The 57671-nt window shown below is 38.6% G+C and carries 61 protein-coding genes (2 of these 61 running past the window's edge); 41 read left to right on the top strand and 20 right to left on the bottom strand.

Annotated features, from left to right (window positions below):
* The 3 genes from gatE to hdrA2 form a co-directional block, all read right to left on the bottom strand.
* On the bottom strand, nucleotides 1-60 hold the 5' portion of the coding sequence (gene gatE / locus CUN85_RS06590) for a Glu-tRNA(Gln) amidotransferase subunit GatE (RefSeq protein ID WP_135389535.1). Its footprint begins 1842 nt before the window's first position; 60 of the gene's 1902 nt are visible here — the first part of the coding sequence; its start codon is at nucleotides 58-60; the stop codon falls past the left edge of the window.
* A gap of 124 nt (nucleotides 61-184) precedes the next feature.
* The gene (locus CUN85_RS06585; protein ID WP_135389534.1) at nucleotides 185-1507 is read right to left on the bottom strand and encodes a 4Fe-4S binding protein; all 1323 of its coding nucleotides are present in this window, start codon (nucleotides 1505-1507) and stop codon (nucleotides 185-187) included.
* Complete coding sequence (gene hdrA2, locus CUN85_RS06580; RefSeq protein ID WP_135389533.1) at nucleotides 1504-3858, bottom strand: CoB-CoM heterodisulfide reductase HdrA2; 2355 nt, start codon at nucleotides 3856-3858, stop codon at nucleotides 1504-1506. The genes CUN85_RS06585 and hdrA2 overlap by 4 nt, the downstream gene beginning before the upstream one ends.
* 789 nt (nucleotides 3859-4647) lie before the next feature.
* Between hdrA2 and hcp the strand changes: the two genes are divergently transcribed.
* The 6 genes from hcp to CUN85_RS06550 all read left to right on the top strand — a co-directional run bounded on the left by hcp (nucleotide 4648) and on the right by CUN85_RS06550 (nucleotide 9345).
* The gene (gene hcp, locus CUN85_RS06575) at nucleotides 4648-6333 is read left to right on the top strand and encodes a hydroxylamine reductase (RefSeq protein ID WP_135389532.1); all 1686 of its coding nucleotides are present in this window, start codon (nucleotides 4648-4650) and stop codon (nucleotides 6331-6333) included.
* Between the two features lie 72 nt (nucleotides 6334-6405).
* Nucleotides 6406-6744 carry a cupin domain-containing protein gene (locus tag CUN85_RS06570; RefSeq protein WP_135389531.1) on the top strand — a complete coding sequence of 113 codons (339 nt, stop codon included), beginning with the start codon at nucleotides 6406-6408 and terminating at the stop codon, nucleotides 6742-6744.
* Between the two features lie 140 nt (nucleotides 6745-6884).
* A complete protein-coding gene (locus CUN85_RS06565; protein ID WP_135389530.1) occupies nucleotides 6885-7163 on the top strand; it encodes a ferredoxin-thioredoxin reductase catalytic domain-containing protein in 279 nt (92 codons plus the stop codon).
* A 34-nt stretch (nucleotides 7164-7197) separates the two neighbouring features.
* Nucleotides 7198-7659 carry a (Fe-S)-binding protein gene (locus CUN85_RS06560; protein WP_135389529.1) on the top strand — a complete coding sequence of 154 codons (462 nt, stop codon included), beginning with the start codon at nucleotides 7198-7200 and terminating at the stop codon, nucleotides 7657-7659.
* Between the two features lie 34 nt (nucleotides 7660-7693).
* A complete protein-coding gene (locus CUN85_RS06555) occupies nucleotides 7694-8941 on the top strand; it encodes a formylmethanofuran dehydrogenase subunit B (protein ID WP_135389528.1) in 1248 nt (415 codons plus the stop codon).
* Nucleotides 8941-9345 carry a molybdopterin dinucleotide binding domain-containing protein gene (locus tag CUN85_RS06550; protein ID WP_135389527.1) on the top strand — a complete coding sequence of 135 codons (405 nt, stop codon included), beginning with the start codon at nucleotides 8941-8943 and terminating at the stop codon, nucleotides 9343-9345. The genes CUN85_RS06555 and CUN85_RS06550 overlap by 1 nt, the downstream gene beginning before the upstream one ends.
* A 21-nt stretch (nucleotides 9346-9366) precedes the next feature.
* On the opposite strand, the gene CUN85_RS06545 is transcribed toward CUN85_RS06550, so the two are convergent.
* A complete protein-coding gene (locus CUN85_RS06545) occupies nucleotides 9367-9573 on the bottom strand; it encodes a hypothetical protein (protein ID WP_135389526.1) in 207 nt (68 codons plus the stop codon).
* 140 nt (nucleotides 9574-9713) lie between these two features.
* Between CUN85_RS06545 and chaB the strand changes: the two genes are divergently transcribed.
* The 4 genes from chaB (at nucleotide 9714) to CUN85_RS06525 (ending at nucleotide 11594) form a co-directional block, all read left to right on the top strand.
* Complete coding sequence (gene chaB / locus CUN85_RS06540; RefSeq protein ID WP_135389525.1) at nucleotides 9714-9944, top strand: putative cation transport regulator ChaB; 231 nt, start codon at nucleotides 9714-9716, stop codon at nucleotides 9942-9944.
* Between the two features lie 488 nt (nucleotides 9945-10432).
* Nucleotides 10433-10939 (top strand): hypothetical protein, encoded by a 507-nt coding sequence (locus tag CUN85_RS06535; RefSeq protein ID WP_135389524.1) that lies wholly within the window; start codon nucleotides 10433-10435, stop codon nucleotides 10937-10939.
* A 97-nt stretch (nucleotides 10940-11036) separates the two neighbouring features.
* Nucleotides 11037-11249, top strand: coding sequence for a hypothetical protein (locus tag CUN85_RS06530; RefSeq protein ID WP_135389523.1), 213 nt, complete (start codon nucleotides 11037-11039; stop codon nucleotides 11247-11249).
* A 51-nt stretch (nucleotides 11250-11300) separates the two neighbouring features.
* A complete protein-coding gene (locus tag CUN85_RS06525; protein WP_135389522.1) occupies nucleotides 11301-11594 on the top strand; it encodes an ArsR/SmtB family transcription factor in 294 nt (97 codons plus the stop codon).
* 29 nt (nucleotides 11595-11623) lie between these two features.
* On the opposite strand, the gene CUN85_RS06520 is transcribed toward CUN85_RS06525, so the two are convergent.
* Nucleotides 11624-12223, bottom strand: a complete 600-nt coding sequence (locus tag CUN85_RS06520; protein WP_135389521.1) for a class I SAM-dependent methyltransferase — start codon at nucleotides 12221-12223, stop codon at nucleotides 11624-11626.
* A gap of 178 nt (nucleotides 12224-12401) precedes the next feature.
* Between CUN85_RS06520 and CUN85_RS06515 the strand changes: the two genes are divergently transcribed.
* The 9 genes from CUN85_RS06515 to CUN85_RS06475 all read left to right on the top strand — a co-directional run bounded on the left by CUN85_RS06515 (nucleotide 12402) and on the right by CUN85_RS06475 (nucleotide 19118).
* Nucleotides 12402-12830 carry a CoA-binding protein gene (locus CUN85_RS06515; RefSeq protein ID WP_135389520.1) on the top strand — a complete coding sequence of 143 codons (429 nt, stop codon included), beginning with the start codon at nucleotides 12402-12404 and terminating at the stop codon, nucleotides 12828-12830.
* Between the two features lie 87 nt (nucleotides 12831-12917).
* The gene (locus CUN85_RS06510; RefSeq protein WP_135389519.1) at nucleotides 12918-14003 is read left to right on the top strand and encodes a metal-dependent hydrolase; all 1086 of its coding nucleotides are present in this window, start codon (nucleotides 12918-12920) and stop codon (nucleotides 14001-14003) included.
* 132 nt (nucleotides 14004-14135) lie between these two features.
* On the top strand, nucleotides 14136-14456 hold the full coding sequence (locus CUN85_RS06505; protein WP_135389518.1) for a hypothetical protein: 321 nt from the start codon (nucleotides 14136-14138) through the stop codon (nucleotides 14454-14456).
* A 186-nt stretch (nucleotides 14457-14642) separates the two neighbouring features.
* Entirely contained in the window at nucleotides 14643-14942 is a 300-nt protein-coding gene (locus CUN85_RS06500) for a hypothetical protein (protein ID WP_135389517.1), read from the top strand.
* Between the two features lie 24 nt (nucleotides 14943-14966).
* Nucleotides 14967-15641 (top strand): molybdopterin-dependent oxidoreductase, encoded by a 675-nt coding sequence (locus tag CUN85_RS06495; protein ID WP_135389516.1) that lies wholly within the window; start codon nucleotides 14967-14969, stop codon nucleotides 15639-15641.
* A 106-nt stretch (nucleotides 15642-15747) separates the two neighbouring features.
* Nucleotides 15748-16497, top strand: coding sequence for an ABC transporter ATP-binding protein (locus tag CUN85_RS06490; protein ID WP_135389515.1), 750 nt, complete (start codon nucleotides 15748-15750; stop codon nucleotides 16495-16497).
* A 15-nt stretch (nucleotides 16498-16512) separates the two neighbouring features.
* Nucleotides 16513-17187, top strand: a complete 675-nt coding sequence (locus CUN85_RS06485; RefSeq protein WP_135389514.1) for a heme exporter protein CcmB — start codon at nucleotides 16513-16515, stop codon at nucleotides 17185-17187.
* Nucleotides 17188-17252: 65 nt separating this feature from the next.
* Nucleotides 17253-17963, top strand: coding sequence for a cytochrome c biogenesis protein (locus CUN85_RS06480; protein WP_135389513.1), 711 nt, complete (start codon nucleotides 17253-17255; stop codon nucleotides 17961-17963).
* A 60-nt stretch (nucleotides 17964-18023) separates the two neighbouring features.
* On the top strand, nucleotides 18024-19118 hold the full coding sequence (locus CUN85_RS06475; protein WP_135389512.1) for an NADH:flavin oxidoreductase: 1095 nt from the start codon (nucleotides 18024-18026) through the stop codon (nucleotides 19116-19118).
* On the opposite strand, the gene CUN85_RS06470 is transcribed toward CUN85_RS06475, so the two are convergent.
* The gene (locus tag CUN85_RS06470; RefSeq protein WP_135389511.1) at nucleotides 19100-19777 is read right to left on the bottom strand and encodes an HAD family hydrolase; all 678 of its coding nucleotides are present in this window, start codon (nucleotides 19775-19777) and stop codon (nucleotides 19100-19102) included. The genes CUN85_RS06475 and CUN85_RS06470 overlap by 19 nt on opposite strands.
* An 80-nt stretch (nucleotides 19778-19857) precedes the next feature.
* On the opposite strand from CUN85_RS06470, the gene CUN85_RS06465 reads away from it, so the two are divergent.
* Nucleotides 19858-20520: a S4 domain-containing protein gene (locus CUN85_RS06465; RefSeq protein ID WP_135389510.1), complete on the top strand. Its 663-nt coding sequence runs from the start codon at nucleotides 19858-19860 to the stop codon at nucleotides 20518-20520.
* On the top strand, nucleotides 20501-21145 hold the full coding sequence (locus CUN85_RS06460; RefSeq protein WP_328591245.1) for a DUF2119 domain-containing protein: 645 nt from the start codon (nucleotides 20501-20503) through the stop codon (nucleotides 21143-21145). The genes CUN85_RS06465 and CUN85_RS06460 overlap by 20 nt, the downstream gene beginning before the upstream one ends.
* A gap of 387 nt (nucleotides 21146-21532) precedes the next feature.
* Here the strand turns inward: CUN85_RS06460 and thsA are convergent, their stop codons facing one another.
* On the bottom strand, nucleotides 21533-23164 hold the full coding sequence (gene thsA / locus CUN85_RS06455) for a thermosome subunit alpha (RefSeq protein ID WP_135389508.1): 1632 nt from the start codon (nucleotides 23162-23164) through the stop codon (nucleotides 21533-21535).
* A gap of 1025 nt (nucleotides 23165-24189) precedes the next feature.
* On the opposite strand from thsA, the gene CUN85_RS06450 reads away from it, so the two are divergent.
* Together CUN85_RS06450 and CUN85_RS06445 are read left to right on the top strand one after the other, a co-directional pair.
* Nucleotides 24190-24606: a hypothetical protein gene (locus tag CUN85_RS06450; RefSeq protein ID WP_135389507.1), complete on the top strand. Its 417-nt coding sequence runs from the start codon at nucleotides 24190-24192 to the stop codon at nucleotides 24604-24606.
* 28 nt (nucleotides 24607-24634) lie between these two features.
* Nucleotides 24635-25252 (top strand): hypothetical protein, encoded by a 618-nt coding sequence (locus tag CUN85_RS06445; protein WP_135389506.1) that lies wholly within the window; start codon nucleotides 24635-24637, stop codon nucleotides 25250-25252.
* A gap of 62 nt (nucleotides 25253-25314) precedes the next feature.
* On the opposite strand, the gene CUN85_RS06440 is transcribed toward CUN85_RS06445, so the two are convergent.
* Both CUN85_RS06440 and CUN85_RS06435 read right to left on the bottom strand, forming a co-directional pair.
* A complete protein-coding gene (locus CUN85_RS06440; protein ID WP_135389505.1) occupies nucleotides 25315-25563 on the bottom strand; it encodes a hypothetical protein in 249 nt (82 codons plus the stop codon).
* Nucleotides 25564-25833: 270 nt separating this feature from the next.
* On the bottom strand, nucleotides 25834-26553 hold the full coding sequence (locus CUN85_RS06435; protein ID WP_135389504.1) for a M48 family metallopeptidase: 720 nt from the start codon (nucleotides 26551-26553) through the stop codon (nucleotides 25834-25836).
* A gap of 473 nt (nucleotides 26554-27026) precedes the next feature.
* Here CUN85_RS06435 and CUN85_RS06430 point away from each other — a divergent pair, with 473 nt between their 5' ends.
* The 3 genes from CUN85_RS06430 to CUN85_RS06420 all read left to right on the top strand — a co-directional run bounded on the left by CUN85_RS06430 (nucleotide 27027) and on the right by CUN85_RS06420 (nucleotide 29095).
* On the top strand, nucleotides 27027-27338 hold the full coding sequence (locus CUN85_RS06430) for a hypothetical protein (protein ID WP_135389503.1): 312 nt from the start codon (nucleotides 27027-27029) through the stop codon (nucleotides 27336-27338).
* Between the two features lie 423 nt (nucleotides 27339-27761).
* Entirely contained in the window at nucleotides 27762-28643 is an 882-nt protein-coding gene (locus CUN85_RS06425) for a hypothetical protein (protein WP_135389502.1), read from the top strand.
* A 158-nt stretch (nucleotides 28644-28801) separates the two neighbouring features.
* Entirely contained in the window at nucleotides 28802-29095 is a 294-nt protein-coding gene (locus tag CUN85_RS06420) for a hypothetical protein (RefSeq protein WP_135389501.1), read from the top strand.
* 208 nt (nucleotides 29096-29303) lie between these two features.
* Here the strand turns inward: CUN85_RS06420 and CUN85_RS13320 are convergent, their stop codons facing one another.
* Nucleotides 29304-29450: a DUF1699 family protein gene (locus CUN85_RS13320; protein WP_235856231.1), complete on the bottom strand. Its 147-nt coding sequence runs from the start codon at nucleotides 29448-29450 to the stop codon at nucleotides 29304-29306.
* Between the two features lie 155 nt (nucleotides 29451-29605).
* On the opposite strand from CUN85_RS13320, the gene CUN85_RS06410 reads away from it, so the two are divergent.
* Both CUN85_RS06410 and CUN85_RS06405 read left to right on the top strand, forming a co-directional pair.
* The gene (locus tag CUN85_RS06410; RefSeq protein WP_135389500.1) at nucleotides 29606-30736 is read left to right on the top strand and encodes a transglutaminase-like domain-containing protein; all 1131 of its coding nucleotides are present in this window, start codon (nucleotides 29606-29608) and stop codon (nucleotides 30734-30736) included.
* Nucleotides 30737-30811: 75 nt separating this feature from the next.
* Nucleotides 30812-32302 carry a HEAT repeat domain-containing protein gene (locus tag CUN85_RS06405; RefSeq protein ID WP_135389499.1) on the top strand — a complete coding sequence of 497 codons (1491 nt, stop codon included), beginning with the start codon at nucleotides 30812-30814 and terminating at the stop codon, nucleotides 32300-32302.
* 296 nt (nucleotides 32303-32598) lie between these two features.
* On the opposite strand, the gene CUN85_RS06400 is transcribed toward CUN85_RS06405, so the two are convergent.
* A complete protein-coding gene (locus tag CUN85_RS06400) occupies nucleotides 32599-33036 on the bottom strand; it encodes a ribonuclease III domain-containing protein (RefSeq protein WP_167848816.1) in 438 nt (145 codons plus the stop codon).
* Nucleotides 33037-33143: 107 nt separating this feature from the next.
* Here CUN85_RS06400 and CUN85_RS06395 point away from each other — a divergent pair, with 107 nt between their 5' ends.
* Entirely contained in the window at nucleotides 33144-33986 is an 843-nt protein-coding gene (locus CUN85_RS06395; RefSeq protein ID WP_135389497.1) for an HNH endonuclease, read from the top strand.
* Between the two features lie 18 nt (nucleotides 33987-34004).
* Nucleotides 34005-34724 (top strand): hypothetical protein, encoded by a 720-nt coding sequence (locus CUN85_RS06390; protein ID WP_135389496.1) that lies wholly within the window; start codon nucleotides 34005-34007, stop codon nucleotides 34722-34724.
* A gap of 52 nt (nucleotides 34725-34776) precedes the next feature.
* On the opposite strand, the gene CUN85_RS06385 is transcribed toward CUN85_RS06390, so the two are convergent.
* Nucleotides 34777-35178, bottom strand: coding sequence for a DUF1699 family protein (locus tag CUN85_RS06385; RefSeq protein WP_135389495.1), 402 nt, complete (start codon nucleotides 35176-35178; stop codon nucleotides 34777-34779).
* 508 nt (nucleotides 35179-35686) lie between these two features.
* Between CUN85_RS06385 and CUN85_RS06380 the strand changes: the two genes are divergently transcribed.
* The 8 genes from CUN85_RS06380 (at nucleotide 35687) to CUN85_RS06345 (ending at nucleotide 46410) form a co-directional block, all read left to right on the top strand.
* Nucleotides 35687-35935: a hypothetical protein gene (locus tag CUN85_RS06380; protein WP_135389494.1), complete on the top strand. Its 249-nt coding sequence runs from the start codon at nucleotides 35687-35689 to the stop codon at nucleotides 35933-35935.
* Nucleotides 35914-36630: a hypothetical protein gene (locus tag CUN85_RS06375; RefSeq protein WP_135389493.1), complete on the top strand. Its 717-nt coding sequence runs from the start codon at nucleotides 35914-35916 to the stop codon at nucleotides 36628-36630. The genes CUN85_RS06380 and CUN85_RS06375 overlap by 22 nt, the downstream gene beginning before the upstream one ends.
* 68 nt (nucleotides 36631-36698) lie before the next feature.
* Entirely contained in the window at nucleotides 36699-38852 is a 2154-nt protein-coding gene (locus tag CUN85_RS06370) for a KAP family P-loop NTPase fold protein (protein ID WP_135389492.1), read from the top strand.
* 131 nt (nucleotides 38853-38983) lie between these two features.
* On the top strand, nucleotides 38984-39418 hold the full coding sequence (locus CUN85_RS06365) for a hypothetical protein (RefSeq protein WP_135389491.1): 435 nt from the start codon (nucleotides 38984-38986) through the stop codon (nucleotides 39416-39418).
* A gap of 261 nt (nucleotides 39419-39679) precedes the next feature.
* On the top strand, nucleotides 39680-39949 hold the full coding sequence (locus CUN85_RS06360) for a hypothetical protein (RefSeq protein WP_135389490.1): 270 nt from the start codon (nucleotides 39680-39682) through the stop codon (nucleotides 39947-39949).
* Nucleotides 39950-40999: 1050 nt separating this feature from the next.
* Nucleotides 41000-43285 carry an EcoAI/FtnUII family type I restriction enzme subunit R gene (hsdR, locus tag CUN85_RS06355; RefSeq protein WP_135389489.1) on the top strand — a complete coding sequence of 762 codons (2286 nt, stop codon included), beginning with the start codon at nucleotides 41000-41002 and terminating at the stop codon, nucleotides 43283-43285.
* Nucleotides 43286-43312: 27 nt separating this feature from the next.
* Nucleotides 43313-44761 (top strand): type I restriction-modification system subunit M, encoded by a 1449-nt coding sequence (locus CUN85_RS06350; RefSeq protein ID WP_135389488.1) that lies wholly within the window; start codon nucleotides 43313-43315, stop codon nucleotides 44759-44761.
* Nucleotides 44758-46410, top strand: a complete 1653-nt coding sequence (locus tag CUN85_RS06345; RefSeq protein WP_135389487.1) for a restriction endonuclease subunit S — start codon at nucleotides 44758-44760, stop codon at nucleotides 46408-46410. The genes CUN85_RS06350 and CUN85_RS06345 overlap by 4 nt, the downstream gene beginning before the upstream one ends.
* Before the next feature lie 342 nt (nucleotides 46411-46752).
* On the opposite strand, the gene CUN85_RS06340 is transcribed toward CUN85_RS06345, so the two are convergent.
* A complete protein-coding gene (locus CUN85_RS06340) occupies nucleotides 46753-47508 on the bottom strand; it encodes a hypothetical protein (RefSeq protein WP_135389486.1) in 756 nt (251 codons plus the stop codon).
* Between the two features lie 482 nt (nucleotides 47509-47990).
* Entirely contained in the window at nucleotides 47991-48602 is a 612-nt protein-coding gene (locus CUN85_RS06335) for a hypothetical protein (RefSeq protein WP_135389485.1), read from the bottom strand.
* Nucleotides 48603-48734: 132 nt separating this feature from the next.
* Between CUN85_RS06335 and CUN85_RS06330 the strand changes: the two genes are divergently transcribed.
* The gene (locus CUN85_RS06330) at nucleotides 48735-49427 is read left to right on the top strand and encodes a hypothetical protein (protein WP_135389484.1); all 693 of its coding nucleotides are present in this window, start codon (nucleotides 48735-48737) and stop codon (nucleotides 49425-49427) included.
* A gap of 240 nt (nucleotides 49428-49667) precedes the next feature.
* Here CUN85_RS06330 and CUN85_RS06325 read toward each other — a convergent pair whose 3' ends face one another.
* Nucleotides 49668-51155 carry a DUF2254 family protein gene (locus CUN85_RS06325; RefSeq protein ID WP_135389483.1) on the bottom strand — a complete coding sequence of 496 codons (1488 nt, stop codon included), beginning with the start codon at nucleotides 51153-51155 and terminating at the stop codon, nucleotides 49668-49670.
* A 558-nt stretch (nucleotides 51156-51713) separates the two neighbouring features.
* On the opposite strand from CUN85_RS06325, the gene CUN85_RS06320 reads away from it, so the two are divergent.
* Nucleotides 51714-52223, top strand: a complete 510-nt coding sequence (locus CUN85_RS06320) for a TIGR02391 family protein (protein ID WP_167848815.1) — start codon at nucleotides 51714-51716, stop codon at nucleotides 52221-52223.
* 61 nt (nucleotides 52224-52284) lie between these two features.
* Here CUN85_RS06320 and CUN85_RS06315 read toward each other — a convergent pair whose 3' ends face one another.
* The 3 genes from CUN85_RS06315 to CUN85_RS06305 form a co-directional block, all read right to left on the bottom strand.
* Complete coding sequence (locus CUN85_RS06315) at nucleotides 52285-53259, bottom strand: hypothetical protein (protein WP_135389481.1); 975 nt, start codon at nucleotides 53257-53259, stop codon at nucleotides 52285-52287.
* Nucleotides 53260-53328: 69 nt separating this feature from the next.
* Complete coding sequence (locus tag CUN85_RS06310; RefSeq protein WP_135389480.1) at nucleotides 53329-54300, bottom strand: exonuclease/endonuclease/phosphatase family protein; 972 nt, start codon at nucleotides 54298-54300, stop codon at nucleotides 53329-53331.
* Nucleotides 54301-54435: 135 nt separating this feature from the next.
* On the bottom strand, nucleotides 54436-55068 hold the full coding sequence (locus CUN85_RS06305; RefSeq protein WP_135389479.1) for a GNAT family N-acetyltransferase: 633 nt from the start codon (nucleotides 55066-55068) through the stop codon (nucleotides 54436-54438).
* Between the two features lie 931 nt (nucleotides 55069-55999).
* On the opposite strand from CUN85_RS06305, the gene CUN85_RS06300 reads away from it, so the two are divergent.
* Nucleotides 56000-57067 carry a hypothetical protein gene (locus tag CUN85_RS06300; protein ID WP_135389478.1) on the top strand — a complete coding sequence of 356 codons (1068 nt, stop codon included), beginning with the start codon at nucleotides 56000-56002 and terminating at the stop codon, nucleotides 57065-57067.
* 114 nt (nucleotides 57068-57181) lie between these two features.
* On the opposite strand, the gene CUN85_RS06295 is transcribed toward CUN85_RS06300, so the two are convergent.
* Together CUN85_RS06295 and CUN85_RS06290 are read right to left on the bottom strand one after the other, a co-directional pair.
* Nucleotides 57182-57643 carry a helix-turn-helix transcriptional regulator gene (locus CUN85_RS06295; protein WP_135389477.1) on the bottom strand — a complete coding sequence of 154 codons (462 nt, stop codon included), beginning with the start codon at nucleotides 57641-57643 and terminating at the stop codon, nucleotides 57182-57184.
* Nucleotides 57640-57671, bottom strand: the 3' portion of a protein-coding gene (locus CUN85_RS06290; protein ID WP_135389476.1) for a helix-turn-helix transcriptional regulator. Its footprint extends 295 nt past the window's final position; the window shows 32 of its 327 coding nt (coding positions 296-327); its start codon lies off the right edge, out of view; it ends in the stop codon at nucleotides 57640-57642. Before CUN85_RS06290 ends, CUN85_RS06295 begins: the two co-directional genes overlap by 4 nt.

Genomic DNA, 57671 nt, shown 5'->3' with positions numbered 1-57671 from the left:
TTGATGTATCTCAAGACCACACTTTAAACCGAGTCCGGCATAGTCGAATTTGTCGCTCATGGAAAATATCACCAATATTAGTATCAATCAAAATTATAATGTAAATGATTATGATCTCTGGTATCCTGCAGGATATATATTGTTGCTTAGTGTCACACATGAAAACACATAAGCATGTATAAAGTTATTGTTCGTTCTCAGATCCGTTCTTTTTGCTGAACTCAGCCCTGACCTCGGAAGCGGACTTATCTTCCAGCATCTTCCTGATCCTGGGACTTTTCAGGCCGGGTTTTGCTTTTTCGATTCGCTCTCTTGCCATTTTAAGCAAGGACCCGTCGACCCTGGGAAACTCGACCTCAACATGTTCCCTGAGGGATTCCCTCTCAACCTCAAGGGTGCGGGAGATGTCGGGCAAGTGTCTTTTTCCGGTAGTCATGGAATTTACGGCATCACGCCACTGGTCTGCCCAGGGCGAGTCTGGTATCTCCGTATGAGATACAGCACTTCGTGAAACCGTCATCACATCCTTTGGGCATGCATTGACACAGGCTCCACAATATATACAGTAGTCTTCCTTAATCGCAATTCTGGCATCTCCGTCCTCAGGTACATACCAGAGATGGGAAGGACAGACATTGAAACATCCATGGCAACCCTGGGGGTCACACTCATTTATATTTGCATCCACAAGCCTGAGCTCGCCCTCAAAGGGTTTTTTGAGGTCAACTGCCTCGTAGGGACATACTACCTGGCACCAGGTGCATCGGGTGCATTTTTCCTCATCCACGCTCACATTGCCTTCGATCTGCGGAGCTTCGCCTCTCTTTTCTCCTTTAACCCGGATAGCATCTTCAGGGCAGAGGTCCTGGCATAGCACACAGTAATCACATTTATCCTCATCCACCATCAGTAGTTCGAAAGGTGAGGGGTCAGTAGGGCTCGGCTCTTTTTCAATAAGCAAAAAAGCATCACAGAACTCCGCACATAGTCCACAGAAGTTACATTTATCGGTATCGATCTCGATCTCACCCTCAGCATCTTCTTTGAATGGTGCTATCTCCTCTTTTTTCGGGAAGGTGAATTCCACATCAATGGCATCCTCGGGACATGCTGCCTTACAGAGGGCACATGGCAGGCATTTTTCGTTCATCCTGACATATGAATCGAACTCCGGGAACTTTCCATGCTCTGGAAAATCACCCTCGGTGTTCATCTTGAATGCATTTACAGGGCAGAAGTTTGCACACATTGAACAGAAAGTGCACTTTTCGAGGTCCATCATCACCGGAGGAGCATCCAAGCCTGTAGATATCTCCTGCATGGGTCCCAGCTCCAGGGCCTTTGTGGGGCAGATGCCAACACATATGCCACAGCCCACACAGCGTTTGTAATCATAATCAAGGTATTTAACTGATTCATCCGTGATCAGTTTGTAGATAAAGTGGGAGCTATCTATGTCCATATCCCTTGCCACTGTCAGTGAATCTTCCTCTGACTTTTTGGTCATTGCGTCCCCTCCAGAAGCTCGGAACCGATAGGTCCTATCTTTTCCAGGTGATCCACCATATTCTCGATAGTTCTGGCAAATTTCTCACCTTCTGCAGCGGATATCCATTCCATCTTCAACCTGCCCGGGTCGATACCGATGTCCTCGAGCACCCCCTGCAGGGCCTCCATCCTGTGCTTTGCATTGTAATTGGCAAAGATGTAGTGGCATTCGCCCAGCCTGCATCCTGCAACAAGCACACCGTCAGCCCCTTGCTCAAAGGCCTCCAGCACGAATGCAGGGTCCACACGCCCGGCACACATGACCCTGATGGTCCTGATATTGCTGGGATACTGTATTCTGGATGCACCTGCAAGATCGGCACAGGTGTAGCTGCACCAGTTACACAGGAAAGCAATGATCAGTGGGAACTGGGACTTTATCTCAGTGGCTGCACGGATCTGTGAGATTATCTGCTCATCGGTGCTGTTGCGCATGGATATCGCATCTGAAGGACAGGACGCACTACATGCACCGCAACCCATGCAGGACAGTTCATCGACCACAGCCTTATGGTCTGTCATGCTGATCTTATTGAACTCGCATACACCGGCGCAGATAGCACATCCTATGCACGCATCCGGATCAACATGTGCACTGAGCGGATCGCTCTCCAGCTCTCCCTTTGAAAGCAGCTGCATGACCTTGGAAGCAGCTGCACTGCCCTGTGCTATGGAAACCTGTATCTCCTTAGGACCCGAGGCGCACCCAGCTATGTAAATACCCTTGACATGTGAATCTACCGGACGCATTTTGGGATGAGCTATAGCGAAAAAGCGATCCGGGCGCCTGGACAGGTTAAGGGCCCTGGAAATCTTATCTGCATCGGATACGGTTTCCAGACCTGTGGCCAGGACTACCATGTCGTATGGCTCTTCATGAATCTCGCCTGCCAGTGTATCCTCATAGCGCAGGTTAGGCCTGCCTGTGCTGTCCGGCAGGATCTCCGCAACCCTGCCACGGGTGAAATCTATACCCATGGACTGGGTTCTGATATAATATTCCTCGTACATCTCGCCTGATGCACGAATGTCGATATAGTGAATGTTAATATCCATCTCAGGATAGCGTTCCTTGAGCAGCTGGGCATTCTTCATACTGGACATGCAGCAGACTTTGGAGCAATATGGGTTGCCCACTTTTTCGTCCCTTGAGCCCACACACTGGATGAAAGCAACCTTTTCCGGAATTTTACCTGTGGACGGGACCACTACTTTACCCCTTGTCGGACCGGCGGCATTGAGCAAACGTTCGAGCTCCATATTTGTGATGACATCGGGATAGATGCCGTATCCGTACTCCGTTTTGCGTGATGCATCAAAAAGTTTGTAACCCGTTGCAAGGACTATAGCACCGACTGTGAACTCCAGGGTTTCTTCCATTTGCTCATAATCAATAGCATCAGCAGGACAGGCCTGTTTGCACAATCCGCAGCCTACGCAGTACTTATTGTCTATGTAAACTACTTGGGGGACTGCCTGCGGGATCGGCATATTGATGGCCCTGGCCTTACCCAGCCCGGAATCAAAGGGATTGGACATTTCGACAGGGCACACGCCACCGCATTCTTCCACACAGCCCTTGCACTTGTCCTCATCCACATACCTTGGTCTGCGCTTTACAGTTACATTGAAATTACCTACAGAACCGCTGACCTCGCTGACCTCCGCCATTGTGATCAGGTCGATATCCGGATGGTTCTGCACATCGGTCATTTTTGGTGCGAGCACACAGATGGAGCAATCGTTTGTTGGAAATACCTCGTTGAGCAGGGCCATTTTGCCGCCGATGGTGGGCTCCTTCTCAACCATATATACATGATAACCTGAATCGGCAAGTGTCAACGCAGTCTCGATGCCTGCCACCCCGCCTCCGATGACGAGCACGTCTTTAGTGACAGTCACTTTCTTTATCTGCAGCGGATAGAGCAGTTTCAGTCTCGCGATCCCCATCCGGATAAGGTCGAAAGCCTTTTGGGTCGCCATCTGTGGCTCTGCCTGGTGTACCCATGAGCACTGTTCGCGGATGTTGACCATCTCCAGCATGAAAGGGTTCAGGCCCGCTTTCGTGAGCACCCTCTTGAAAGTCGGCTCGTGCAAGTGGGGAGAACACGCAGCCACAAGTACGCGGTCAAGTCCGTTCTCCTCTATATCCCTGATTATGGATTCCTGTCCGGAATCGGAACACATGAACTGTATATCCCTGACAACAGCAATGTCTCCTAAGCCGCTTACCTTCTCCTGCAGGGAACTGACGTTTATGGTATGGGCTATGTTCAGTCCGCAGTGACAGATATATACTCCGATACGCATTTTGATTTTTTCCTTTTTTTAGGATTGACGACGCGGGAAAAGATATAGTTTTGGATTTGCTAAAATTATTGTTCATGAAGAATGCGGCAGTTCTTTCTGTGTCTGTAAAATTATATTCTAAAGTATCCATTCTGATTTGACGGCGTAGCAGTCGGATGAAATACATTTGTGATTGTATTTGAGACACGAATTGACGCCGCATAACACGGATTTTGTTTGTTCCGGGGATTCAAATATTCAACGTTTTGCAAATCTGTGTTAACCCCGTGGGTCTGTAGAAATCCTTGCGTTCTTTTAGAGTAGTTGGAAATTGCTGACTTTAAAGTTGCAATAAGCAGGATTTCTACAGAGCTCAAAATTCTTATTCGACGATCTCTTTCTGGAACCACACTGACCACATGGCTCGAATCATCCTAAATTACAGGCGCATACATCGTATACTTTTTTATGCTGTGCATAACAGTTTAGTCAATGGACATAATGCTGTTATTCAAGTATAAGATAAAATGAACTGTTGGCTTACAACAACCAATAAATCTCCATAGCAGGACCATCGATTCGTATTGATGGTCCTCAGGGTTGGGTGACAAGAATAGGGGTAAACTGAAAAATATCGGAGAGCATTCGGATGTCCTCCACTTAAAAATTGCAGAACCGGTTGTATGAGAAATCTTTTTACATTTTATACATCTGTCTTGGAGTATCCGGATGGAAACTGCCCTGCTTATAATCAAGTATCCCTAATATAGCAGTATCCAAAAGATATTAAGACGATGGATGGTGAAAAATATGTTCTGTTATCAATGTGAAGAAACCCTGAATGCCACCGGTTGTACAAAGAACGGTGTCTGTGGAAAGAACGGTGAAGTTGCTGATCTCCAGGATGATCTGATATACCTGCTGAAAAGCATCGCATTCTATAACTCAAAGGCAAGGTCAAACAAGCTTAATGATGCAAAGACCGATCAATTCATACTGGACGGGCTCTTTGCCACTGTTACAAATACCAATTTCAGTAAAGCAGATATTGAAAGGCTTATCGGCGAGGGTTTTGAGATAAAGGACGGCGTCAAGAAGAAACTTATAAGTGCAAAGGTGATCGATGAAAAGTCGGGTTCTTCATTCCCTGCATGGATCAAAGAAAAACTTCTCGGAGCAGGCCCGAAAGCAGATGAAGAACTGCCATTTATGGCAAAGGTCACACCTGAGAGCCTGGCCAGCGTAAATACGGGCATACTTGCAACAGAGAACGAGGATGTACGTTCCCTGCGGGAATTGCTTACCTACGGACTCAAAGGAATGGCCGCTTACGCCCACCACGCAAATGTCCTAGGATACAAGGATGAAAATGTAATGGCATTTATCGAAAAGGCTCTGCTGGCAACAATGGATGACAGCATGGGTATCAATGAACTCGTTCCTCTTGTACTTGAGTGTGGCTCAAAGGGTGTCGCAACACTTGCACTGCTTGATAAGGCCAATACTACCACTTACGGAAACCCGGAGCCTACAGCAGTCAACATTGGTGTAAGGGGTAATCCTGGTATCCTTATAAGCGGACATGATCTGCGTGACCTCGAGCAGTTCCTTGAACAGACCCAGGGTACAGGCGTGGATATCTATACTCACGGAGAGATGCTGCCTGCAAACTCTTATCCCGCTTTCAAGGGTTATGAGAACTTTGTAGGCAACTACGGTGGCTCCTGGTGGAAGCAAAAAGAGGAATTCGAGAAGTTCAACGGTCCGATATTCATGACCACAAACTGTATCGTCCCTCCAAAGGAGTCTTACATCAACAGGATATACACAACTGGAGTAGTCGGATTTGATGGAGTGGCCCACATCAGGGCTGATAAGGATGGGAACAAGGATTTCTCCGCCATCATTGAACAGGCAAAGAAATGTGATTCCCCTGAACAGCTTGAAGAAGGGACCATCATGGGAGGTTTTGCACATGTTTCGGCATTGTCAGTTGCTGATAAGATCGTCGAGGCTGTCAAAGGCGGGCAGATAAAGAAGTTTGTCGTCATGGCAGGATGTGACGGAAGGCACAAGGAAAGGATTTACTACACGGACTTTGCAGAAGCTCTTCCAAAGGACACTGTCATCCTTACAGCCGGATGTGCCAAATACCGGTACAATAAGCTTGATCTAGGGGACATCGGCGGAATCCCGAGGGTTATAGATGCAGGTCAGTGTAACGACTCTTACTCCCTTGTGGTCATTGCACAGAAACTCGCTGAAGCCTTCGGTCTTGACGATATAAACGATCTGCCGATATCATATAATATTGCATGGTACGAACAAAAAGCAGTTCTTGTACTGCTTGCACTGCTAAGCCTTGGTGTCAGGAACATCACACTTGGCCCGAAACTGCCGGCATTTGTCTCACCGAATGTACTCAATGTACTGGTCGAGCAGTTCAATATCAGGCCAAATGCAACAGTTGAAGAAGATCTCAAGGTTCTTCTTTAAACCTTTTTAGGTAACAATACTGAAACAATACTAAATAGTACGCAGGCTTATTAATAACAGGGAAGTGGAAAGATGAAAATAACAAATTATAAAGATGCAGAGGAGAAGGATAATCCTCATGGTGTCGCCGTAAACAGGCTCTATGATACCGAGCATGCACAGGTTATGCACATAGAGTTAAAACCAGGGGAGGGATTAAAGAAGCATTCAACACCCGTGGATGCATTTTTCTATGTCCTTGAAGGCGAGGGTATTGTAGAGATAGGGGATGAGCAGAAAACTATAACAAAAGACATGCTTGTGGACAGCCCTGCAAAGATACCTCATAGGCTGATGAATGAAAGTGATTCTGTCTTCCGTTTCCTTGTGGTTAAGGTTCCGCGCCAGACAGAACAGACGAGATTACTATAAGCCGGCCTGCATCCGGCATCCTATTTTTTGTCCCTGTGTCTGCAAACCTGATAACCGGACTGTTACCTGTGGGAAATTGATAAATAATGATGTCCAGATATATATTTTATACTTCTAATCTGATATAGCGGAGATTATCTATGACCGATCTTGCACCAATAATGGAAAAAACACATGAATGGGCATCAAAATATGCAAACAAGAAAGGATTTATCCTTAACCCCGATGAAGAGATGCTTCACATGGTCATCGAAGGGCTTTCCAGGAACAAGCATGAACATGGAAAGCAGTACTGCCCATGCAGGCTGCGCACCGGTGATGAAACAGAGGACCGCAAGATAATATGTCCGTGTGTATACCACGAGGATGAGATAAAGAACGAAGGGAATTGTCACTGCTCTTTGTTCTTCAGAGTATGAAGGGATTGTTTATACCGGATGAGAGGTACTGAAAATGGCAAATGTAATGGAGATATATCAACTGCTTCCAAAAACCAACTGCAAGGAGTGCGGTAAATCCACATGTATGGCATTTGCTGTTGATCTTCTTGCCCGTAAGTTCAAGGTTGAGGATTGTGCGCCCCTGGTCCGGGAAGATAAATACAGGGAAAATTACCAGAAGCTTTCGGAGATGGTAACTCCGGTTGGTGATGTTACAGAGACCGGACTCATAGTTCATGAGGATAAATGCATAGGATGTGGTAATTGTGTGGTTGCCTGTCCTGTGAACGTGGCTGCGGACCCGACCGGTGCCGGGAGTGGAAAGGCTCCGACCTGCGACAGGATCATACTGAAGGTGGAAGATGGCATTGTCAGGGCCATGAATGTCCAGGAATGCCGGCGCTTTGGGGAGAACAAGATACTCTGTGTTGCATGCATCGACACATGTCCGACAAAGGCAATAGAATTTGTATGATCGAGTAAGTTGTTTCTGTAAAGAGGGGATGTATTTGGACAATGATTATTATGTGTGTACAGGCTGTGCACTACTGTGCGATGATATCGGTGTGGAGATTGAAGGCGGAAAACTGACGAAGGTTCACACAGCCTGCAGGAAAGGAGTTGCGTTTATTAAAGGTTGCCGCCATCCTTTGGATTCCACTGTCAAAGGTGAGAGGACTGATGTTGACCTAGCTGTAAAAGAAGCTGCAAGCATCCTGAAAAATGCAGAGAACCCTCTGATTTTCGGGCATGCAAATTCAAGTTCAGGCGCACAGAAAATCGCAATAGGGATTGCCAGAAGGACGAACGGATACATCGATGATACTTCGTCTTTCTGTCATGGTCCTACGGTAGAGGCCATAATAGAAAGTAAACTGAAGACGTGCACACTGGATGATGTCAGGCATAAGGCCGATGTGCTCATCTTCTGGGGTTCAGACCCAGCAAACTCGCATCCAAGGCATATGTCCCGCTATTCTTATTTCCCCCGGGGAAAAGAACGCCAGAGGGGATGGGAAGAGGACCGTACCGCAATTACCATAGATGTAAGGAAATCCGACACTGCCGAAATATGCGGAAAAAATGGTCTTTACCAGATTCCGGTCAAGGGTGATACCGAGTTCATGGAAGCACTGACAAGTGCACTTTCAGGCAAGGTGCCTAAAACATCCTATGATTTTGATAAGAAGCGATTGCTTGAACTCGCAGGAATCCTGAAAAAGGCAAAGTTCGGTGTAATATTCGCAGGTCTTGGAATGATCTACTCTCTTGAGGACTTTGAACCCCTTTACAGGTTCATGGATAAATTGAATTCGGTATCCAGTTTCCATCTTATACCTATGGCAGGACATTATAATATGAGAGGTTTCAACGAGAACCTGTTCAAGGAAACGGGCTACATAAACCGGGTAAAGTTCAATGGCGCTGAAGTGCTTCACGGACCTGAATATTCTGTCGTGGAGGCACTGAGGAAAAAGGAAGTTGATGCGGCGCTGGTTATTGGTGCAGACCCGCTCTCCAGCCTGCCACGTTCAATTGTCCGATATCTTGAAGAGATACCGCTCATAACCATAGACCCCTGCCAGACACTGACATCTACGAAAGCTGATGTTACAATCCCATGCGCTCTTGTCGGAGTGGAAAGCGGTGGTGCTGCCATACGTATGGACGGAGTGGAGGTCGAACTGAAGCCGATGGTCGAGACCGACCGCCTGTCTGATGAAGATGTTATGAAACGCATAATGGAGGAACTATAATGGGATTCGGTCAGTTTCTTTCATCACCAGAGGTAAAACTGAGGATCGTTACATACAGGGATGCTTTCCAGGATGCGGCTAAAGTAGAATCCTTGTTCGGTGAAGAATATGAGCGGCTCTCCGCCACAATCCTTCTCGACGCCAAAGATATAACAAAGCTCTCTATCAAGGAAAACGACACTCTGATCCTTAAGAACAAGTCCGGCAGTATCGTTGTTAAAGCCGTTGAGTCAGGATACGAGCAGCCACATCCCGGGACCGCATACATGGTGAACAGCCCGTGGTCCAATGTACTTGTACCCGAGGAAGCCGGCGGAACAGGAGTACCTGCGTTCAAGGACTTTGAGGTAGTGGCATCCAATTCGAAGGGAGCCAAGGTCACCGGGATCAAGGATATTGTCTGATATACGATCTAAATTTGAATATCAGTGGTTGTAAGCATCATATATCTGCCAGATCCATACAATGAACCCCAACAGGTAACCTATAAGGATAAATTGCAATAGCCAGCAGATGCCCAGTACCACCCATATTCCTATAGTTTTGAATATCTGGCCTTTTATTAACTGGCCCAGCCCCGGTATGAAAAACGAAAGTAATGCCGGAACACCGTGAGTTCTATTTTGATTCATGTTTGTGACCTCTAGTATAGATGCTCTGTTTAGAGGTGGTCTACATAAAAGACCTTTTGCTGGATTCGCAATATTATTCAATCAGTATGGTTCCCAAAAACATTTAAAAAGCAGTCTCATATAGAAGATAGGGGAAATCAATGCCATATGATAATAATTCGGAACTGCCGGGATCTGTGAGGGAAAACCTTCCGGAACACGGCCAGGATATATACCGGGAAGCTTTCAACAGTGCATGGGATCAGTACAAGGATCCTTCGGAAAGAAGGGGGGATGCATCCAGGGAAGAGACTGCTCACAGGGTTGCCTGGAGTGCTGTCAAGAAAGAGTATGAGAAAGATTCGGAAGGGAACTGGGTAAAGAAAGATTGAACTTCAAAATCTGGTTTCTGCAATCTTCGTTAATGTATTAAATTTTTTAATCCTTTTCTCTTAATAGCCTTTTCTCTTAATAGATATCTAAAAGTGACCGTTTTGACTGAGATTAAAGTTTTGATAGGGATGTAAAATAAGAAAATCAAATAATTCCTTACTATTTGTTCCTATATTATTTCATAAAGAGTCCGAAATTCGATACTATTCTGTTTATGATCCAAATGAGCGTAATGCCAAGTAACAATTTGGTTAGTTCCAGTGGTTACGGTGGCACATGTTTTGATGAATCTATGAAAGAATCCTGTGAATTTATGCATGGAAGTATTGGGGAAAGTAAAAAACGGAAACGCTTACTTTCAGGTACTGCTGCAAACCGGCGAAAACGGAAGTACTAGATTATCCTTAAATACCAGTAGTCACTACATATGTAGTGTAGAGACTACATATGCAGGGTATAATATTCCTGCAGCTAAAGAGGTGTAAAATTGAAAAGAATAACAGCAATACTCCTTGCAGGAATGCTTATTGCAGTTGTTGCAGGAGCAGGTATAGTAAGTGCTGCGGCATTCGAAAATTCACGTAATGATGGATTTCTCGGACCTGTGAGCAGGTGGGCTAACAACATGGGATATGGCGGATTTGGAAACTGTCCGTTCTTTGGTTCCTATGCTAATGACGGTGTCGCAGGTACAAATGTTGAGCTGGAGGTCACAACTGCCGAAGAAGCGCTAACAATCGCTGAGGAAGAGACCGGCCATGATATCATGGAAGATAATGTCTATCAGATGGGCAGATGGTGGGTCTTCTACTATACAGATGAGAACGACATTGTGAAACAGGGGCGAATTGATGCGTATAATGGTAATGTGATCGAGGATTTCACCGGCGATGAAACATATCAGCAGTATAGGCAGAGTGGCCAGAGCGACCGTTCCATTCGTGGTGGCGGATATGGCGGCGGATGTTATGGTGGGGGCGGATACAGATACTAACCGTATTCCTCACTTGATTATTTAAAATGGGGGACGAAGATTATAAGATGAAGGGCCTCCATATTAGTTTTAAAAATGATGCTTAGAGGTGACCGAAATGATGGGTAGCGGTATGTATGGATTCTCTATCTGGGGATTGCTTTTGAACATAGTTGTTATTATTGTAATTATCTGGCTGGCTTTTTCTTTGCTTAACAGGTCCGATTATGTAAGTTCAGGTAACAATGAACGCCTGGCGCGGCTTGAGAAGGATGTCGAGGACATAAAGAAGATGGTAGAGGATATTAAAGAAAAACTTGACGAAATCTGATCGTTCCGGTCTTATAGTTATTTTATTAAAAAAACAGGCACAGGATTCCCGATGACGAGGACACTTCAGGAAATTACAACCATTGGAGAAGCCATTTCACATCCTGTAAGGTTAAAGCTATTGTACTTGCTTTCTGAGCGTGAAAGGTACATATATGAACTGGCCAAGGATCTGAACCTTTCTCGCCAGGTTATACAATTGCACCTTAAGCGCCTTGAAAAGGCCGGATTTGTAGAAAGTGACCTGAGACTTGAGGACGACGATATGAGAGCGAAAAAGTTCTTCAGACTAAAACAGTTCGATGTGGCTCTTGAGGTAGAAGATCTCTGCAGGATATTTAAATGAGCATTTGCTTTAGATCTGCCAGAGAAATCTTACGGTTCTGAAACTATAAGCCTGAACACATCTTTTAATGCGAGATTCTTCTCTTCCGTAATATTCAGCCCTGCCTTTTTAACATTCTCAACGGTCTTGCGGTTTATATGGACTCCGGTAAGGCCACTTGTAACCGGGTCGAAGATATCTTCGGCCAGAGAGATGATCCTGTTACTACTTTTCATGTGCTCGACATTTATCACGGTCCCGTCCGGTTTACACACACGTCGCATTTCCTTCAATGCCGCAACCGGATCAGGGATTGAGCACAGCACAAAAGTAGTTATTATATGATCGAACGTATCGTTCCTGAAAGCCAGATTCTCAGCATCCATTATAAAAAGAGAGATATTGCCTTTATTTTCGGATTTGCTCTTTGCACGTTCAAGCATCTTATCACTGATATCTATCCCGATCACTTCACAGTCATCAGGGTAGTACGGCAGGTTCTTCCCTGTTCCTACTCCGACCTCAAGCACCCTGCCCGACAACCCGGAAAGTATCCCCTTCCTCCATTTTGCATACCAGCTGTATTCTATGGGAATTTCCATGAGGTCGTACACATGAGAAAACCGGTTATACTTGGAAATTATGGACATATTCTTTTCTATGGAAGTATTAACTTAAGCGATTCGTGGTTACTTTCCTGACATCTGGTCTAACTTACTATTTCCTACTGACAGGTTATCTTTCAGGTCAGGTATTTTCATTTTTTCAAAAAGAACTTAAACAATCGGGGGAATTGATTAGTTTGAGAATTAAAGGGAAGTGTAATCTATGGCAACAAAACAGGAAGAATACCTGGAAAGAGATAATCTCGTGGTTATTACCGATGGCACGAAACCTGCAATGAAATGGACGATTGATGAGCTTAAAAAGAGAAATCTAACAGTACATGTGGTGGATCTTTCTGATAAGCCGGCTCCAGGTTCACTGACAGATATCGCGGACCTACCCGAAACTGCCGAGAATGTGATTATAGGTGTAACAAAGACCGATCCTGCAAAGATCATCGAGAATCTGGTATCCCGGGGCATAATTAATTTCTGGGTACACTGGAAGACCGATACAAGTGCTGTGGAAAACCTTGCATCCGAGCCCGGAATGGATATAATCACAGGGAAGTGTCCTATGATGTACCTTGGGAAAAGCATGAGCATTCACGGTTTCCACAGGGCCATTGCACGCTCTCTTGGTAAATACTGAAATGATCAGTCTCACCGCTACAAGCATTTATTTAGGGTATTTGAAAAACTATATTACACAATATGTCCAAATCAGATTGGTGAGTGGATGGTTAATACTCTTTCTCATTTAGGCTTAGGACTGCTTATAGCTTCAGTTGCAGGACTGGAAGGAAGGCAGAAAAAGATAGTAGCCGCTTTAGCCATAATACCAGACCTCGACTTGTTTTCAGATGTTCTATTGAATCTCTTTGGCGGATATTTCAGTCATCAAACGTATGTTCAATTGTACTATCTGTTCGGACATCGTGAGTTCACTCATTCCTTCCTGTTCATGCTGATAGTCACATCTGTTATCTGGATTTACGGAAGAAACAGAACATTTGTAATTGCAAGCTTTGCTGCCCTTTTCAGCCATTTTTACCTTGATTATGCGACTACCTGGAAAATGAGACCGTTATTCCCCTTTTCGGAGGAATCATCTATTATGGGTGCATTTGATTCTTTTGACCCTGTAATCATGTTCGCCTCATTGGTCCCTGTATATTTCCTCCTGGCTGGAGAACTCAAGAAACGGGGTGTTGTCAACGATCTGCCCGGTACCCGACTGAAGTCCTGCCGTGACAATGGGATCGGGATAGATAAAGTACTTCTTATGGTATTGATACTCTGGTGTGTTATAACTCCCGCATCAAAGTTTTTCCTGGTAAACCATGTATCTGAAACGGAAGGGTACGACATAAGTTATCAGAGTTCCTATCCCAGTTCCTTCGGAACATACCTTTCCGCGTATCCTTACAACCAGACCCACTATAAAGTACTGGAGATAAGTTACTGGACGGGGGTGGAAAAGAGCATGACCGTACCAATTATATCGGAAAATAATGTTGATGGTAGTCTGGAATATGTACAATTGTCAACTGAACTATATGATTCGGCTCCTATCCGGGAGATAGATTTTATTGTCTACAGCGTTGAAGATAATGATGGAATCGTGACTGTTACATTGAAGGATGCCAGGAATCCCTTCTCTTTGTTCTGGACATATTTCAGAACCGAATACATTTTCGAGTTCGAAGTGGACAGTGGAGAACACACGGCATATGTAAAAAGAGGGTCTTTATATCTGGAAGAGGCTCCTGATAACTGGTTTTGGATTCCTTTATGCTCCATGTACATGAAACCCTTTTTTTGACTACATATTATGAACAAATATGCTCATCTATAAGAAAAGTTACACAGACTTTTTATATACGTGTTCATGTAATCTATTCGCTATAGTCGGATAAGGAGATATGTTTTGAGGGAAAATATGATTGGTTTGGTAATGGATATAAAAGTTCATGAGTTTCTTAATAAAGATACGTGGAACCTGCATTTTGCACTTCATGTCAACGACATGCTTGTTGGCGTATCATCAGCCAGTCCCGGCAGTTCAAGATATGACTATGAAACTGTGGTTGCTGCACTGCAGAGCCTGAAAAATGATTATTATCTGGCCATCGGATCCCCGATGAGATACTCAGAAGGGAAATTGGTCTATCTTCTTGCCGATCAGGGCAAAGGAAGATGTAAAAATGATATCATGGACATCGAAAGCGAGAACTATGCCCATGTTATCAATCCAACGGTGGCCCTATCACATTAATATAAATGTTGGCACGCAAAACCCCCCTCAGGTAAATGTACAATTCTGCCAAACAACTATATGTTTGTTTTCATGGTGCCAACATTTATATTTTATTTCAACATAGTTCTTAAATAAGATACAGCATTTAGGACAAGCTTTTTAATAATGCATCCATACTCTTATTAATAAAAGAGGAGTGGGAATATGTTAGAAAAAGACGACCTGGACGACATGATCATGGCAGCACCTTCTGAGCGCGAACGTGTTAAGATGGAGCATGAGTTCATGCATAAAGCGGCTTCACATCCTATTCGCAGGCAACTTGTCAAAAAAATAGGTGTATTCGGAGCAACAAAGGATGAGGTCCAGGGAGAGACAGGACTGGATGATAAGATTTTCAATTACCATACGGAATTCCTGATAAATGGTGATCTCCTGAATATTGTGAATGGTAAGTACTTCTTAACAGGGAAAGGGCTGGAAATGCTCTCGAACATCAGCTGACACTCATATTACAGAGGTCATGATATGTCCCAGAAAAGCAAGTTTCTTGGAACACTGATCGTTTTGTTCATTTTTCCAAGTTGCATATTCCTTTCAGGTTGCATATACGAAAGGGACACGCAAGAAACATATAACACCTCCCTTGAAGCGACTGAATACGAGGGAAAGCAACTCACACCTATTTCTGAGCAACGCAATAATGCGATAGAAGGGACCCAGTATATAGATCAGGATACATATGAGCTGCAGGTATATGGCATGGTCAACAGTTCCCTGGACCTGAGCTATGAACAGTTGGTCAACTATCCTTCCACCACCAGATTCACCAGGCTGGACTGCGTTGAAGGATGGGGTTTTGATGCCATATGGACAGGAGTGCCCCTTAGTTTGATCTTTGAAGAAGCACAGGTTTCCGATAATGCGACCAATGTCATATTCTATTGTGCTGACGGTTACTCCACATCACTTGAACTTGACTATATTGTTGAAAATGATATTATGCTGGCATATAAACTCAATAATGTGACCCTTCCTCCTGAAAGAGGATTTCCCGTACAACTTGTGGCCGAAGGGAAATACGGTTACAAATGGGCTAAATGGATAACAGCAATAGAGCTGACCGATGAGCCATATGAAGGTTACTGGGAAAGGGTGGGGTACAGTAATAATGCTGAAGTCGGCGGACCAGCTTTTGAGTGATGGTGAAGTAGTAAAGAATTTGCAACAACCAGATCTAGCTTGTTTTCAGTTAGTTTACTCAAAAATAACAAAACGTTAATTTATACTGACCGTGAATATGTAGCCGATGGATCCGATAATATCAGCACGTGGAATTCAAAGGAGTTTCGGGAAGCACAAGGCACTCCGAAATATCGATCTTGAGATTAAAAAGGGTGAGTCAGTTGCGATATTTGGTCCGAACGGAGCAGGGAAGACAACTCTTCTGAAAGTACTCTCAACTATAATAATGCCTACAAAGGGAAATGTTATTGTCAATGGCATCGACTTAAGAAGAGACTCTTCAAGTGTCCGGGAGCTAATAGGTGTAATATCACACCAGACATATCTTTACGATGGACTTACAGCAAGGGAGAACCTGAGATTCTTCGGGAAAATGTATGGCATGGAAAGGAGTCTGCTTGAGGAGCGTATCAGGGAACTTCTGGGACATGTGGGCCTTCTCGGGCGTGCTGATGACAGAGTTGGAGCCTTCTCCAGGGGAATGAAGCAGCGTCTTTCCATTGCAAGGGCATTGGTCCACAGGCCAGAGGTACTTTTTATGGATGAGCCTTATACAGGACTTGACCAGCGGTCTGCTAAGGCTTTTGAGAATGTTCTCAGGGCTCTGGATAAAGACAAAGTGACAAAGATCATGGTATCTCACAATATTGAGAGAGCGATGCAGTTATGTGATCGTTTGATTGTAATGGACAGGGGTGAGATCGTTTACGACCGCATGGCAAAAGAAATAGAAGGCAAGGAAGATTTCAAACTGGCATATTCTTCACTAATATGTATGGATACTGATGCTGAGGGAGTTTCAAACCTTTGGTGAAATGAGGTGTTACGTATGTTAAGAAGCCTCCACATAGCAGCAAAGGACCTGAGGACGGAATTCAGGACAAAGCAGATGCTTAACTCAATGGTAATCTTCTCAGTGCAGGTTATCGTTATTTTCAGCATTTCTTTCGGAGACCTGCTGGGGCAAAAAGACATTGTGGACAGGCTTGCCCCCGGAGTGCTGTGGATAGCCTTTATCTTTGCAGGGACACTCGGTCTCTCACGGTCTTTCGCATCAGAAATAGAGAACGGATGCCTGGAAGGACTGAAACTGTGCCCTGTTGACCGGGGTGCGATTTATACAGGTAAGACAATATCAAACTCACTGATAATGTTCGCGGTCGAGATACTGACGGTTCCCGTTCTCATTGTACTGTTCAACTATAATATCCAGAATGTAGCCGGTCTTGCACTGATAATAATTCTTGGTACATTGGGTTTTATTACAGTCGGTACCCTGCTCTCAGCACTTACTGTGAACACCCGTACAAGGGAGATCATGCTTCCTATATTACTCCTCCCGCTGGTTATACCTGTCATAATACCGGCTATAATGGCTACAGGAAAGATAATGGTGGAAGGGGATATCAGTGATATCTCTTCCGAACTCAGGTTGCTGATTGTGTACGATCTGATATTTTTTGCAGTTGGCCATCTTATATTCGAATATACTATTCAGGATTGAACAGAAATGTTCCTGCATGTTAAAAGCATTTAAATAAAAGTACCAGTAATGCCAGAGGAGACAGCATGTTCTTAGACAGTAAAAAAGAAAAGATGATTGCAGCCGTCACCGGAGTGGTGATGCTGCTTGCCATCTGGATGGTATTCTTCTACCTGCCGGAAATGAGAAGTGGCTCCGGTGAGATTCTTGACAGCAGTTTCAGGATTTTCTATTTCCACCTGCCCATAGCTTTTACATCCTATCTGGCTTTTTTTGTCGTATTTATCGCAAGCATATGCCAGCTCAGGCGGAGCAGCAGGAAATGGGACGTGGTCGCACTCTCGGCTGCAGAGGTCGGAGTGGTATTTGCTTTCCTTGTGCTTGTTACGGGTTCCATCTGGGCTAAGGCCACATGGGGATGGTACTGGATATGGGAACCCCGTTTGACAACATCCCTCGTGCTGCTACTCGTGTACCTTGCATACCTGATGCTTCGCCAGGCAGTTGAAGAACCTGAAAGCAGAGCAAGGATTGCTGCTGTGTTCGGCATCATAGGATTTGTTTCAGTACCTTTGAGCTTCCTTTCGGTAAGGCTATGGCGCTCGGCACATCCTCTCATGTTCGGAGGATCGACATATGGAAGTAGCGGCGGAGGTCTCGAGGGAACCAGCCTGCAGCTGACATTGCTTGTTAACCTGATAGCATTTGTCCTGCTTTTTGTCACTATGGTATTCTACAGGATACGCAACGAAGAGATGAAGGAAGAGATAGACCACATGCATATTTCCCGGTACTAGGCCGGGCACTTCAAGAGTCCTTCAAAAAAAGATATATGTCACCGGACTCAATATTAATTTATGTTATTCGAACCGATCTCAATATGTGGAATGGAAATTCCCAATCGTTTTGTACGTTCAGCGACCCATGAATGGATGGCTGAACCGGACGGCACTCCCACTGTAAGGATAGGGGATATTTATGAAGAACTTGCAAGGAACGGGACCGCGGTAATAATCACCGGCTACGCCTATGTGAATCCAATGGGAAAAAGCGACCACCTGCAACAGGGCATTTATGATGACAGGTTTGTGGAAGATTACAAAAGGATAGTGTCCAGGGTTCACAAATATAACAGCAAGATCGTTTTGCAGGTTGTTCACGGCGGACGGCAGACAATGTTGAGCCCGGAAATCCCCTATGCTCTTGCACCGTCAGCAGTCACTGAAAAGACAAAAGGCATGACCCCCGAGGAAATGAGTGAAAAAGAAGTTATGGGAACTATCGAGGACTTTGCCAATGCCGTCAGAAGGGGTAAAGAAGCGGGGTTCGATGCTGTCCAGTTGCATTGCGCTCATGGTTTCCTGCTGAGCAACTTCATATCGCCCTACACCAACCGCAGGAAGGACAGGTGGGGAGGAAATACTGAGAAACGTACCCAGGTGATCGTTGACATCCTTGATAGGGCCAGAGAAATGGTTGGAGAGGACTACCCGATCATGGTCAAACTCAACGCCACTGATGGTTTTCCGGAAGGTTCAAAGAAAGACACCCTGGATGCTCCCGAGTCCATAGAGATAGCAAAGATACTGGCCGGAAACAGAGTGTGTGCCATTGAGGTCAGCGGTGGTATTGCAGAAGCAGGTAACGAGTTGTTCAGAACCAATGTCGACTCACAGGAAAAGGAAGCTTACTATAAGCATTACTCGAAGATGATAAAAGAGGCAGTGGACGTACCTGTGATCCTTGTGGGAGGGATAAGGTCAAAGGCCGTGATGGAAATGCTGCTTGAAGGGGGATATACAGACATGATCTCTCTGTCCCGGCCCTTTATTGCCGAACCTGACCTCGTAGCGAAGATAAGGAAAGGGGAAACTGAGGTTTTGAAATGTGTTTCATGTAACCTCTGCTCTGACAGCAGTGGTATAAAGTGCAATTATGACTTTGGCACCTGAGGACATCCTGTGGAGTGAGGGCCGAGCTGGAACAGATAGTCTGCCAGCTCCCTGTAATCTTTCAGGACAAGGTCGGCACTTTTAAGTTTTTCAGGATCTAGATAGGTGGGAACTGCTATACAGTAAAGTCCTGCCTTGCGGGCGGACTCTACACCCATGGGAGCATTTTCCACAACAATACATTCGTCCTTATCTATACCGAGCATTCCCACTGCCTGCAGATATGGTTCCGGGTCGGGCTTCCCGCGTTTTACGTCATCGCCTGTGACTATTACCTCGAAGATTTCCGGGAACTCCTTCCCGATGATATCATAAACGATAGGCTTGTCCGAACCAGATACTACAGAGAGGCGGAACCTGGACCTGATCGAGCCAAGGCATTGCCTGACTTCCTCAAAGACCTGCAGCTCTGCTATCCTGTTGAATTCCTGGATATATCTCTCAACTATATCAGGGACATCATATGCTGAGATGTTACCGGTTTCCTTCTCAAGCAGGAAGGTGATTATATCGGCTGTCCTTTCTCCTTCCCTCTCAAAAATGTCCTTTTTATCCATCTTCACGCCGATCCGGTCGAATATGTTCTTCACGGCCTGGGCATGATAGGACATTGAATCTACAAGCACGCCATCCATGTCAAATATTATAGCTTTTAACAAATGTTCTTCCCCTTATCACTGATACAGCATCTTTTTACATGGTCATGATATAAATACTAAAGTCTCATACAAAGAACATCATGAGACTGGATGCATACCTTGTAGAGATGGGCTGTTTCAAGTCCAGGGGACGGGCAAAGAATGCCATACACAATGGGAACGTAAAGGTTAGCGGAACTATTATCAGAAAACCTTCAAAGGATATCAGTGCGGAGGATCAGATAGAAGTTGAAGAAGGGCTCGATATGCCTAGGGGATACTTTAAACTCCGGCATATACAGGATGCAACATGTCTGATCACTGAAAACGACAGTGTCCTTGACATCGGTTCAAGTGCAGGCGGATTTCTGCTTTTTGCCTCAGAGATAGCTTCAAAGGTCAGGGGTGTGGAGTATAGCAAGGATTTCCGGTCCGAACTTGGAAATATAGCACATGAAAAAGAGAATGTTTCAGTGATCTTTGCCGATGCTTTCAGGTCACCGCTTAAGAATATCTCACTTGAACAGGTACATGTGTTGCTCATTGACATGACGCTTGAGCCTCTTGATTCGGTCCAGGCCCTGGAGAGAATGTTGCCCCTGCTGAAAGTAGGCGGAAAGTTTCTGCTGGTCATAAAGATCGAGGATTGTGAGAACCGCAAGACAGTACTTGCACGCATAGGAACCGGCAGTGTCAGGATACTTGAGGTGATCGAACCTGAGCAGATGGAGATCTATGTGATAGGTGAGAAAACAGAAGGGTGAATTGTTCCTGAGGATCATAATGTCATACAAGATACAGGGAAAGGGAAGACCGGTCCGGCTTTTTGTAGCCGGACTTCACGGGAATGAATGGAAGGACACAACAGATATCCTTGAGAACATGGGCGCTCCTGAAAAGGGCACTCTTGCAACCATTCCACTGGTTAGTAAAGGGAATTATATCTCTACACTGGATGATAATTACTTTACGGAGGCCGGTCAGGTAATAATCGATACAGTGGAGGAGCTAAGGCCGGAAGTATATATCGAGTTGCACTCCTATTCTGCCGAAAATCTTGAAAAGCTCACAGGGTCCGAAAGGCTCGAACGTACAGGCGTGCCTGCTTTCAGTCAACTGGACCATGGTGTCCTTCTTGGATCGGTTGCTCCCTCCATCCGCAGGAAATATTTTCCCCCGGAAGCTCTCTGCCTGACATTTGAGATACAGAAAGAGAACTCTCTTTCAAAACAGTATGCAAGCAAAATGATTAACAGGATGAAGGAATTCACATCCAGGGATGAGTTCCTCAAATGTATGCTCAGGAGATATCCTGAACAGGCAAGGAAAGCCATTGAGGACTATAAGAAATTCTATGGATTTTCCGATGACGGAAATCTTATCCTATGATCATATAGATCCGGAAAAAGTATAATAGAATGCTGCGCAGGAAAAGACAACTGTTCCATGGCAGAACTTCAGACCACTCCATGATAACTGAAGAGGGAGTAATATGCAAGCATTGCAACGGCAAGGGTTGTCAGCATCGTGGCAAAGTTCGTGATATCTCTCTTGTTATGGTAGTGTTCTATCATGATTTATCATGTTATACTACCAATCAAAACTATTTAAAAGTTTCGTAGATTTATCACGATTAATCATATTCATTCCTGCAACTTTACTTTAATACTTTTATAAAACATGAAGCTTCTGGGGATGTTCCAGGAACAGATCACGCTGTGTGACCCAATATATTATCTTAGATTAAAAAAAGAAGAAAAGAGGTTCTTACCCTCTTTACATCATACCTGACATATCGTAATTGTGGATGTTATGTTCAGGAGCTACATCCATCATGGCCTGTTCCCTGGCACGAAGCATGTCATCGACACGCAGGATCATGACGGCTACTTCAGCAGCAGATTTGATTGCCTGTGTCTTTACTCTCAGAGGATCGACTACACCTTTCTCAAGCATGTTGTCAACTTCGGCAGTCTCAACGTTAAGACCTCCGTATTTCACAGTGTCGTGTTTGGCACGCAGATTAAGCAGTGTATCAATAGTATCGAAACCACAGTTATCCGCAATAGCCCTTGGGATCTCTTCGACAGCGGATGCAAATGCATTGATGGCCATCTGTTCGCGTCCTCCGATGGTCGAAGCGTATGCACGCAGCTTCTGTGCGACCTCTATCTCCGAGGCTCCGCCACCAGCTACTATCATCTCATCCTCGAACACGGATTTTACTACATGGAGGGCGTCATCGAAGACACGTTCGACATTATCTGTAACATGTTCTGAACCGCCCTTGATAAGGATGGTCATTGTCCTTGAATGCTTGAAGCCTTTAATATAGGTCTTCTCTTCGTGAAGGTCTTCCTGTTCAACAAGTTCTGCGAAACCGAGGTCCTCTGATGATATATCATGCACGTTCCTTACAAGTGCAGCACCGGTGGAGTAAGAAAGCGCTTCCATGTCCTCATCCTTGACACGTCTGGTGGCATACACGCCGGCTTCCTTGAAGAAGTGCAGTGCGTAATCATCCATGTTCTTGGAGCAGAATACGACGTTGGCACCAGTGTCAATGATCATCTGGACGACCTTTCTGAAATTGGTCTTTTCCTGTTCCTTGAATTCGAAGAGTTGTTCAGCCCTGTCCACATGCAGCTTTGACTTTGTGGCAGTCTTGCTGAATGTTAGTTCTGTATCGATCAGTGCTATCTTCGCATTCTCTATCCTGTGAGGCATCTCCAGGTGGAGGGCTTCCTTTCTGATAGCAATACCGTTTATTAGCTTGGTATCATCGATGGTGCCGCCAATTTCCTTTGTGATCACTATATCGTCGTCGACATTGACCTGGCCCTCGTTCTCAATGGCATATACGGCATCCACACATATCTTTGCAAGGTGGGCACTTGACATTTCAGATGCCTTGCCGGTGATTGAGGTCAATGCTATCTTCTCTAGCATCTCTCTGTCATCTTTCTTGACCGGGATAGCATACTCTTCCAGCACCTGAAGAGCTTTTTCTGTTGCCATGCCGAACCCTTTGATAATGATAGTCGGATGGATGCCCTGTATCATCATTTCCTGAGCCTTCTCAAGTAGTGCGCCAGCCATTACCACCGCACTGGTCGTGCCGTCACCGGCTGTTTTTTCCTGGGTTTTGGCTATTTCCACGACCATTTTTGCAGTGGGGTGCTCTATGTCCATCTCCTCGAGGATAGTTGCGCCATCGTTAGTAAGAGTGATATCCCCCATGATGTTAACAAGCATCTTGTCCATTCCTTTGGGACCAAGGGTTGATCTTACTATCTTTGCAACTGCCTGTGCTGATGCAATATTAACTGATAATGCATCTTTTCCAGTAGTGTGTTCTTTACTTGGATCTATAATTACTACGGGCTGACCGCCATATTGTCCTGCCATGCTTCCGGACCTCCAATAAACCAAATTGATGTAAACGTAATTACATTAAGTATGAGTGAAACTAACTGTGAGTGGTTCTATAAAAGGGTTTCGAGTATATGCTCCAATTACCGGGATTCAAAACATTTAACATATAAAGAATCATTAAGTTGGTTCTTTCTAAGAAGATAGATTTGAAGTTATTTAACATTTGGCATTTTTACATTTGTTTAAATATACGATGTGACTATATCATATAAGTCTTTCTCAAAAACAAGCTCTACTGCTATTGATTCTAATCGAAAGATATTTGAGATTTGAATCCCTTGTACATATCGCAGTGATGCATTCGGGAGTCATTAATTATGCTTCACTGCCTACCCATATTATTCAAAATACTAAAAACAAAACACCAAGAATAATGCATATAATCCCAACTGCTAACGGTAGCCAATATGTGATAACATTGTTTGATTTTTGTGGTTGTTGTTGATACGGATACCGGACACTCTGCGCAACCATCCCTGCGAATACTTCTCTATCCTTGCGCTGTTTGTTTTCCATTTTCGCTTTTGTAACAATTGAATCCATGAAACGCTTAAATAGACTTAGGAATAACAGAACTGAAAGAATTTTATACCACGGATATTCTGGATGGAACATGAAAACAAAACTGGGCCCTGTAGAAATCCTCAAAATTCAAGCGATTATCTAAGTCAATATAAATTCTATATGTCGTTTAGAATAGTGTTTATTTTTGCAGGATTATGGATACAAATAGTGATTCCAAGAGGTTTTCTACAGAGCCTCTTTTTCTTCAAATGTCAGAGAGAACTACTACAGGTGTGCAAGATGCAGAAAAAGAAAGCATAAAGTTGTTCCTAAATAATGCGGCTGCTAATTGTAAGATGAAATTAATTCTCTAGATGATAGATTATTGACTCAGATGTGAACAAAGGTTTATTAGATATATCTGCTAATAATAATTTTGTTGGTTTACAATAATATATCTGATAATCTAGTTTGATAATAGCTAGGGGTACAACATGGCATATGATATGAATGAAAAGGCACAGAAAGTTCTATTTGACGAAGTAAATAAAATTAAAGAGAAAAGGTTGAATGCTGAAAGGGATGAAATAATTAAAGTTCGGAAAGAAGCTTTCCGTGTTGATAGGCTATTATCCGTGATAAGTGCAGGAAATTTATTTGCAATGTTGCTATTAGGAATCTATCTGTTGATTGGCAACGTTGTATTACTTATTTTAAGCATTCTATTATCTGGTGTTGCTGCGTTTGTTGCTATATCAAAGTTGGATGCAGATTTGGACTACAAAGAAATGCTTAAAGAATATAAGGTGATGCCATACGGAAGATATAAATTTTTTAGGATAGTAAACGTATTGCCTTTACTGATATCTTCATTCTTAGGTATCTTATATATGGGTATATATTACCCATGATAACTTCAGCAGGATTAAGGTGGTAAAAATGGGATTTTTTGGATTAAAAAAGAAGGATGCTGATGATGAAGCTAGAGAGATTGAACTAAAAATAATAGAATATATGGAAGAACTTTCATCAAAACATCCGTTATTCGTTGCTAATGCTTTGAAAAAGTGTGTATCAAATATGGGATTTGCAGACGATATTGGATTTATTAAGTTAGCATCAAATTCTCAATCAAATTTGTATTACACAGGGGATATATTGCTAATCTCAAGTAAACGTGATTTAGATATTGGCGAAATATTAGAACATGGTTTTTTTACAGAAAGCGGTTATCTTGAATTATACAGTGAGCTAAAATCATTTAACAGAGAAGGTTACTTAAATGTATTCTCTTTAAACTATAAAGAAGATTTTATCATCCTTCCTACTGATGTTACAGGGATATTATTGAAAGTTATTCCTTTTTATGAAGATGAATGGTATGATTTATTTGAGAAATCAGTTAATGATTATAGTTCTTTAAGGGAAAGTATCGAAGATAGTATCGAATTCTATGAAAATTTAGAGGATGAGGGGGATAAACAGAATATCCAAGAAGTCCTGAGTTCAAGAATAAAAGTCCTTGATGAAAAAGAGGAAAAACAAATAATAATTTAACAATGAATACTGTTACTTAAATAAATATAGAAAGTGAAAAGATTCCATATCATACTTCAAACTTATTCTTCTGAACTTTGATTTAACCAATCATTTACAGATTTTCTAACTTTAGTATTTGTAGTATACATATACACTGAAGTGAGTCCAATTACAACAGTGGCAACTGTTGCAGGTAGTTGTCCTATTATAATTTCAGCTACCTTGTAAACCAGGAAAATCATAAACATTGCAATTACTATTAATTTTCCTGCATTAATAATGTCATTACCTGTTTTTTCAAAATCATTAGTCATTTCAATACCATTCAATTATTCATTTCAGGTATATAAACAGTACGACTTAATAATGATTTTTCAGACTATGATTGAACATACTTATTAATATTCCCTTTGTTTTTTAGTATGAATAATTCACTCCATATTTCCATACAACACAACGTATAAACTGTTGCATTTCCAAAAATGAAGAAAATTACAAGCATTATTTTTCGCTATGTGAAGCCTTTCATCTACTCCGATTAGTTGTTGTATTTTTGATATAAAGCTATAAATAACGTTTCAATACAAGTAAGAAAACAATCAGACATCCAGAACCTTACCATTCACCCTCAACCATTCCTTCCTTTTTTCATAATCTGGTAGGATGGTCTTAATGGAATCCCAATATTCCTTAGCATGGTGCTTATACTTCATGTGGCATAACTCATGAACAATCACATAATCAATGATGGATGTCTTTGCCATTACAATTCGCCAGTTGAAGCGCAACTGATTGGTCTTGGAACAGTTTCCCCATTTGCCTTTCAAACCCTGTATCTTAATTAATGCTGGTTCATTATCGAAATACTTCAGATATCGTTTTACCCTTTCGTGGATTACTTGCTCCGCCTTCTGCTGATAATACTCAAGGAACAGAGGGCGCAAATAGTTTCGATATTCTGATTCAGGAAGATTTTCCGGTACTGTGGCAATGAACCGACCATTTCGGAACTTTAAATTTGCCGCTTCGCCTTCACTCACCTTCAGTCTGTATCTCCTACCCCGTAGCAGATATTTCTCTCCACTGACAAACTCTTTATTGGATTCATGGAGTATGACATCATCCATTCTATCCATGTTGTTGATAATCCACTTTGCTTTCCTGAATAGATTGGCAGTAAGAGTATCATCTGTCATTCCATGTGGAGCTTTCACTGTAAGATGCTTGTTATGGTTTATGGTAAGTTCAATGGTCTTTTTCCGACCTGTGAAAATTAACTCATAAGGTACTATCGTATTTCCAATCTGAATCGAATGCATTATAAGATGTTCCTAGTAAGGTGGAGTATGTTGTTTACGATGATACTTCTTGATTATTTAGACTTTTATTTTTATGTTTTCTAATATTTCGACATAATGGAAATATTATTCATTAAACATAGTATTTACGTCAATCAACGAATGTCATATCGGCAACTCAGCATCTACAAATAAATTAATGTAGCTATTAAAATATTATTGACTGTATTCATATTATATAATTTTATCCGTATGCAAAAAATACAATGTTGCTATATTATTTAATTCTCTTCATATGAAAAATATAAAGTGAGAGTATTTTATTTAAACTTGTCCATAAATAATAATTTTATTTTTGTAGTAATACAATACGGCTGCGCCATTATAACCATTAATAGTTACAATTAGTTTTATATACCAGTAATTTTACTTAGGGACTTGAATACAAGTAAGTTATTCAATAAATGAGTTAAAATATCAAAGGAGTAATTAAAATGTCTGAAATAACAGAAGCAGAAAAACAAGAACTGATTAAGAGACTTGATACTGATGGAATTAAAGAAGCTATTCGTGAGATGATTGTAGATAGCAGTGATTTCAAAACTGAACTTAAAATGATAATATGGGAAAATGGAAACTATGACCTTGCAAACGATAATACATACGGTGATGGTAATGTTTTCGGAGATTGTCTCCCAATTATTGTAGAAAATGGTGACTATAATGAAGAAGCAATTGTTGAAACGGTTTTCAATAGGATGTTTAATGAATGGATTGAGGATTTAAACCACCGCATAGCTCGATAGTATCTTTTTGATACTTTCAAACCTTCTATGAAATTAATTATCTGAATGATAGCAAGGGAAGAATCAACAAGAGAAGACAGAACAACATTGAAAACAAAATTTAATTAATTACGTTTGTTGGTGATGTTGTTATTCTCGATGCAGAAGAATAGTATGGTATTGAGGACTCTGTTTTCTGTAGAGTTGAAGCAGATTCAGACTTAATACCTTTTTTTAATACACCGATTGTTGATTACGTTGAAAGATTACTAGATGCGTCTCTTTTTAGATACATATGGAGAATTAAAAATACATGAATAATATCTTTTGATACTATGTATCCTTCTACAAATTTAATTGTTTATTCTTATATCATCATGAATTAACATCGCATTAAAGAAACATTTAGAAAAACTGATATATCCTATTCGATAATGCCAATATATGCGATTACCTAATAAATTTCCAGAATTTGTTGATATCGTAAGTAGCACTTACCCTAAACCATCAATAATATCCTCAGAAGATGAACTATGGAAACGTTTTTTCTGGGCAGTTTTGATTAACAAAAATAGAGCAGAAGCTGAAGTGAATTATGTTTATTCGATATTGTATGAATGTGGTCTTGCAGACAGATATTCCTTAAACAGTGATTGGGCCGAATATGCGGTTGATTGTCTTAATGAAGCGGAAGATAAAGTTGAGGAACCAAACGTTATTGGAAAAATAGGTGCAATCCGCAAAGTTAAATCCGATATCGGAAACATTTTTGATACTCTGATAAATGCAGATTACATTTTTAACGAAATGGGAATCTCTGTTGAATATTTACAAAAAATTGCTTTTGATTTAGATGCAGAGAAAAACTTAGTTGCACAAATTGCATCAAATGATGTAAGTACAGAAGCTCGGTACTCAAAAAGGTCTTCCCATAGATACAAGATAGTAGGAGTTGCATATACAAAAGCGTTGATGTGGTTACATGGTTGTGGAGTCGCATTGGAATTAATACCAAATAATAGTCATTCTATAAGGTTCTTACAAGAATGTGACAGTTCATTCGATAATGACGATTTTTATGTTGTTAATAGTAAATTTAAGAAAATATGCGAAAAATATGATTTGGACATACATTATGCAGGACTTTCTCTGTGGTACTATGAGTCAACAAAGAGTCTTATCTCAAAGAAAGATAAAAGAGAACGATTCAATCCCGGAATGTTGATTCGTATCATGAAAGAAAACGATATTGACATGGATGATTTAGGCTACTATTTGACGGATATTGATTACGTTAACAAACTGAAAGATATTTTAAATTCATGATTTCAATGGTTTTGAACATAGGAATATGGACTATTCTGGCACCCACTGCGGTAAAAGAAATCAATATTTTATATCAAATAATTAATGATTAAACAATACCAATTTTTACTTAAAATTTTTAGAACATAATATATATTTTAAAACCATTCAAACATTCGATGAAACTTAAAACACCAATCCCAAAGGGAGTCATTGCGTTAGTCAGTGTATTACCTGCACTGAATAAGAATGCAGACCTACAATCAATCCATGCTGTTTTGGTAGAAATTATACAATTTGGAGAAAGTGTCTCATCTAATGGAAAAGATGCTAAAAATTTCTATGATAGTTCTACAAAAGAGTTTGATGTTGATAGCATATTTGGAAAATGGGCCGAATCTAAGCTTTCGGACACATCTCGCAAAATTGCAAGAGAAGTCTGTTTAATAATAAAAAGAGAAATGTTTGAGTAAATATTGAGTGGTATTAACCAAGATACTTATTCAACATAAACTTTCATTTTTTTCAAGCAGAAGCCTTACAAGTGCTACTATTTGCTTTCACTCATTTTCTTCTATAGTATGTTGCAGGTTAATGGATAGAAAAGAATGGAGGTATTCGATAACCCAACGAATACTCGTCACTTTCTGTTTTTAAGCAGGAACTTTATTAAATCCGTGCTCATATGCGGCTCCCTTTCCATCTTAGCTGAAATCTTTTTATCTGAAAGCCATCTGCTCTGTACTGGTCAATACGCTTATATGCGCTATACGAAACCTCAGAGTACTCATTAATGTCTTTCCTGTGACTCCATACATCATCTTCGATGACTGATATTTTCTGTATTTCTTGCTTAACTACTATTGCTTCGACAAAACAAATGATGATATCATACCAAAATCACCAATTCATATATACGTCTTATAATAAATAATACAAAACACATATAAATGGTGGAGGTTTACTAACAAAGGTGAAGTAATTTGAGAAAGTCTTTAATTCATTTCTTTGATACTCATCAACTGAATGTTACTAATGAAGATGTTATAGCGTCCAAACCATATTCTTCACAATTAAAGGGTAAGAATAACATTCAAACCATTACGAACATTCTGGAATGGCAAGAAAACAATATAGAATATTGGTTTGAAAGAGCTGAATCTTCGATGCTCATTTATATTGCTACCATTTATATTGCTGTATCATTACTGATGTTTTTTATGTTAGGCATGGGCTTAAATGCTCCACAGACACTCATTTATTTTATAGCAAGTGTTTTCATAATAACAATTATTTACCTCTTGATTCCTAACAAGATAGTTATTACAGTATTTTTTGTACTTTACGCAATAGCATTTTTATACATTCTAAACTCACATGGGATAAAAATACCACTTATTTATTTTGTATTTGGAGGCATAATTGGAATTATTATCGGAGCACTGGTAGAGAAATTTTTTATATACGCCCATTATTTCCATAAGAAATCTCTTCCTTCCAGTTTACGACGTATCTTTGAAATGCTTGAATTAACTTTAGAAATAAAACTCCCCCTCTCAAAATTATTAGATTATAAAACTGCAATATGTCGTGATTATGCAATATTAAGTGCTGTGTTTTTAATTAACTCAAAAACTGAACCTTATTATGTACTTATACGTAAACACGTCGCTACTGCTGTGAAGATAAATGACTATTTTTATGTAATTGACCAGCAACTACCTTTAAGGCAATTGGATAAGTGGTTGGCAGATAATAAGAAAAGTAACTGCAGGTTGTACAAAGTTCATTTTAAAGATGATGCAGATAAAGCAAATGTAGAATTTATACAAAAGTACAGTAGAAAAAATAAAAAATCATGCCCTCCAAACATACAGAAAATCGAGCATGATGTAAATCAACACTTTACGGCAAAAGATGGTAGTTGTCATGAATCCTTTAAGATACATATCAATAAAAAAGCAGTTTATTTTTATGATGAAGTTACTCATTTATCCGTTGTAAGGATGATTATTAAAGAAATTGAAAAGCAATTCTGTAATAACGTAAGCCAAATTTCAAGAGTTGAAATTAAAGAGGAAAATGAAGGTTTAATTGTAGATGTATATTATTGATAATCACATTGCTTTGTTGATATTGGTTCCTTTTAAAGCAGTAAAGTACTGTTTTGAAGGCGGGAGAGGTTTTCTATGGCTTCTAATCAGGACATTGAATCTTTAATGAATAAACAAGACTATCAAGGTATTCTGGATATTTTGAAAGATGAGAAGCTTCAAAATAAAATGTTGTTTCAGGTAGAAACATCAATCACACAAATAATAGATTTAGTGGAAACAGATTTTATCATCAAAAATCTTACAGGTCAAAATGATAAAATAAAACAAGCCATTTTATATTCACTCTTAGAAGGAAATAGGAATATTGAAAATGAAGAAGCCTTGATTCCCGTATTTCTTGACTTTTTAAATGATAAAAATGAATTACTTGTGGCATATTCAGCATCATTGCTTGGTGCATTCAATGAGGAAGATGTTATTGATTCATTAATTAAATTGTTAAATCACAGATATTTTGATGCTCGAAGTTGTGCCGCAATATCACTCGAACGAATAGGTGATACCAGAGCAATTAAACCATTGATAACACGCATTCATAAAGAAAGACAAGATGAAGTAAAAGACTGTATAATAGAAGCATTAAAATCATTCAATAATGACTATGCTAATGCAGAAATTGAAAAATATATTGATAGTATCACTCCTTTGCATCTTAGAGAAGTTACAAAAACATTTAGATTATATGATAAATCAAAACCAGTTGAACTTTACACAAAATCCTTTAAAGATGAAAATGAAGAAGTGAGAAAATATGCATCGTTTAAATTTGTAAATGATATATGCGATGAAAGAACAAAAGATGATTTAATTAATTCAATAATTAATGATTCATCTCATATTGTTAAATATAATTGTGCATTAGCACTTGCAAGAATTTTAGCAAAAAATCATGAAACAGAAATAGAAAATTTTCTAATCGAATGTTTTGATAGTGAAGATGAAGAAATTGTCAAAAGTGGAATAATTGGTTTTCGTAGCTGTTTAACAGAAAAATCAACTAATGCACTTATTGATTTATTATTTGGTGAAAAGAATTATTGTCATAATAATGTATTATACACATTGTATGAAAATGGGTATTTCTATGATGTAAGCAATTTTGATATGTTTGTAAAGATGTTATATGAAGGCAAAAGTGGAGGATATGCAATAATTGGCATATCTCTTGTTAAAAATAAAAAAGCAATAGCACCTTTAATATTTGCTTTAAATAATGATTCTATAGGTAACAGAGAATTAGCATCTGAGGCACTTGGGGAAATTGGAGAAGTTGCAATTGAGCCTTTAATTGAAGTTTTAGAAGATAAAAATACGTTCAAAAAGAAAAAACTTTTAAGGGCAACAGCAAAGGCATTATGCAATATTAAAAGTCCAAAAACAACTGATGCTCTTATTAAAATGACTTCAATAAAAGATGTGTATGTTAGAGTCGATGCATGTATAGCATTAGGGAAAAGAAAAAATTCAAAATCTATCGCAGCTCTAAAAGAATGTAGTTTTGATGAGCATGTTAAAGTACAAGATACTGCAGAAAAGTCACTACGAAAATTAGGTGTAAAATAATTTCCTTCATATAACTGTTTTACAAACGGAACGTATAGGTTTGGCGAACTGATAGAAACTTACGTTAAAAACTTAATATCTCCTAAGTTAATTTTGGAGATTATGGGCTCTGTAGAAAACCTTTTGGAATCACTATTTGTACCCATAATCCTGCAAAAATAAACACTGTTCTAAACAACATATAGAATTTATGTTGACTTAGACAATCGCTTGAATTTTGAGGATTTCTACAGAGCCAGATTATGACAAAGGTTTATTGGATGAATTAAACCATAGCAGACAGTTTTTATCTTGATTCATAAATTGTTATTCAGAATATACTTTTCAGCGAGCCTTTTTGCAGTCTGAAGACCTTTTGTAAGATACACAGCACCGAAAAGAGCTTCAAGTGCCTCAGCATTGGCTGTAATATTATGGGATTTTAATGCAGGATTACCAACTCGCATATAGTTAAAAACATTGAGGTTGATAGCAATTTTTGAATAATTATTATTTGATTCAATTCTGCTACTTGCCATTGTTAATATACCTTTACAATCATATGGATTTTTCAGGTAAAGGTGTTCACGTATAATCTGCTTCAGAACAGCATCTCCAAGGAAAGCTAACCTTTGGTTGCCTTGCGAACCGTAGGTACTGTGGGTGAGTGCAATCTTATATAAATCCAGTTCTTCATCTGTAAATTCTGATTCATCTTCCAGAAATCTGTGCATGAATTCGATTACTTTTTCCATATATGTCACCATGAAGGAAGTTGTGATTAATTAATACACTTCAGAAAATCTTAATTATAAAAATATTTAACCAATGGTATTATTGTTTTCTTTAAAGAGGTACTTTCATGAATTACTGGCGAATGTCATTTAGAATATACAGGAATAATAAGCCTATCGAGGTGTGGGAGCAATGTAAGAAACAGGGAATTGCTGCTATGGGATATTATGATGCTGATGGTATACCTATTGTAGGTGATTGTTCAAAATTCAGTGAAGAAATGTTTGATGCTATATGGAGAGCATCAAGCATAAATTCTCCATCTGCTCAAAGTAGTCTCAAACATGTTGCATATCATATGAAAAAGGGTGACATAATCTATGTCAAACAGGGAACTGAAATTGTTGGCAAAGGTAAGATTACTAGAGGGTATAAGTATAAACCAGATATTGTGAAACAAGATAGTGTTAGCTGGGAACACTATTTAAAAGTTGATTGGGATGAAAACTTCAAACCATTTACACTTGACCTTGGTGCCAATCAACATATTGTATTGAAACTCGATTCTGAACGTATCCATAAAATTCATAAAGCGGAGTATGATACGAATTTTGTTCATGATAACATAGATGAAATAATGAGTGCAGAGGAGGGTAAAAAATACATTACTGAAGCCATCTTCAGGCGTAGAAACAGCAAACTCATTAAGCAGAAGAAGGCAAACTCAGATTGCCGATGTGAAGCATGTGGAATGCGCTATGAAGAGGTTTACGGTGAAATCGGGAAGGACTACATCATTGCACATCATCTGGAGCCAATTGGTGACAGAGATGAAAATACCAAGACGAGACTTGATGATATTGCTCTTGTCTGCTCAAATTGTCACGATATGCTTCATAGGACAAATCCACCAATGAGTGTACAAGACTTAAAAATAATATTAACTGATAAGCAGGTGAATAATACTTGATTTTAAATCGGTGATATCATGGCAGAAGCAATGACTGTAGAAACTATTATTCAAGCTTATTGGGATATAAAGGGTTACTGGACCAAAATGAGAGTTCCAATTAAAGTTGGTGGGTGGACTGATATTGATGTTGTTGCATATAATCCAATGAAAAAAGAACTTGTTCTTGCAGAGTCGAAAGTCCGAAGCACAAAGCATACAATAAGAGCATATACTGAAGAATTAGCAGATAGTGGTGTGAATTTCCTTGATTTCGATAGAAAATATGGAAAATCCTACAAAACGACAGGTAAACTATACTATTTGTCTTTTATTGAAAAAATTGATAATGATTTTTTAGATTTAGTTTTCGATAAATTGGGCATACCTAAGGATGATATAAAGATATCCATCCACTTTGTGAGTAACTATTATGTCAAGGAAGCTTTACTGGAATCTGCTCAAAATGAAATAAGAGACGAGATTAATAAGCACATTAGCAGCCCATACTTTGTAGACAGGGTACTAGTACAGACTACCTTTGATGTGCTGTGCGATATCATATCTGAAGAGGAGAAAAGTATCGTCGGAAGAAGATATGGACATCCTGTTCTTGATATTGCAAGAGAAATCAATCGATATATGCATCCCGATATCCATTTAATAAATTCGAGAGAAGTAGCATATAAGCCAAGATGTAAAGAGGAAATTAAGAAATGTTTAAGAGATAGGATATCAAAATCCTTTGGAAATCTTTGATATTAGTGAATGCGAAAAGGTCAAGGGTATTCGAAACCCCAACATAAACCAATTACTTTCGATTTTTCAGGATAAAACGAATCAAGTCCGGGCCCATGTTCACTTGTTGCACCATCCTTGCTTCAATCTCTTCATCAGATAGTCCTTCTCCCCTGTACTGCTCTATGAGTTCATAGACAGCCGGAGATATCTCTGAATACTCATTTATGTCCCGGCGATGGCCCCATACATCACCTTCCACGAGAGCGATTCCCTGCATATTAAGAAACATCTTAGTGGACTTGGAAATTGTCTTCTTGTAGGATGGTGGGACCTGTAGCGCTTTCACTTTTGGGCATTTTGAGACCAAGGAAAAAATGTCAGTATTTGATGGCCTGAATGCAATATGGATTATCTGTTCATTCTGTCCAAGGGTATCGATTTCCTGTTTTGAACTTACTACTCTGATTTTCATTTTTATATATCTCCAATGTTTTTACAATTAATTTTAACGCTGTTACGTTTCTAAATTATTTATGTGTTCTGTATATACAGTTGTGACTATAAAGTAAAAATGAATCTAGGTAGGGTTAGCATGAAAATACCATCTCCTGATGGAAACTGCTGTTTAAAATAATCTATAATACAAACAAGAGCTTACAAAAGAGTGTACGAAATGTGGCAGGTAAAATTTAACAATTGGCACATATGCTAATGAAACTAAATAGGTGTTCGATGACTTCGAACACCTGCCAGTTTATACAATATGTTGAAAATCTTTATTTATTAACAAATTTATAAATTAGTTCATGAAAAACAATGTCTTGAAAAAGGCACTCACTAAAGTCAAATCACTTACATGTCGAAGACTTCTTTTGTATCTTACATTGTTCATGTTAATATCCTTCACATCTTATGTTTTCTACTTAAGCTATCTGTATATCGATTACAATTTTGTCCAAAAAGAAAAAATCGAATTATATTTGGATGACACAAGTAAAGAGCTGGTAGAGAATTCAGCGAATGATACTGAATTGATAGAGAATATTGTTCAATGGGAAAGAGAATATTACTGCTCACCCACTACAAATTCATTTGACACCTTTGATTCTCTTCATGAGATTCCTCTCAGGAGTACTCGCCTGACCCTCTATGGAGTCTATATCTCAAAAAGGCTTCCTGTTGAGAATTTGCATGTGTTTTTGAAGATATGGCAAACAGGACAGGATTGACTTCACGGAGTGTATTCACAGTTGGCTTTTTAAATCCACATAAAATGAATGGCAATAATCATGGCTGGTCTGAAGTTCAATTGGATAATGGTAATTGGGTAATTGGTGATGCTGGTTTCGGTTTAGCTCCCCCTGAAGATAATCAATCATTTTTTTATTCAGAAAGGGACTTATTGCTGGGTCCTATTTATTTTGTTGAAAACGACACTTATATCGATAATATGGAACTGTACGTTCCAAATACACAAAAAATTACTATCCATACCACAAAGATGGGTGAAGACTTTAATGATGGATTAATCTACGTTTTACTACATTATAAAGATAAATCTAGAGGCATGTGGCTACCCTATCAAACAAATGAATCTGGATTGGCTGAAGTGAACCTTGGTATTTATGATGGAGTTACATATACTATTGGCGTAATGAATCCAGTAGCCACTGATTATGCTGAAAGTGAAATATCATTAGGTCATGATTCAAATGTCGCATCAATTAAATTAGATGACTGGAAATTCTCCAAGGTGGTTATTAATGGTGTTCTTGTAGTGCTATGGTGTATAGTTTACATTGGAATTATAATAAATGATAGACCATCAGAATTTACAAAAATGGGAAATAAAGTAGGTGGAAAGCTCATGGAGAACAGATATATGAATCAGCAAATTCAAAGACGGTTCAGGAAGAAACATTGAATAACATTCGATATTATTGTTAATATTAAATTATGTTTTAGCCGTATAATTCAAAGGTGTAACACAAAATGTTCAATCCCGATAAAGCCATTATTTCTTGTGAAGAAGATGTCCTTGGGAGGGCAGATTTTGCTAAATCTGTAGCACAAGCAATATGCAAGGACACTAACAAAGATAGCCATGTTATAGGTTTTTATGGAAAATGGGGTACTGGCAAGACTTCACTCATAAATATGGTCATTGAACATATTGAAAAAAAAACAGATTATATAACTAAAGATGAGAAACCAATAATCATAAAGTTTAACCCATGGCTCTTTTCAAATCAGCAACAGTTAGTCACTCAGTTCTTTTCTCAATTTTCTAGTACCTTAGGTAGAGAAGATAACAGTAGATGGTTGAAAGAAGGTGCCAGGTGGCTGAAAGCATTTTCAAATGCATTAGCGCCCTTATCTATAGTTCCGGGAGTTGGCATAGCAGCTTTTGCAGGTTCAACTGCATCGGGGGCAGTTGGCGAAATTGCTGAAGAGTTGGGCACATCCCTTGAAAAAGATTTACATGGCATTAAAAGTGAAATCCATAAATTACTTGAACTAGGTGAACAACGGATAATTATTGTCATTGATGACATAGACCGTTTAAATGAAATTGAAATTCGTCAAACATTCCAGCTTGTAAAATCACTAGCTGATTTTCCTAACACCACTTATATACTTACTTTTGATAGAGAGATTGTCTCAAAGGCGTTAGAAGCAGAACATTGTGGATATGGGAAGCAATATTTGGAAAAAATCATACAAATACCATTCGAACTCCCTGACGCTTCAAAAAGGGGATTTGAATTACTTTTATCTTCTAAATTGGAGAAAATACTTGCAGATAGCCCATATGATGATTTTAACAGATTTGATTGGGACAACATACATCATAATGGTTTTAAATCCTTTTTTACAAACATTAGAGATATAAATCGATATTTTAATGTGCTGTATTTTAATTATGAGCTAGTAAAGAAAGAAGTGAATGTTATTGATTTCATTGCTATTACAGCAATTCAAGTCTTTTTACCTGAAGTATATAATGATATCAAGTATAATAAACAGGTTTTTGCAGGTATAATCTCCTCTTATAGTCCATCAACAAGAGATGTTGATAAATTAATATGTGATGATATTATTAAGAAAGCCGATTCACACTATCAAGTATTTTTGCAATGTTATTTGACGGTTTTATTTCCAAAGTTGAATTCCATTTATAGCAACGTGTCTTACACTACAGATTTTTTAGTTAAATGGAAAAAAAGTCGTCGCATATGTAGTGATGACCTCTTTGACATATATTTTAGATTAGCTCTTCCAGAAGGAAAAATGTCGCAGCATGAGCATGACATCTTTTTTTCAACTGACATGGATAATGCTACAGTTATCTCTGAAACTTTACTCAAATTAAATGAAAGTGGTAAGATTACAGAATTTCTTGATTTTGTACCATATACGGTAGAAAAAATGCCAGAAATTAATATTAGACCTTTTATCACTTCAATTGTTGATGCTGGTGATTTATTTCAAAAGGACGAATCAATCTTTTATGGAACTTCAATGAGAATTCATCGGGTAGTATCTGCTTTATTAAAACAAATAAAGACTCAGGATGAAAGATTTGACATATTAAAAGAAGCATTCGAAAATAGCAACCAAAGTTTATACACCATTGTTTGGCTAGTAGATTACCAAGACGAATTACATGGCAAGTATAGCTATAAAGAGTCCAACACTCCCGAAAATGAGCAACTAATTACTTCTGAACAGCTTAGTGAATTAGAACAAGCTACTTGTAACAAGATTAAACAGTGGTCAGAAAATGGAAAACTTATGCATTCTTCTCATTTATTTACTATTTTAAGGCTATGGGAAAGATGGGATAATGGAAATAAACATCAACATTTTGTAGATGCCATTGTTTCTGACAACATAGGATTATCTAAATTGGTAGAAAGCATGCAATCAAAAAAAGTAAGTTCATCAAGCCTTTACACGTCTAACACCATTTTTGATATTGACGTTGGATTTCTCAAGGAGTTCACAGGGTGTGACATTATATTGGAGCGTATACTTCAAATAAAAATATCTTCAGACTACGACATGCTTTCAGAAGAAGATAAACAAGCTCTGGACCTTTGTTTGAGTAAAATTCAATCTGAAGAGGAAGAACTTTCAAATTGAAAAAAGTGCCATCCAATAAGTTTGTGGTTTCCAAGTATCAAGCATAATTGATACATTTGTAAACAAAGTTTGATTATTTACAAAATACCACAACAACAAAAGTAAATAATAAAAATATAATTCAAGTATTGATGAACAGTGAAAACATTAATGAGAAAATAACTTTAAACATTACTATGAATGTGGTGCTAATCACTGCTATATCCCTTCTCATAAATAGGGATTATTTCACTGATGTCAGTATTGTTCATAAAATCTCTGATATTTATGGAATTTCATTAGTAGCACTAGTTTTGTTTTATGTATTCTTTGAATTTTGGGGACACTATTTTAATGGAAATGAGATTACTAATTTTAGAAATCTTTTATTGGGTAATTTAGTAATTGCTTCTTTATTATTATTTATACTTATAAAGCCAAATATACTTATAGACATTATTAGTGCAGAAACAATTGATAGCATTATATCCGTGTTGATGCTTTTGAATGGAGCTATTCCTTTTATTTTAGTAGCTGCTATCATTCCCGATAAGCAACGTAGAAGAAAAGTAGTTCGAAATAGATGATTTTTGTATACTTAAATGCTACTTTTTTATACAACATTCCGTACATATGGTTGCATTTTCAAAATTAAACTTATTTTATCGATTTTAAGAAACACAGATAGCTTAAAGACCTTATTTTTTTAAGTTAAGCCCTTAGGAAACGTTTTTATAGTCAACGTTGCATTTTCCTCATATGAGCAATAAATATTCGAAAGAGTGGTTACGGCCCGAAGAAGTACAACATATACTCAACATGCCCGACCTTGAAGAAAAATATGAAATATGGCTCTACCTGATGATTTCCCCGCTCTGAGGGTCACAGAAGCCACGTATATCCGGCTCCGGGACCTCGATATAAGGGGTGAGTGTGTGGAAATATGGAAAGGAAAAGGTCTGTCCGATGAAAAACAGCGAGAGCTTGCAGATTATGTTGGATTGACAGGCTATGATGATGTAATCGACGCCTTTTCACATGCGGGCGATGAGTCGCTAGTTAAATTTTATGCACTTCGAGGGCGTGTCGGGAAGCTGTATCTGAAATTCGACCGATGAGGAACGTCTTGGGCAAATATCCGTGCACAGCTTGTGCCATTTTTTGGCTAAATACAAACGGGTCGCTGTCTTCGACCCCATCAGCCAAGGGCTGCCTCCCCGTTCCCGTCTCCAAGCGCTGACCAGAGGTCGAGCGCTCTCCACTTCACTCCTCACATAAAGCAAACGAATAAATAAATTTTTATAATGTAGATGATGGAACTTCTTGAACGGCAGTATTCTTCAAACAATCTGATTTTCAAAAGAAAGGGTTTGTAAAGATGAGGGCATTCTCACCCGACAATATGTGAACCAGATACTTGAGGAGTACAGTGACCTCGCTGGAATAAGAAAAGTCCATCCTCACTTATTTCAGAGATGGGTTGGCTACGTATTTGCTCTTACAGGGGTTCTTATGGAAGTTATATCTTATAGCTTGAATCATAGCAGTACATTGATCACAGCGAAGTTCTATGCAAGGATAACGCCGGATATTGAGAGAAATATCATTAAACAGCATGTATCGAGTTTGATTTGATATTGAATTTTTTGATACCTGAGAAGATGATTCCAATAGTAGTTTCTTAAATATTGATTATTGTGAAATCTTATATTAGTTGCTAAATTACTAGATGAATCATGTAGTGGAGACTCTCTTATTATAGCAATTATCACAGATTGGTTGTTTTATGACAGCATTTTCTCCATCGACACCAAAGGTGATGAAGTGAACTGCATCTTTTTCATCATAAATTGCTGTACCGTTAGTGTCGCTGATAACACCTTCACAAAAGAAACATAATCTATATCCATATTGGCTTGTACGCATAGTTAATCAGTCTGCCTAATTACAAATAATTTTAATATATTAATTCTATAAATAGCTTTTTATGTTCAGGTTATATATTTTTATGCTACACATTTTATCCGGGATTCATACTTTCTATTAAGTGATTATATTTTGATATAAACGAAAGCACCTAAGAATGTGTGCTACCGTGAAGCTATATCAAAAACTTTATCTATTTTTCTATATTATATATACTATCTTTATGAATGAGGTAGTAGAGTATGGATGAACTTGAAAAACAAGAGCTGAGTGAACGAGACATCTGTACTAAATACATCACACCAGCAATTAATGCTGCAGGATGGGATATTCATACCCAAATCCGTGAAGAAGTCTACCTCACAAATGGCAGGGTCATTGTTCATGGTCAGAAGACCACACGTGGTGAAAGAAAGCGTGCTGACTATGTACTCTACTACAAACAAAATATCCCTGTAGCTGTTGTTGAAGCAAAAGACAACAAACATGCTGTGAGCGATGGTATGCAACAGGCTTTGTCTTATGCACACATGCTTGATGTTCCTTTTATATTCAGTTCTAATGGTGATGCTTTCCTGCAACATGATAAAACAGGATTGTTTAATGAAGTCGAAAAAGAGCTCGCATTGGATGAATTCCCATCGCCTGCTAAATTATGGGAATACTATTGTCACTGGAAGGGAATTACTGATGAGAACCGTAAAATCGTCACACAAGACTACTACTCATTCCATGGCAGAGAACTTCGTTACTATCAAACTATTGCTATCAACAGGACTATTGAAGCCATAGCCAAGGGCCAAGACCGAATACTACTCGTGATGGCTACGGGGACGGGTAAAACATACACCGCTTTCCAGATAATATGGCGATTGTGGAAGTCCCGAACCAAGAAACGTATACTGTTCCTTGCTGACCGCAATATACTGATAAACCAGACTAAAAAGAATGACTTTAAACCATTTGGCTCAGCAATGACCAAGGTCAAGAACAGGCAGGTTGACAAATCCTATGAAATCTATCTTGCACTATATCAGGCGGTTTCAGGTACTGAAGAAGATAAAAACATCTACAAGCAGTTCTCACCGGATTTCTTTGACCTTATCATAGTAGACGAGTGTCACCGTGGAAGTGCAGATGAGAACTCTGCATGGAGAGAAATTTTAGAGTATTTCTCATCAGCAACTCAAATTGGTCTTACGGCCACTCCTAAGGAGACAGAGACCATATCCAATATTCATTATTTCGGTGAACCTATCTACACCTATTCACTCAAGCAGGGCATTGATGATGGATTCCTAGCACCATACAGGGTCATCAGGATTGATATCGATAAAGATTTGCAGGGATGGAGACCTGATAAAGACAAAGTTGATAAGTACGGCAGGCTCATTGAAGACAGAATCTACAATCAGAAGGACTATGACAGGTCTATTATCCTTGATAAACGAACCCAACTTGTAGCCAGGGAAGTAACGGAATTCTTGAAATCAACTGACCGATTCTCGAAAACTATCGTTTTCTGTGAGAATATTGACCATGCTGAGCGAATGAGGAAAGCTTTGGTCAATGAAAATCCAGACCTTGCAAGGGACAGCAAGTATATCATGAGGATAACTGGTGATGAGAACGAAGGCAAAGCTGAAGTCGATAATTTCTCACTGCCTGAGAGCAAGTATCCAGTCATCGCAACGACTTCAAAATTGCTAGGTACTGGTGTGGATATCCAGACATGTAAGCTAATAGTTCTCGATAAGCGTATACAGTCTATGACCGAATTCAAGCAAATTATCGGACGTGGTACTCGTATCAATGAAGAATTCGGTAAGCTGTATTTTACCATAATTGACTTCAAAAAAGCAACAGACAATTTTGCAGACCCTGATTTTGATGGTGATGCTGAAGAAGTTTATGAGGGTGGAAGCGTAAAAGAGTTTAAACCTAAATTAATTGGTAATAAGCTTAAGCCGTATATGGTTGATGATGTTGATGCTAAGGTTGTCGCTGTCCGCAAACAGTATTATGGCCCAGATGGCAAACTGATAACCGAGTCATTGACTGATTACACAAAAAAGACTGTTTTGAATGAGTTTGCTTCTATTGATTCTTTCTTGAAATATTGGAGTGAAGCCGACAAAAAGCAGTTGATAGTACGAGAGTTTGTTGAAAAAGGACTGTTAATGGAAGACCTTGCTGAAGAGATTGGAAAGGAGTATGACCCCTTTGACTTAATCTGTCATGTAGTCTATGACCAACCACCTTTGAGCAGGCGTGAGAGAGCAAACAAGCTTAAAAGTAGTGGATATTTTGCCAAATACGGTGAAAAAGCTCGCACTGTCCTTGATGCATTACTGGATAAGTACTCAGATGAAGGTATTGAGAATCTTGAGAGTCTTGATGTCCTCAAAGTTGAACCTATTAATCAGTATGGCACTCCGATAGAGATTATCAACATGTTCGGGGGAAAAGATAATTACCTCGAAGTCATAAGAGCCATGGAATCCCAGTTATACATGGCTGAGGCATAATTCAAACAGAGAATGTAGGTTTAATAAATGGCACTCAGTACTACTATTAAAGGTATACAAAACATAATGCGAAAGGATGCAGGTGTCGATGGTGATGCACAACGTATAAGTCAGTTGGCTTGGATGGTGTTTCTCAAAATCTTTGATGACAGGGAAAAGGAATATGAAATTATGGATGATGGTTACACATCATCTATTCCTGAACGTCTTCGTTGGAGAAATTGGGCTGCCAACGAGGAAGGCATTACAGGCGAGGAATTACTCGATTTTATTAACAATGACCTGTTCAAAACATTGAAAGAGGTGCAGTTTATACCTGATTCAGACCCACGTGGATTTGTTGTGCGTGATGTCTTCGAAGATTCTTATAATTACATGAAGAATGGCACTCTGATACGCCAAGTCCTTAACAAAATTAATAATGTAGATTTCAACAGTACGGAAGACAGGCACCTTTTTGGAGATGTGTACGAGAAGATACTGAAAGACCTACAAAGTGCTGGAAATGCTGGTGAGTTCTACACTCCCCGTGCTGTGACAGAATTCATGGTGCAGATGGTCAACCCTCAGCTTGGTGAAAAGCTCCTTGACCCTGCATGTGGTACTGGTGGCTTCCTTACTTCCTCCATTGAACATCTACGCAGACAGGTCAAAAGCGTTGAAGACGAAAAGGTACTTCAGAATTCAATCAATGGTATTGAGAAGAAGCCTCTACCACACTTACTTTGTGTCACAAATATGCTCCTGCATGGTATTGAAGTGCCTTCACAGATTCATCATGATAATTCACTTGCAAGACCACTAAGGGACTATAAGCCATCTGACCGTGTTGATGTGATTATCACCAATCCTCCATTCGGTGGAACTGAAGAAGACGGTATTGAAACCGGATTCCCTTCTAATTTGCAGACAAGAGAAACAGCCGACCTTTTCCTTGTGCTTATTACCCATCTGCTCAAGGACGGTGGACGTGGTGCAATTGTCCTTCCTGACGGTACACTGTTTGGTGAAGGTGTCAAGACCCGTATAAAAGAGAAATTGCTCAATGAATGCAACCTCCACACCATTGTGCGCCTTCCAAACGGCGTGTTCAACCCCTATACAGGCATTAAGACAAATCTCTTGTTCTTCACTAAAGGAGAACCTACTAAAGAGATATGGTACTACGAACACCCATACCCCGATGGCTACAAATCCTATTCCAAAACGAAACCTATGAAAATTCAGGAGTTTGAACCAGAAAAAGCATGGTGGAACAACCGTGAGGAAAACGAACTTGCTTGGAAGGTCACAATAGACGATATCAAAGCAAACAATTACAACCTCGACATCAAAAACCCCAATGTGGAAGATATTGACCACGGTGACCCTGAAGAGCTACTTGCAAAATACAAATCCCTCCTCTCAGACATCTCCAAAACCCGCAACACCCTGAAAGCAGAACTCATGGCAGCTCTTGAGGGTAAAAGTGCATGAATGCTGAAACTTTCTTTGAGAACTTCTCCCTTCTCTCTGAATCTCCAAATGGTATTCAGAAGTTACGTGAGATGATATTGCAGATGGCAATACAGGGTAAGCTTGTGCCACAGAATCCCGAAGATGAGCCTGCACAAATTTTGCTGAAACGGATTAAGGCTGAAAAGGAAAGGTTGGTTGACAAAAAACAAATACGAAAAACAAAGGCTTTACCACCGGTAAAAATTAACAAATTTCTTTTTGACATTCCAGAAACTTGGGAATGGGTTCGATTAGGGGAAATAGGAGACTGGGGAGCAGGAGCAACTCCGAATAGAAAAAAATCAGAATATTATGACGGCTCTATTAATTGGTTTAAATCTGGAGAACTTAACAATCGATATATTACCGAATCTGATGAACAAATAAATGAATTAGCATTAAAAGAATGCTCTTTACGTCTAAATAAGCCTGAAGATGTGCTTATTGCAATGTATGGTGCAACAATTGGAAAAGTTGCCATACTTAAATCGACAGCCACCACAAATCAAGCAGTTTGTGCATGTACTTGTTTTGATGGATTCTTCAATGAGTATTTATTTTTAATATTAAAAGCTTACAGGAAACATTTTACAAATCAAGGTGCAGGGGGAGCACAACCAAACATTTCTAGAGTAAAAATAATTCATACTTTAGCACCGCTCCCACCTCTCGAAGAACAAAAGCGCATAGTCATTAAAGTTGACCAACTCATGGAACTATGCGACCAACTTGAATCACTCCAACAAACAAAGTATCAAAGCCGCATTCAGTTAAACAATTCAGCACTCAGCAATATGCTCGATGCCGGCAGCCCTGAAGAATTTGCAGAACAATGGATGCTTGTTTGTGATAACTTTGATTTGCTTTATGATAATCTCGATAATGTGGAGAAGCTCAAGCAGGTGATATTGCAGCTTGCGGTACAGGGTAAGCTTGTACCACAGGACCCGAATGATGAGCCTGCATATGTGTTGTTGGAAAAGATAAAAGGAAAAAATCCATCCTTATTAATTGTTGATGGTGAGATGCCTTATAGTGTCCCCGAGACATGGGCGTGGTTTAAATTAGGAGATGTAGGTAGAATTGTAGGTGGTGGAACACCTAAAACCAGTAATGATGAGTACTTTTGCGATGATGGAATACATTGGTTAACACCTGCTGATTTGTACAATTATAAACAAAAGTATGTAAGCAAAGGTAGAAGAGATATCACTGAATTGGGCTTAAAAAATAGCTCTGCCCAGTTGATGCCCGCAGGGACTGTTCTTTTTTCAAGTCGTGCACCTATTGGATATGTGGCAATTGCACAAAACGATATATGCACAAATCAAGGATTCAAGTCTTGTGTGCCACATAAAATGGAAATGAATGAATATATCTATTATTTTTTAAAATTCGCTGTTGAGGAAATTGAGAATGCTGCCTCCGGCACTACTTTTAAAGAAATATCTGGTAAAGCATTTGGGCAAATACTTATTCCACTTCCACCACTTGAAGAGCAAATGCGCATTGTAGCCAAAGTTGACCAGCTCATGGCTTTATGTGGCGAACTTGAAACAAGGATTAAAAAGGCTCAGGATAATAGTGAAAAGTTGACCACAGCAATGGTCAGCTCTGTTGTTGGATAATGATATCTCATCTATTGAGAATCACCACTCTATATAAGCAGTACCACCTAAATCTTTACCACCCGTGCAGTATCCGGTTGATTTGCCACATTTCGTGCATTGTCTTCCCTTTCGATGTAGCAGTCCACTCATGATGAAAGTGTTGCCACATACAGGGCATTCGAATGCTGCGTTTTTTCCTATCCAGTCTTCATCGATTCGAGGTTGTTAGGGTTCAAGTATCTTGTTGTCATAACATTTCTCCATTTTATTATCGCAACAACATCATCCTCTGTATAACATAGATAGCATAACTATAAAGTTTGAATAGTGGTCAGAAATATTCGTGGTTCACTGAATACTTCATGTATCATCTTTTCTAAAGCCATATCTATATTTTAGCGCCCAAGTAAAGTCCCTATTGGAAGGGATATTAGACTTTGCCATCAAGAAATCTACAAAATAATTAGTGAGTATTACTAGCAGATTATTTATCTCATATACCTGTCTTTGAGCTTCCATCAATGAATATAACCCCTTTGTTCCGAAGACTAAGTATTTACTAAAAAGATGTGTATCATACTCATTTCCCAAGCCGAACTCCAATTTTTCTAATGAAACTGAGTAATATGGCGGTTTTTCATCTTTTTCTTCTTCCATCTTTTGTAACCCCCATTCTGAAGCCGCTTTTGCATCATAATGAAACACCTTGTCCCTGAGAGGTTTAAGGGTTTCATACAGCAATCCTCTTTTATGAGTGAACTCATTGACATATTCTTCCAAACTAGAGATGACTTTTACTTGCTCAGTAGTTGCATTCTTTCGAAAATCGGTGTACATGGATGTTTTTGTGAAACTATGGAAAAGCTTTAGTGCTTCTCTCAATTGTGCAGCAGTCAGATTAAACACAAATGTTCTTGTTGAATCAACCATAATATCAAAATAATCGGCTTCATCTTCATCTAATGAATCAGGAGTTGATAACAACATCGATAGTCTATTTATTTCTTTTATGTGGTTTATGGCTCTCATTAATTCAATAAGGTAACCAACTTCTGAATTCTCATTTAGGGATAGTTCTGATAAAAAGAACTCGTAAGTATTTCTTGTGTCTTCCATAAATAAAATCAACACCTACAATATAAAAAATATGTGTCCAAGATTACACTGTGATTTACAAGAGACTCTTGGATAAAAGAGGGCAAGGGAGGGATTCGAACCCTCCTATATCTTAGGGGTGCTCTTTCCTACTGTAGTGTAAATCAATAACATCAAAAAGCTCTACCGAGCTACTTGCCCCTAAGATACTTTTCCATGTTATTCCTGTCCCCGTCACTGACTTTTGTCTCCGTGTATGTAACTTCATACTAATCACCATCACTATTGACAAGCAAATAGCAACTGAAAAGCTTAGTGAAATGTTTATTGAAACGCTTATAGAAGCGCTCATCAAAACACAAATCAAAGCACTCAATGAAGTTATCGGATTTAACAATACAGTAGTAATCAAGCATGCCACAATGATGCTAATTAATTGGAATATATACTATATAAATCTACTAGATTAAACCCATAAGATAGTCATAATTAAATTATATAATCTACTCTTTTTGTGAAGCAATCCCAAGTTCACGCAATACTTTGCATTTCTCAAGGTAATCTTCGACATTTGGATATATCCAGAGGGCTTTATCTAGCTCACGGAAGGAAACATTTAACTCGATTTTAAGCTTGTAGCATATATTGAAATAAGCGTCCCAATCGTACCTGTCTTTCGCATGATGTCCATGTTCCCGTAATGTTTTAACGGCTCGTACGTCAATGATGGGGCAACTTTGTTTACTGAAGAAAAATGCAAGTGTTGAGGCTATGGGGAACGAAATACCGTTGTAATCAGTTAATTGCGTAACAATTTCTTTATTGTTCAATGGATTCTCTGATAACTGCTTTATCAGGTTGTGCAATTCTTCCTTCACTTCAGGTGTCCAGTAGTCAGTATCCTGGAAAAATCGCTTTATCCTTGATGCACCTTTCCATTTCAGAATGTTGCCTTCATCATCTACGATAAGATGGAACAATTGGTCAGCATTCTCAATGGTTTTCGCTCTGTTCAATATGTATATCTCATGAGTGTTTTCATTTTGGTTCATGTAATCATAGAACTGGGAGAGTGCAAGAACTTTTCTTCGAGTTAAATTTGGGACATTGGGCATGAAAATTGCTCCTCCATAAGCTATACCATTTACAAATTTGATTGTTCATTTTCTTGTTACATCATAAACATGTGAAGTATATATACAATTAACATATATTCCTTTTAAGGTCTAAGCTTTTGAGGTTGAAGGATGGCGGCTAGAAGAAAACGAAAATCGAAAGATGAAGAAATTGACCCTGTAGCAGTTGCAATTATGTTTGTAATTGTTGGCACGTATTTTATTTACACACAATATCTTTTGCCATTATACAATGCTTTCATTTCTTTGTCACCAATTTACATTTTTCTGATAACATTAATAGTTGGGATTATTGTTATTATTTCAATTCACTCTGTATTCAAATATCGTAAAATGCGAATAAAGAAAAAGGAAGAACGTCGTCGGCAACAAATTCTTGCAAGGGGCGTAGAATTTGATAATATAATTAATTTTTTAGAAAATGAAGTTCAACTTCGATATGGAAAAAGGAAAATTGAGAAGGATTATCAGCAAGATTTGGAACAGGCCATGAAAGTGTTAACTGACAGGCATGGTTATGATATCGAATATGAGAGAAGTCATTCTAGACATAGAATTGACTTCGTGATTAATGGTTCTATTGGTATTGAAATGAAAGTGTATAAGGGCGGCTCACAAGTAAAAAGAGCATTACTTAGTCAGATGTCAGAATATTCTCAGTACTGTGACAAAATTGTAGGGTTCGTAGTCAATGTGACCGAAGAAACAAATGAATCTATCAAATCAGAAATCGATTCACAACTCAATTATCAAAAGGTGATAGACCCAAATGACTATCATATCACTGTGCAAGGAGTAATCTGAACGGTGCTTTCATCGGTTCTTAGAGCTCTTTTTTCTTTTTTCTCTGGTTTGTTTTCGCATACGGTGCTTGTAATGGTCACAGAATATGGCTTTATCAGGTTCCATAAATAGTTATTTGACTTCAGCATATATGGTGGTCCACCAAGTACAGTGAAAGTAAAAGTAGTACACAGACGTCATCTAAACAGCTAAAGCATTTAAATTCATAGCTTATTTTAGCATTAGTGAGTGTGTGAGTACCTAGAAATGAATAACATCATTGATAAGATAGCTTCTTCCGTCTTCTCTCAATTCAGCTTTTAATTTTACAGTGGCAGCTGGGTAATTTGGTATTATTTTACTTATCTCAACTACCTGTGGATAAAATCTGTTATCGATTGCGATTTTGATTATCTTGTCCAGAGAATCGTTATAATCTGAAACATCTTTTTGCATGTCGCTGAGCAACTGCATAATTATTAACATACGTTCTACAGAATGAAAGCCTGCCATTCCATTCCTAGTTCTAAATGCATGTGTTCCAAAATACTCTAAAGTTACTCGTAATTTTTCTGCAATGTGAGCCTTATATTTTATTCTAAGTAAATTGCATCCAAAAATACCAAGTGTAACTATGGCTTTGGTATCTAAAACATATTTATTCGCATTAGCTGCATATGTACGAATACTTTTTATTGAATCTATTACATTTATTGAAACATCATCATTGTTATCAAACGGATATATCATAGTTCCTAATGTCGTAATTGATTCTAATATTTGAATCAACATAAATTCATTATCTTTTTCAATGGATGTTATTGCTAAATTTTCAAATTTGGCGACTAATTGCTTTACTATTTCAGTTTTTTGTTGAACTTCAAATAATGTTGCTTCTAAAAATACCATTGATTTTACTACTTGGGCCAACACTTCGAAATTATTCCTTTCAATACAAAAATGTCCAATATTGAAGTATTTTTCACGAAACATTTGTAACAGTTCACTAGATTGTTCAGCTTCTAGTTGTTGGTATTTTATAATTTGTCTTACCTTTTTTTCAATTGCATCTATTCCATTGCTGGCTATTTCGTTATTGTTGTTAACAATTGATGAACTTATTATGTCAAGTATTGGTCTCACAACACTGTTTTTTGGTAGGGGATAATCGTATTCTATTGACCTAGTTAGGCAATGTTCTATGCTCTGGTCAAAAACATCATTAATTTCTATTTCATTAGACAAAGTTTCCATAATATTAGATGGCTTTAGAGTCGTTAGTATGTTTGGGATGTATTTAATCAATGACATTATGGCTATTAAGCCTAAGAAACATGCTATCCAAACGCTTGTTTGTAAGTTTGATGGGTCATATGCGTTCTCAGCTTTTAGGAACTTCAGTACAAATGTTCCGTATATTAACGCAAAAATATAAATTGTTAAAAGTGACCAGAAATGTGGAACTCGGTCCTTGTCCAAGAAAATATCAACAATTCTTGGCGAGTATGTTTGAGAAGTACTCACAGCAAAGATGGTCACTGATATTATGATTGCGAGTATTGCGGCTTCTCCCTGCACTAGGGCACTTATGAGGTATTGTGCGCTGGTCAGGTCTGATGACCCTATATTAAAATGAGCAAGAACTACTGAGACAAAACAGAAGAAAATAAAGGGCAAGAAATAGACTTTTGTAAATGTAGATTTGAAGGTACCATCATTAATGTCCTTTGCCATTTTCAGCTCACTCATAGTGCCAAATTATTTGATTATGTATTTACCATTTTTCATTCAATCCTGTATTAAACAGATTTGTACCTCTGAGGATGAACATAATTGAAAATGACGAGCAATATGAAGAAATAATGCCTTTCTCCATACCATGCACCTGCCTCTACACATTTGGTGCGTCTACGGTGAAATCTGACTTCATCAAAAAAGTTTCAAGTGGAGTATGCAGCCGTATCAGTGACGGACGTTGTGGATGATGTGGACACTGAGGACTTCGGTCACTTGTGTGGACAGCATCTACCTTGGTCCGCAGGCACTGTTAGTGTAGAATATGAGGATTTCAGACTCTTGTATAAACTGAAGTAAGATAATCAGGTATATGATAACATGAATAACTTATCGGATTCTGCTCTTGAACAGCTATCAAAAATCATTGGTAACCGGTATACCGGCACGGATATTACAAGTTTTTTCCATAAAATCGGTTATGTGAACATACGACATGATGGGACTACAAAGTGGCGCTTTGTTAATGAACACCTAAAACAAATACAAACGAAAAATGGTTACTTTGAAATATTGAAAGCGATTGAGCAACTTTGCAGCCCTGAAGAGTTCTTTCAGAATAGGGATGAACTCTCAGTTGTACTGGGTGAAGTTAATGAAGTGCTAAGCTACTACCAGCTAAGAGTAAACAAAGATGGGAAGATGGTTCATAATTCACATATAGAGCCTGTTCTTAAGTCTAAAATCACAGAGGATGCTTCAATATTTAATTCTCGAAATTATCATCCTGAAATACGAAAGCATGCGTTCAAGCTTTTCAATGATGGGTTGTACTTCCATGCTGTTTTCGAATGCTGTAAGTCCTTTGACAAATGTGTAAGCGAAAAAGCAGAGATGGATAAGCACGGTGCTGCACTAATGGGTGCAGCTCTCTCACCCAATGGTTGCCTCAAACTTAACAAACAGGAGACTGAAACGCAACGCAATGAGCAGGAGGGATTGATGCATCTTTGTACAGGCCTCATGAAAGCAATTAGGAATCCGCAGGGACATGAACCTGAGCTTTACTGGAAGATGCATTAGATGTTCTCAGTCTGCTTAGTTATCTTTACAGGCAGGTTGAATCGACATCTTATTTCAAGAATTAATTATAACCAGCACTATCATTTCTTGAAGGTAATCCATGCAAATTCGAACTTGGTTGATAAAAACTATCTAGATGGGTCTGGTCTTCATGTTCTTCTCTTATTTTATTATCTATCTCAATTATATGTACAGAATTCCATGAAATAATCCTCTCCATATATCCATCCTTCAAAGTAAGTATTTTGTCATCAAAGATATCTAGCACGGTTCCACAGATTTGAGTATTTTCATTTGTAAAAATGTTCATAAAAGGGAAAGTGCTCACTTTATCCACGTTTATAAAATTTTTGACTGTTTTTTCGTAAGACTTCTTCGCAATGAAACTTAAGAATATCACACCTGCTACCATACTAAAAGCAATAATAACTAGTAATTGAGTGAAGCTAGAGGAATAAATCATCGTCCTCCAGTTATACAATAAAAATAACATGAAAGAAAAATTAAGTAAGCAAATGCCTAATGTATAGTAGGTGATGGCACGCAGTATACTAGCGTACGTAACGTGTTTTTTTAAGAGTAGACTGTTATTAAATGCTTTTTTGACGATGTGTCCCATCAAAATAAAGGATATCAATGACACTAAAAAAGAAATTATTATCGTATATGTCATTAAATTTAAAGCTAATATATCTGAAAGCTCAATTTGGTATGTAGTTTCATATAAATATAACACTAATATCACAATGCAAGAAGGAACAATAAAACCACATAGAAGCCCAATGTTGCTATAGACATAACCTTTGAAGTCGATGTTAAACCACTTGATTTTTTCATATTCATCAATATGCGGTTTTATTCTTTTGTTAATCCTAAAAGCCTTTATTAAATCACTACGCTTCTTTTTAGATTGCCAATCCAACAACATTGTTTTTGATAAAAACTGTATTAGATTTACTGCTATTGCTAATAACATATAAATTAGAATGTACGTCGTTAAATCGATTTCATGAAAATTTCCATCAAAATTTAACATTAAATTAACCCTTATACATAATTTTGATTTAATATTGGTATCAAATAATTTAAAGGTATACTACTTTTATCAATCCAAATCTCTAATTGTGGTAAACTCCACAAACACAGGATAATGGTCAGATACATCAGTAGTAAGTTCCTCATCTAGCCCATACTCAAGGTCATATCTAAACACACCCGATTCACCGGCAAGGTCACTTTCATCAGTAAGAATTATCCTGTCATAAGTGTAATCAGTTGACTTTGTAGTTGTATCTACAGTATCATCAATAACCCACTGGTATGCATCAAGGTCTGATGTTCCGTCCTCATCAAAATAGCTGCCATCTGCATTCAGGTCTCCCATGATGATAAAATCACCTTCCTCCGGATTCTTTGACTGCGCATAGGATAACACATCATCAAGTCCGTTTATCTCTTGCGTGGCTTCGTCTGGGTCTGTGTGAATCACAATAAGAGTTGCATCATAATTGCCCTGCAGGGCTTCTATGGAAACGATATAGGGTTGTCTGTGGAAGGGGTCAGTTCCATCAGGTTCAGGATAGGTATAGGCATCATTTACAGCTACATTTTGAGTGTTATAGACGTAAGCGTACTGTTCCTTGGAGATTGTCCGTCCAAGTCTTTCACTTACAACATAATCATATTCAGAACCATCAGAGTTTACCAAATCTATGAGTTCAGGAAGAGCAGTTTGGGATTTATCCCTGATTTCCTGTATGGCAACAACATCGTAGGTCCTGACGATGTCAGCAAGGATATTCATTACTTCCGGCTTGTCGGCTTTTGAGACTCCGAATACTTGGATATTGAAAGCACCTATGCGGATAGTATCATCAGATGTGTTTTCTCCAAATGGCAGGTCTGGTTTTTGATTATCATGTGTGGGTTGATTTTTCTCTGCTATTTGATTGTCATCAGCAATTGACTCTGCAAGTTTAACAACTTCATCAATTGTCTGGACATTATCCTCAGAAACACATCCAAGACCAAGGATGAATGTGAAAAGGATGATAAATGTTAACGTTTTTGTTTTCATAATACTTTCTTATACGCCTTTGATATATTTAGGTTTTAATGAATCTGCTCTATCAAAGATTTAGTAAATCTTTTTAAAAATCATATATGATTAAGAGTTTTAACATGTATGGCGCAACAGCATCTTATGTGCTGTTTATGTAACCATAAATGGGTTACCAGATAGGTCAGAACCAGCTTGGGATTTCTTATCAAACTTTATTTCCATTTCATAACATTTTTTACCAAGACCGCATATATCCATTACTTCTTCTTTCACCTCAAAACCCACTTTTTGATAAAGATTTATTGCTGCTATATTATCTGAATCAACATACAATTTAATACGGTCAATGCGATTTAATCGCATCTCATGTATGCTGTTCTGCAAAAGATTGGTCCCGATACCTTGCCCTCGGCACCTACTATCAACTGTAAATGAATAAAGTGTAGCGGTTTTCTTTAGCCCTAAGGATGATAAGGGAGATGTTACGTAATAAAGACAGTAGCCCTTAACTTCATCATTGTCCTTATATACATAGGTCGTCTTTTTAAAAGAACGTGCGTACATTGTGAACCTTTTTTCGTTTATCTCTGGAAAGTTCTCGTTGTAAAGCCTCAGGACGTCCTTTAATGCTTCATCGCTCATATGGGTGATGTGATTATCTGCTACTCTGACCCAACGATGAATAGCAAGACTGCCTAAAATAAGTTTAAATGCCGTCATTGATTGTCTTTTAATCACATGCAGCTTCCAGACAAACCCTCTTTCAATTGCTTCGATTGACATAATCAGACAGATACTATTATTTAAAAACCGATGCGTTAAATGTATTAACACCGTTAATGATGATATATGGCTGTTTGTATTAAATATATTATGTATCTATCTTCCTGTATATTCGTAGGGAATAAACCAAACATTTAAAATTATTCTATGCATTTAGTGGAACTTCTTGTAATGTATTACATATATTTATTGAGTCTGTTTCAAAACTGCCCGTATACATTCGGGTGTAGAACCCATATGTAATAATATCAATTCCTTGTAACCCTGTAAAAAGATGAATCAGTGAGTATATGCGGATACCAAGACCAACTTTCTAGGAACCTTGCGCTATTTTATATCCACAGTTCCAATTCAAATATTTAAAAATAATACCGATTTAATATTCTTATAGTATGTAGTATATATTATTACTACTATTATATAGGCACGTAACTACACAAAAAGTTTAGACTGTTGGTAAATTCGATAGAAGGTAAAGACATACGAAAGTTTTTGTAAATTTGCAAAGTGAGTAAGAAAATTTATACAGTCTAACAAAAAATAAAATTATTCTAAAGTTACACATAAAGTAAAACTTTGTCTAAACACTGTTTAAGGGCGAATAAGCGTTATTATGTTGTAGCCGATATAAAGTATGAATCTATACAATTCCATCCATAAAACAGCCGGATATTTGCTCTCAAAGGATTCTGGACGATAACCACTGGTAGATATAGCACTATCAAATCAGTAACTCTATAATGAAATCATTAATATCAGTTCATTTTTAAAGTTAACCTTTTTCATTAATTTCAATAATTTCATTTCCTGAAATATAGAAAACTTAATTACAAAATTTACACTCAAGCAATTATTTTTATATAGTTGTTAACATATATTTGTTAACATATAAAATATTTAAAAATGCCACACTCAAAGAAAAGCAAAAATTATGATAGCTGATAACACCCATACTGAAAATCAAACCAGCGGAACTGCCTGTAATATTAATTCTAATTCAAATGACTGTCTTATTAAAGGAAGGATATTGAAATTTTTAAATGAGGCTGATAGACCACTTCGTGGGAGAGAAATATTTGACGGCATACAATATGATAATTACAATTCATTCAGGGTGCTTTTGAGCAGATATTCCGGTAAAAAATACAATTATATAGAAAAACTCAAACTCAATGATAGTCCCAATTTCATTTATAAAATATCCAACATCGGACGGCAACATGCGCTCAACCCTTTTCTATATCGGGATAAATACAAAGCTCGGCAAGCAAGAGACAGAGAGATGTTTCTTTCCGAAATATTGAATAACCCTGACAAATTGAAGTATTTTTTCGGGAACATGGGTGATGTTCAAGTTCAAACCGTTTTCGATACCATCAAAGAATACGTGGATTCAAATTCATCATTGCGAGATTTCGCTGACGAGGACGACAATCATCAATCAACAGACGATGAAATTGACTACGAAGAGAAATACTTTGAATCACTTGACCAAATTAAGAAATTGCAAAGTCAAAATTTCAATCTTCAAGTTCGGCTGAAACAAAGGCCAGTTGAAACTCCAAAGGCTCCCAAAACAAAATTGCCCTCCACATCCAAAGGCAAAAGATACAATTATCTCTGTAGCTGGGAAGGAAAAAATCTCACATCAAGCTTCTTCGAAAATGAGATAATTCCATATGATGTGTTGATTAAGACCGCTGAAAAAAATGCAATCAGCTCTTGGAAGAAAAAATTAAATTTTGAATCCGGTGAAAATATTGATATTTTCGCAAGAACTATATCCTCGACATTGTTGAAAGAACACCTCTATCGGAAAGCCACATTTGAGGAAATCAGAGAAGCGGGCTTCTATTTAGTGAAAAATCGTGGAATCCGAATTATGTCAAAGAAATATTCATCAATCAACAAGGTCGTGCTCAAGCAATCAGATATTCCAAATAATGTAACGTCTTCTAATAATGCACCACAAGTCAAAAAGCCGAATATTCTGAGATGATTGACTACTATTATGTTGTCAAAAATATATTCGATTAAATAACTTAAGTAGACAAAGTGCCGACTCTGTAGAAATCCTCATGCTGGAAATAATCTTATTTAATGAATAGTTTGACTAGAGTTCTGTTATAGGTCTCGATTCATTCAAATAATGTTCAAATAATTCTTTTCCCCAATTACGAGCACCTTGATTGCAGTATTCAATATGTTTGTTATCAAAGTCTCCTTTATTAGTTAATGGGCTAAGCATGATGCAGTATTCATTATATAAAAAAGATAATAATCCCATATTTTTAGGATAAACAAATAAATGAATTAGCTCATTATCAAGAAATTTCACAATCTCTGTTCTATGTTCAGTTCTTAATTTGTCAAACAATTCACAGCTTACTATAACATTCGCATGTATGTTTTTTGGAAGAAGTTCATGTAATAGCTTAGGGAAATGAGGATAGAAAGTTGTTGTAATTACAGAATGAACTGTACCCTTTTTAGACCGCTCATAAAATCTATCATGTACATTATAAATGTCTGTGATGGGGGGTATTATTGTTGTGCCTTTCCCAAGTTCATTCATCTTCGTAAAAGATGAGAAGGAATGAAAT

This window comes from Methanolobus halotolerans (genome assembly GCF_004745425.1).
Classification (GTDB): Archaea; Halobacteriota; Methanosarcinia; order Methanosarcinales; family Methanosarcinaceae; genus Methanolobus; species Methanolobus halotolerans.
This window is presented reverse-complemented; position numbering and strand designations above follow the sequence as displayed.

Bases quoted from the DNA above. Each gene is read 5' to 3' on its own strand.
- CUN85_RS06585 (WP_135389534.1), bottom strand. From the start codon at position 1,507: ATGACCAAAAAGTCAGAGGAAGATTCACTGACAGTGGCAAGGGATATG.
- hdrA2 (WP_135389533.1), bottom strand. From the start codon at position 3,858: ATGCGTATCGGAGTATATATCTGTCACTGCGGACTGAACATAGCCCAT.
- hcp (WP_135389532.1), top strand. From the start codon at position 4,648: ATGTTCTGTTATCAATGTGAAGAAACCCTGAATGCCACCGGTTGTACA.
- CUN85_RS06570 (WP_135389531.1), top strand. From the start codon at position 6,406: ATGAAAATAACAAATTATAAAGATGCAGAGGAGAAGGATAATCCTCAT.
- CUN85_RS06565 (WP_135389530.1), top strand. From the start codon at position 6,885: ATGACCGATCTTGCACCAATAATGGAAAAAACACATGAATGGGCATCA.
- CUN85_RS06560 (WP_135389529.1), top strand. From the start codon at position 7,198: ATGGCAAATGTAATGGAGATATATCAACTGCTTCCAAAAACCAACTGC.
- CUN85_RS06550 (WP_135389527.1), top strand. From the start codon at position 8,941: ATGGGATTCGGTCAGTTTCTTTCATCACCAGAGGTAAAACTGAGGATC.
- CUN85_RS06545 (WP_135389526.1), bottom strand. From the start codon at position 9,573: ATGAATCAAAATAGAACTCACGGTGTTCCGGCATTACTTTCGTTTTTC.
- chaB (WP_135389525.1), top strand. From the start codon at position 9,714: ATGCCATATGATAATAATTCGGAACTGCCGGGATCTGTGAGGGAAAAC.
- CUN85_RS06530 (WP_135389523.1), top strand. From the start codon at position 11,037: ATGATGGGTAGCGGTATGTATGGATTCTCTATCTGGGGATTGCTTTTG.
- CUN85_RS06525 (WP_135389522.1), top strand. From the start codon at position 11,301: ATGACGAGGACACTTCAGGAAATTACAACCATTGGAGAAGCCATTTCA.
- CUN85_RS06520 (WP_135389521.1), bottom strand. From the start codon at position 12,223: ATGTCCATAATTTCCAAGTATAACCGGTTTTCTCATGTGTACGACCTC.
- CUN85_RS06515 (WP_135389520.1), top strand. From the start codon at position 12,402: ATGGCAACAAAACAGGAAGAATACCTGGAAAGAGATAATCTCGTGGTT.
- CUN85_RS06510 (WP_135389519.1), top strand. From the start codon at position 12,918: ATGGTTAATACTCTTTCTCATTTAGGCTTAGGACTGCTTATAGCTTCA.
- CUN85_RS06505 (WP_135389518.1), top strand. From the start codon at position 14,136: ATGGATATAAAAGTTCATGAGTTTCTTAATAAAGATACGTGGAACCTG.
- CUN85_RS06500 (WP_135389517.1), top strand. From the start codon at position 14,643: ATGTTAGAAAAAGACGACCTGGACGACATGATCATGGCAGCACCTTCT.
- CUN85_RS06495 (WP_135389516.1), top strand. From the start codon at position 14,967: ATGTCCCAGAAAAGCAAGTTTCTTGGAACACTGATCGTTTTGTTCATT.
- CUN85_RS06490 (WP_135389515.1), top strand. From the start codon at position 15,748: ATGGATCCGATAATATCAGCACGTGGAATTCAAAGGAGTTTCGGGAAG.
- CUN85_RS06485 (WP_135389514.1), top strand. From the start codon at position 16,513: ATGTTAAGAAGCCTCCACATAGCAGCAAAGGACCTGAGGACGGAATTC.
- CUN85_RS06480 (WP_135389513.1), top strand. From the start codon at position 17,253: ATGTTCTTAGACAGTAAAAAAGAAAAGATGATTGCAGCCGTCACCGGA.
- CUN85_RS06475 (WP_135389512.1), top strand. From the start codon at position 18,024: ATGTTATTCGAACCGATCTCAATATGTGGAATGGAAATTCCCAATCGT.
- CUN85_RS06465 (WP_135389510.1), top strand. From the start codon at position 19,858: ATGAGACTGGATGCATACCTTGTAGAGATGGGCTGTTTCAAGTCCAGG.
- thsA (WP_135389508.1), bottom strand. From the start codon at position 23,164: ATGGCAGGACAATATGGCGGTCAGCCCGTAGTAATTATAGATCCAAGT.
- CUN85_RS06450 (WP_135389507.1), top strand. From the start codon at position 24,190: ATGGCATATGATATGAATGAAAAGGCACAGAAAGTTCTATTTGACGAA.
- CUN85_RS06445 (WP_135389506.1), top strand. From the start codon at position 24,635: ATGGGATTTTTTGGATTAAAAAAGAAGGATGCTGATGATGAAGCTAGA.
- CUN85_RS06435 (WP_135389504.1), bottom strand. From the start codon at position 26,553: ATGCATTCGATTCAGATTGGAAATACGATAGTACCTTATGAGTTAATT.
- CUN85_RS06430 (WP_135389503.1), top strand. From the start codon at position 27,027: ATGTCTGAAATAACAGAAGCAGAAAAACAAGAACTGATTAAGAGACTT.
- CUN85_RS06425 (WP_135389502.1), top strand. From the start codon at position 27,762: ATGCGATTACCTAATAAATTTCCAGAATTTGTTGATATCGTAAGTAGC.
- CUN85_RS06420 (WP_135389501.1), top strand. From the start codon at position 28,802: ATGAAACTTAAAACACCAATCCCAAAGGGAGTCATTGCGTTAGTCAGT.
- CUN85_RS06405 (WP_135389499.1), top strand. From the start codon at position 30,812: ATGGCTTCTAATCAGGACATTGAATCTTTAATGAATAAACAAGACTAT.
- CUN85_RS06400 (WP_167848816.1), bottom strand. From the start codon at position 33,036: ATGGAAAAAGTAATCGAATTCATGCACAGATTTCTGGAAGATGAATCA.
- CUN85_RS06395 (WP_135389497.1), top strand. From the start codon at position 33,144: ATGAATTACTGGCGAATGTCATTTAGAATATACAGGAATAATAAGCCT.
- CUN85_RS06390 (WP_135389496.1), top strand. From the start codon at position 34,005: ATGGCAGAAGCAATGACTGTAGAAACTATTATTCAAGCTTATTGGGAT.
- CUN85_RS06385 (WP_135389495.1), bottom strand. From the start codon at position 35,178: ATGAAAATCAGAGTAGTAAGTTCAAAACAGGAAATCGATACCCTTGGA.
- CUN85_RS06375 (WP_135389493.1), top strand. From the start codon at position 35,914: ATGGCAAACAGGACAGGATTGACTTCACGGAGTGTATTCACAGTTGGC.
- CUN85_RS06370 (WP_135389492.1), top strand. From the start codon at position 36,699: ATGTTCAATCCCGATAAAGCCATTATTTCTTGTGAAGAAGATGTCCTT.
- CUN85_RS06365 (WP_135389491.1), top strand. From the start codon at position 38,984: ATGAACAGTGAAAACATTAATGAGAAAATAACTTTAAACATTACTATG.
- CUN85_RS06360 (WP_135389490.1), top strand. From the start codon at position 39,680: ATGGCTCTACCTGATGATTTCCCCGCTCTGAGGGTCACAGAAGCCACG.
- hsdR (WP_135389489.1), top strand. From the start codon at position 41,000: ATGGATGAACTTGAAAAACAAGAGCTGAGTGAACGAGACATCTGTACT.
- CUN85_RS06350 (WP_135389488.1), top strand. From the start codon at position 43,313: ATGGCACTCAGTACTACTATTAAAGGTATACAAAACATAATGCGAAAG.
- CUN85_RS06345 (WP_135389487.1), top strand. From the start codon at position 44,758: ATGAATGCTGAAACTTTCTTTGAGAACTTCTCCCTTCTCTCTGAATCT.
- CUN85_RS06340 (WP_135389486.1), bottom strand. From the start codon at position 47,508: ATGGAAGACACAAGAAATACTTACGAGTTCTTTTTATCAGAACTATCC.
- CUN85_RS06335 (WP_135389485.1), bottom strand. From the start codon at position 48,602: ATGCCCAATGTCCCAAATTTAACTCGAAGAAAAGTTCTTGCACTCTCC.
- CUN85_RS06330 (WP_135389484.1), top strand. From the start codon at position 48,735: ATGGCGGCTAGAAGAAAACGAAAATCGAAAGATGAAGAAATTGACCCT.
- CUN85_RS06325 (WP_135389483.1), bottom strand. From the start codon at position 51,155: ATGAGTGAGCTGAAAATGGCAAAGGACATTAATGATGGTACCTTCAAA.
- CUN85_RS06315 (WP_135389481.1), bottom strand. From the start codon at position 53,259: ATGTTAAATTTTGATGGAAATTTTCATGAAATCGATTTAACGACGTAC.
- CUN85_RS06310 (WP_135389480.1), bottom strand. From the start codon at position 54,300: ATGAAAACAAAAACGTTAACATTTATCATCCTTTTCACATTCATCCTT.
- CUN85_RS06305 (WP_135389479.1), bottom strand. From the start codon at position 55,068: ATGTCAATCGAAGCAATTGAAAGAGGGTTTGTCTGGAAGCTGCATGTG.
- CUN85_RS06300 (WP_135389478.1), top strand. From the start codon at position 56,000: ATGATAGCTGATAACACCCATACTGAAAATCAAACCAGCGGAACTGCC.
- CUN85_RS06295 (WP_135389477.1), bottom strand. From the start codon at position 57,643: ATGAATGAACTTGGGAAAGGCACAACAATAATACCCCCCATCACAGAC.